Source organism: Streptococcus gingivalis (assembly GCF_035544715.1).
GTDB lineage: Bacteria > Bacillota > Bacilli > Lactobacillales > Streptococcaceae > Streptococcus > Streptococcus gingivalis.
Map to the genome: position 1 here is coordinate 748529 of NZ_JAYKTO010000002.1, position 56942 is coordinate 805470.

61 protein-coding genes, 2 pseudogenes and 1 riboswitch (2 of these 64 running past the window's edge) are annotated in these 56942 nt (G+C 41.4%); of the genes and pseudogenes, 55 read left to right on the top strand and 8 right to left on the bottom strand.

Annotated elements, in window-relative coordinates; translation table 11 throughout:
• From SM122_RS10005 to greA, 13 genes are all read left to right on the top strand, one after another.
• Positions 1 to 445 carry the 3' portion of an endonuclease/exonuclease/phosphatase family protein gene (locus SM122_RS10005; RefSeq protein ID WP_195326727.1) on the top strand. It extends 368 nt beyond the left edge of the window, so only the last 445 of its 813 coding nucleotides appear in the window; its start codon lies off the left edge, out of view; its stop codon occupies positions 443 to 445.
• Between the two features lie 166 nt (positions 446 to 611).
• Entirely contained in the window at positions 612 to 1085 is a 474-nt protein-coding gene (gene nrdR / locus SM122_RS10010; RefSeq protein WP_150906443.1) for a transcriptional regulator NrdR, read from the top strand.
• Positions 1086 to 2264 carry a replication initiation and membrane attachment family protein gene (locus tag SM122_RS10015; RefSeq protein WP_150906441.1) on the top strand — a complete coding sequence of 393 codons (1179 nt, stop codon included), beginning with the start codon at positions 1086 to 1088 and terminating at the stop codon, positions 2262 to 2264.
• Positions 2265 to 3164: a primosomal protein DnaI gene (dnaI, locus tag SM122_RS10020; RefSeq protein ID WP_324738305.1), complete on the top strand. Its 900-nt coding sequence runs from the start codon at positions 2265 to 2267 to the stop codon at positions 3162 to 3164. It abuts the gene before it with no gap.
• A complete protein-coding gene (locus SM122_RS10025; RefSeq protein ID WP_324738306.1) occupies positions 3161 to 3874 on the top strand; it encodes a nitroreductase family protein in 714 nt (237 codons plus the stop codon). The genes dnaI and SM122_RS10025 overlap by 4 nt, the downstream gene beginning before the upstream one ends.
• A 57-nt stretch (positions 3875 to 3931) precedes the next feature.
• Positions 3932 to 5242, top strand: a complete 1311-nt coding sequence (der, locus tag SM122_RS10030) for a ribosome biogenesis GTPase Der (protein WP_324738307.1) — start codon at positions 3932 to 3934, stop codon at positions 5240 to 5242.
• Between the two features lie 609 nt (positions 5243 to 5851).
• The gene (locus SM122_RS10035; protein WP_195623393.1) at positions 5852 to 8950 is read left to right on the top strand and encodes a DEAD/DEAH box helicase; all 3099 of its coding nucleotides are present in this window, start codon (positions 5852 to 5854) and stop codon (positions 8948 to 8950) included.
• Positions 8951 to 9005: 55 nt separating this feature from the next.
• On the top strand, positions 9006 to 9656 hold the full coding sequence (locus SM122_RS10040; protein ID WP_037608045.1) for a hypothetical protein: 651 nt from the start codon (positions 9006 to 9008) through the stop codon (positions 9654 to 9656).
• Between the two features lie 9 nt (positions 9657 to 9665).
• On the top strand, positions 9666 to 11000 hold the full coding sequence (gene murC, locus SM122_RS10045; RefSeq protein ID WP_003005130.1) for a UDP-N-acetylmuramate--L-alanine ligase: 1335 nt from the start codon (positions 9666 to 9668) through the stop codon (positions 10998 to 11000).
• Positions 11001 to 11081: 81 nt separating this feature from the next.
• Positions 11082 to 11498 carry a GNAT family N-acetyltransferase gene (locus SM122_RS10050; RefSeq protein WP_024054776.1) on the top strand — a complete coding sequence of 139 codons (417 nt, stop codon included), beginning with the start codon at positions 11082 to 11084 and terminating at the stop codon, positions 11496 to 11498.
• A 12-nt stretch (positions 11499 to 11510) separates the two neighbouring features.
• Positions 11511 to 12020 (top strand): GNAT family N-acetyltransferase, encoded by a 510-nt coding sequence (locus SM122_RS10055; protein ID WP_176745539.1) that lies wholly within the window; start codon positions 11511 to 11513, stop codon positions 12018 to 12020.
• Positions 12021 to 12079: 59 nt separating this feature from the next.
• Positions 12080 to 13609 carry an endolytic transglycosylase MltG gene (gene mltG, locus SM122_RS10060; RefSeq protein WP_456115233.1) on the top strand — a complete coding sequence of 510 codons (1530 nt, stop codon included), beginning with the start codon at positions 12080 to 12082 and terminating at the stop codon, positions 13607 to 13609.
• Between the two features lie 57 nt (positions 13610 to 13666).
• A complete protein-coding gene (greA, locus tag SM122_RS10065) occupies positions 13667 to 14149 on the top strand; it encodes a transcription elongation factor GreA (RefSeq protein WP_003005389.1) in 483 nt (160 codons plus the stop codon).
• A gap of 154 nt (positions 14150 to 14303) precedes the next feature.
• Here greA and yidC read toward each other — a convergent pair whose 3' ends face one another.
• Both yidC and SM122_RS10075 read right to left on the bottom strand, forming a co-directional pair.
• Positions 14304 to 15221 carry a membrane protein insertase YidC gene (gene yidC, locus SM122_RS10070; RefSeq protein WP_003008377.1) on the bottom strand — a complete coding sequence of 306 codons (918 nt, stop codon included), beginning with the start codon at positions 15219 to 15221 and terminating at the stop codon, positions 14304 to 14306.
• Between the two features lie 77 nt (positions 15222 to 15298).
• The gene (locus tag SM122_RS10075; RefSeq protein WP_023918900.1) at positions 15299 to 15577 is read right to left on the bottom strand and encodes an acylphosphatase; all 279 of its coding nucleotides are present in this window, start codon (positions 15575 to 15577) and stop codon (positions 15299 to 15301) included.
• Between the two features lie 73 nt (positions 15578 to 15650).
• Here SM122_RS10075 and SM122_RS10080 point away from each other — a divergent pair, with 73 nt between their 5' ends.
• The 14 genes and pseudogenes from SM122_RS10080 to yidD all read left to right on the top strand — a co-directional run bounded on the left by SM122_RS10080 (position 15651) and on the right by yidD (position 25090).
• Positions 15651 to 16397 (top strand): TrmH family RNA methyltransferase, encoded by a 747-nt coding sequence (locus SM122_RS10080; protein ID WP_049523730.1) that lies wholly within the window; start codon positions 15651 to 15653, stop codon positions 16395 to 16397.
• A gap of 79 nt (positions 16398 to 16476) precedes the next feature.
• Positions 16477 to 16967: pseudogene (locus SM122_RS10085) on the top strand (HDIG domain-containing metalloprotein).
• A 28-nt stretch (positions 16968 to 16995) separates the two neighbouring features.
• Positions 16996 to 17682 (top strand): Bax inhibitor-1/YccA family protein, encoded by a 687-nt coding sequence (locus SM122_RS10090; protein ID WP_155172411.1) that lies wholly within the window; start codon positions 16996 to 16998, stop codon positions 17680 to 17682.
• 95 nt (positions 17683 to 17777) lie between these two features.
• The gene (locus tag SM122_RS10095) at positions 17778 to 19028 is read left to right on the top strand and encodes a diaminopimelate decarboxylase (protein ID WP_324738309.1); all 1251 of its coding nucleotides are present in this window, start codon (positions 17778 to 17780) and stop codon (positions 19026 to 19028) included.
• Between the two features lie 55 nt (positions 19029 to 19083).
• Positions 19084 to 19329, top strand: a complete 246-nt coding sequence (locus tag SM122_RS10100; RefSeq protein WP_003005109.1) for a YneF family protein — start codon at positions 19084 to 19086, stop codon at positions 19327 to 19329.
• 77 nt (positions 19330 to 19406) lie between these two features.
• Positions 19407 to 20201, top strand: a complete 795-nt coding sequence (racE, locus tag SM122_RS10105) for a glutamate racemase (protein WP_324738310.1) — start codon at positions 19407 to 19409, stop codon at positions 20199 to 20201.
• Positions 20198 to 21178 (top strand): nucleoside-triphosphate diphosphatase, encoded by a 981-nt coding sequence (locus SM122_RS10110; protein ID WP_003005496.1) that lies wholly within the window; start codon positions 20198 to 20200, stop codon positions 21176 to 21178. Before racE ends, SM122_RS10110 begins: the two co-directional genes overlap by 4 nt.
• Positions 21151 to 21672 carry a metallophosphoesterase gene (locus SM122_RS10115; RefSeq protein WP_315376647.1) on the top strand — a complete coding sequence of 174 codons (522 nt, stop codon included), beginning with the start codon at positions 21151 to 21153 and terminating at the stop codon, positions 21670 to 21672. Before SM122_RS10110 ends, SM122_RS10115 begins: the two co-directional genes overlap by 28 nt.
• Positions 21669 to 22130 carry a cyclic-di-AMP-binding protein CbpB gene (gene cbpB, locus SM122_RS10120; protein ID WP_070595329.1) on the top strand — a complete coding sequence of 154 codons (462 nt, stop codon included), beginning with the start codon at positions 21669 to 21671 and terminating at the stop codon, positions 22128 to 22130. Before SM122_RS10115 ends, cbpB begins: the two co-directional genes overlap by 4 nt.
• Positions 22127 to 22858: a site-specific tyrosine recombinase XerD gene (gene xerD / locus SM122_RS10125; RefSeq protein ID WP_009731506.1), complete on the top strand. Its 732-nt coding sequence runs from the start codon at positions 22127 to 22129 to the stop codon at positions 22856 to 22858. Before cbpB ends, xerD begins: the two co-directional genes overlap by 4 nt.
• Entirely contained in the window at positions 22858 to 23577 is a 720-nt protein-coding gene (locus SM122_RS10130; protein ID WP_049514899.1) for a segregation/condensation protein A, read from the top strand. Before xerD ends, SM122_RS10130 begins: the two co-directional genes overlap by 1 nt.
• Entirely contained in the window at positions 23561 to 24130 is a 570-nt protein-coding gene (scpB, locus tag SM122_RS10135) for an SMC-Scp complex subunit ScpB (RefSeq protein WP_009731504.1), read from the top strand. The genes SM122_RS10130 and scpB overlap by 17 nt, the downstream gene beginning before the upstream one ends.
• Positions 24120 to 24851, top strand: coding sequence for a pseudouridine synthase (locus SM122_RS10140; RefSeq protein WP_013904014.1), 732 nt, complete (start codon positions 24120 to 24122; stop codon positions 24849 to 24851). The genes scpB and SM122_RS10140 overlap by 11 nt, the downstream gene beginning before the upstream one ends.
• Entirely contained in the window at positions 24848 to 25090 is a 243-nt protein-coding gene (yidD, locus tag SM122_RS10145) for a membrane protein insertion efficiency factor YidD (RefSeq protein ID WP_324738312.1), read from the top strand. Before SM122_RS10140 ends, yidD begins: the two co-directional genes overlap by 4 nt.
• A 223-nt stretch (positions 25091 to 25313) precedes the next feature.
• Here yidD and SM122_RS10150 read toward each other — a convergent pair whose 3' ends face one another.
• Positions 25314 to 26753, bottom strand: a complete 1440-nt coding sequence (locus tag SM122_RS10150) for a TrkH family potassium uptake protein (RefSeq protein ID WP_324738313.1) — start codon at positions 26751 to 26753, stop codon at positions 25314 to 25316.
• Positions 26754 to 26758: 5 nt separating this feature from the next.
• Positions 26759 to 28114: a Trk system potassium transporter TrkA gene (trkA, locus tag SM122_RS10155; RefSeq protein WP_324738314.1), complete on the bottom strand. Its 1356-nt coding sequence runs from the start codon at positions 28112 to 28114 to the stop codon at positions 26759 to 26761.
• 333 nt (positions 28115 to 28447) lie between these two features.
• On the opposite strand from trkA, the gene SM122_RS10160 reads away from it, so the two are divergent.
• The 7 genes from SM122_RS10160 (at position 28448) to SM122_RS10190 (ending at position 34503) form a co-directional block, all read left to right on the top strand.
• Positions 28448 to 28990, top strand: coding sequence for a tRNA (cytidine(34)-2'-O)-methyltransferase (locus SM122_RS10160; protein WP_024055209.1), 543 nt, complete (start codon positions 28448 to 28450; stop codon positions 28988 to 28990).
• Between the two features lie 80 nt (positions 28991 to 29070).
• Positions 29071 to 29220, top strand: a riboswitch (FMN riboswitch).
• A 202-nt stretch (positions 29221 to 29422) separates the two neighbouring features.
• Complete coding sequence (locus SM122_RS10165; RefSeq protein ID WP_324250312.1) at positions 29423 to 29995, top strand: ECF transporter S component; 573 nt, start codon at positions 29423 to 29425, stop codon at positions 29993 to 29995.
• Positions 29985 to 30635, top strand: a complete 651-nt coding sequence (locus tag SM122_RS10170; protein WP_324738315.1) for a phosphatase PAP2 family protein — start codon at positions 29985 to 29987, stop codon at positions 30633 to 30635. Before SM122_RS10165 ends, SM122_RS10170 begins: the two co-directional genes overlap by 11 nt.
• Positions 30636 to 30688: 53 nt before the next feature.
• A complete protein-coding gene (locus SM122_RS10175; RefSeq protein WP_324738317.1) occupies positions 30689 to 31648 on the top strand; it encodes a TIGR01212 family radical SAM protein in 960 nt (319 codons plus the stop codon).
• Positions 31632 to 32189 (top strand): tRNA (mnm(5)s(2)U34)-methyltransferase, encoded by a 558-nt coding sequence (locus SM122_RS10180; protein ID WP_049472293.1) that lies wholly within the window; start codon positions 31632 to 31634, stop codon positions 32187 to 32189. The genes SM122_RS10175 and SM122_RS10180 overlap by 17 nt, the downstream gene beginning before the upstream one ends.
• Positions 32182 to 32436 (top strand): hypothetical protein, encoded by a 255-nt coding sequence (locus SM122_RS10185; protein ID WP_031577090.1) that lies wholly within the window; start codon positions 32182 to 32184, stop codon positions 32434 to 32436. Before SM122_RS10180 ends, SM122_RS10185 begins: the two co-directional genes overlap by 8 nt.
• 12 nt (positions 32437 to 32448) lie before the next feature.
• The gene (locus tag SM122_RS10190) at positions 32449 to 34503 is read left to right on the top strand and encodes a cation:proton antiporter (RefSeq protein WP_324738318.1); all 2055 of its coding nucleotides are present in this window, start codon (positions 32449 to 32451) and stop codon (positions 34501 to 34503) included.
• A gap of 211 nt (positions 34504 to 34714) precedes the next feature.
• Here SM122_RS10190 and SM122_RS10195 read toward each other — a convergent pair whose 3' ends face one another.
• From SM122_RS10195 to SM122_RS10205, 3 genes are all read right to left on the bottom strand, one after another.
• Positions 34715 to 35506, bottom strand: a complete 792-nt coding sequence (locus tag SM122_RS10195) for an ABC transporter ATP-binding protein (RefSeq protein WP_155172380.1) — start codon at positions 35504 to 35506, stop codon at positions 34715 to 34717.
• A gap of 145 nt (positions 35507 to 35651) precedes the next feature.
• Positions 35652 to 36818, bottom strand: a complete 1167-nt coding sequence (locus SM122_RS10200) for a tyrosine-type recombinase/integrase (protein WP_324738319.1) — start codon at positions 36816 to 36818, stop codon at positions 35652 to 35654.
• Between the two features lie 81 nt (positions 36819 to 36899).
• Positions 36900 to 37430, bottom strand: coding sequence for a helix-turn-helix domain-containing protein (locus SM122_RS10205; RefSeq protein WP_324738320.1), 531 nt, complete (start codon positions 37428 to 37430; stop codon positions 36900 to 36902).
• A gap of 172 nt (positions 37431 to 37602) precedes the next feature.
• Between SM122_RS10205 and SM122_RS10210 the strand changes: the two genes are divergently transcribed.
• From SM122_RS10210 to SM122_RS10285, 16 genes are all read left to right on the top strand, one after another.
• The gene (locus SM122_RS10210; protein WP_324738321.1) at positions 37603 to 37803 is read left to right on the top strand and encodes a helix-turn-helix transcriptional regulator; all 201 of its coding nucleotides are present in this window, start codon (positions 37603 to 37605) and stop codon (positions 37801 to 37803) included.
• A 211-nt stretch (positions 37804 to 38014) separates the two neighbouring features.
• Positions 38015 to 38173, top strand: a complete 159-nt coding sequence (locus SM122_RS10215) for a hypothetical protein (protein WP_324738322.1) — start codon at positions 38015 to 38017, stop codon at positions 38171 to 38173.
• A gap of 12 nt (positions 38174 to 38185) precedes the next feature.
• Positions 38186 to 38551 (top strand): hypothetical protein, encoded by a 366-nt coding sequence (locus SM122_RS10220; protein ID WP_324738323.1) that lies wholly within the window; start codon positions 38186 to 38188, stop codon positions 38549 to 38551.
• Positions 38548 to 38769, top strand: coding sequence for a hypothetical protein (locus tag SM122_RS10225; protein ID WP_324738324.1), 222 nt, complete (start codon positions 38548 to 38550; stop codon positions 38767 to 38769). The genes SM122_RS10220 and SM122_RS10225 overlap by 4 nt, the downstream gene beginning before the upstream one ends.
• A gap of 115 nt (positions 38770 to 38884) precedes the next feature.
• Entirely contained in the window at positions 38885 to 39157 is a 273-nt protein-coding gene (locus tag SM122_RS10230; RefSeq protein WP_324738325.1) for an XRE family transcriptional regulator, read from the top strand.
• A 114-nt stretch (positions 39158 to 39271) separates the two neighbouring features.
• Entirely contained in the window at positions 39272 to 39787 is a 516-nt protein-coding gene (locus SM122_RS10235; protein ID WP_324738326.1) for a hypothetical protein, read from the top strand.
• Positions 39788 to 39795: 8 nt separating this feature from the next.
• A complete protein-coding gene (locus SM122_RS10240; protein WP_407700476.1) occupies positions 39796 to 41400 on the top strand; it encodes a phage resistance protein in 1605 nt (534 codons plus the stop codon).
• A gap of 281 nt (positions 41401 to 41681) precedes the next feature.
• A complete protein-coding gene (locus tag SM122_RS10245) occupies positions 41682 to 41858 on the top strand; it encodes a hypothetical protein (RefSeq protein ID WP_324738328.1) in 177 nt (58 codons plus the stop codon).
• 31 nt (positions 41859 to 41889) lie between these two features.
• Complete coding sequence (locus tag SM122_RS10250) at positions 41890 to 42522, top strand: hypothetical protein (protein ID WP_324738329.1); 633 nt, start codon at positions 41890 to 41892, stop codon at positions 42520 to 42522.
• Between the two features lie 116 nt (positions 42523 to 42638).
• Complete coding sequence (locus tag SM122_RS10255) at positions 42639 to 43067, top strand: DUF1492 domain-containing protein (RefSeq protein WP_324738330.1); 429 nt, start codon at positions 42639 to 42641, stop codon at positions 43065 to 43067.
• A gap of 306 nt (positions 43068 to 43373) precedes the next feature.
• Positions 43374 to 44501 carry an AI-2E family transporter gene (locus SM122_RS10260; RefSeq protein ID WP_324738331.1) on the top strand — a complete coding sequence of 376 codons (1128 nt, stop codon included), beginning with the start codon at positions 43374 to 43376 and terminating at the stop codon, positions 44499 to 44501.
• A gap of 136 nt (positions 44502 to 44637) precedes the next feature.
• On the top strand, positions 44638 to 46119 hold the full coding sequence (locus SM122_RS10265; RefSeq protein ID WP_324738333.1) for a M protein trans-acting positive regulator PRD domain-containing protein: 1482 nt from the start codon (positions 44638 to 44640) through the stop codon (positions 46117 to 46119).
• Between the two features lie 115 nt (positions 46120 to 46234).
• Entirely contained in the window at positions 46235 to 47584 is a 1350-nt protein-coding gene (locus SM122_RS10270; RefSeq protein WP_070449287.1) for a hemolysin family protein, read from the top strand.
• Positions 47585 to 47992: 408 nt separating this feature from the next.
• Positions 47993 to 48970, top strand: coding sequence for an ABC transporter substrate-binding protein (locus SM122_RS10275; RefSeq protein WP_195424103.1), 978 nt, complete (start codon positions 47993 to 47995; stop codon positions 48968 to 48970).
• A 10-nt stretch (positions 48971 to 48980) separates the two neighbouring features.
• Positions 48981 to 49874, top strand: coding sequence for an ABC transporter permease (locus SM122_RS10280; RefSeq protein WP_195424105.1), 894 nt, complete (start codon positions 48981 to 48983; stop codon positions 49872 to 49874).
• Positions 49875 to 49883: 9 nt separating this feature from the next.
• A complete protein-coding gene (locus tag SM122_RS10285) occupies positions 49884 to 50687 on the top strand; it encodes an ABC transporter ATP-binding protein (protein ID WP_014713718.1) in 804 nt (267 codons plus the stop codon).
• 179 nt (positions 50688 to 50866) lie between these two features.
• Here the strand turns inward: SM122_RS10285 and treR are convergent, their stop codons facing one another.
• Complete coding sequence (gene treR / locus SM122_RS10290) at positions 50867 to 51532, bottom strand: trehalose operon repressor (protein ID WP_407700477.1); 666 nt, start codon at positions 51530 to 51532, stop codon at positions 50867 to 50869.
• Here treR and SM122_RS10295 point away from each other — a divergent pair.
• From SM122_RS10295 to SM122_RS10315, 5 genes and pseudogenes are all read left to right on the top strand, one after another.
• Positions 51419 to 52183 (top strand): annotated as a pseudogene (locus tag SM122_RS10295) (alpha-amylase family glycosyl hydrolase); the annotation flags it as partial. The gene treR and the pseudogene SM122_RS10295 overlap by 114 nt on opposite strands.
• Positions 52184 to 52312: 129 nt before the next feature.
• Entirely contained in the window at positions 52313 to 54625 is a 2313-nt protein-coding gene (locus SM122_RS10300; protein WP_195424109.1) for an endonuclease/exonuclease/phosphatase family protein, read from the top strand.
• A 213-nt stretch (positions 54626 to 54838) separates the two neighbouring features.
• Positions 54839 to 55633 carry a pyruvate formate-lyase-activating protein gene (gene pflA / locus SM122_RS10305; RefSeq protein ID WP_003005017.1) on the top strand — a complete coding sequence of 265 codons (795 nt, stop codon included), beginning with the start codon at positions 54839 to 54841 and terminating at the stop codon, positions 55631 to 55633.
• A gap of 124 nt (positions 55634 to 55757) precedes the next feature.
• Positions 55758 to 56693, top strand: coding sequence for a manganese-dependent inorganic pyrophosphatase (locus SM122_RS10310; protein ID WP_003005572.1), 936 nt, complete (start codon positions 55758 to 55760; stop codon positions 56691 to 56693).
• A gap of 63 nt (positions 56694 to 56756) precedes the next feature.
• A protein-coding gene (locus SM122_RS10315) for a YiiX/YebB-like N1pC/P60 family cysteine hydrolase (protein ID WP_324738335.1) crosses the window boundary here: on the top strand, positions 56757 to 56942 show its 5' end (the start). The gene runs 327 nt beyond the window's last position; the window shows 186 of its 513 coding nt (coding positions 1-186); the start codon lies at positions 56757 to 56759; the stop codon falls past the right edge of the window.

The following is a 56942-nucleotide window of genomic DNA, read 5'->3' on the forward strand; positions in this document are numbered from 1 at the left end:
AACGGACTACCATACGCGTCGGGTGGCCGTTGCCCATACAAGTGTAGATGGCAAAGAGATTGCTGTTGCCAGTGTCCATCTTTCTTGGTGGGACAAAGGCTTCCAATTTGAGTGGCCACGCATTGAGAACTACTTCAGCCAAGTAGGGAAACCCTTTATTCTAGCGGGTGATTTCAATAATCCTGTTGGTCAAGAAGGCTATGAAACAATTCTATCAAGTTCACTTGAACTTCAAGATAGCTTTATTGAAGCTAAAGAAACAAAGGGTACCTATACTGTAGGTCCTGGAATTGATGGCTGGACGGACAATCAAATTCCCTTGCGAATTGATTACGTCTTTGCAAGTCCAGAATGGGACATCCAGCGTCTTCATGTCATCTTTGATGGGGAAAATAAACCCCATGTCAGTGACCACTATGGCTTAGAAGCTGAATTATCACTTTAATATAAACGGAGAGTCGAAAGGAAAACGATTTTTTTCAAATCGTCCTTCGACTCTTTTTTTATGTATCAAAGAGGAGCAGGCATAGGGGATTCTCCTGTTCTTCTGCTTTCTTTACGATTCAATTTATGGTAAAATGAAGTGTTAAAACAGTTTAAGGAGGTAGCAAATGCGTTGTCCAAAATGTGGTGGAAGTAAGTCTAGTGTGGTGGATAGTCGACAAGCTGAAGATGGGAATACCATCCGTCGTCGCAGGGAATGCGAAGAATGCCATTATCGCTTTACTACCTACGAACGTGTAGAAGAACGGACACTAGTAGTTGTCAAAAAGGATGGGACACGCGAGCAATTTTCTCGTGATAAAATCTTTAATGGCATTATCCGCTCGGCTCAAAAACGGCCTGTTTCTAGTGATGAAATCGAAGAAATTGTAAACCGGATTGAGCAAAAGGTTCGCAGCCAAAGTGATAATGAAATCAACAGTGAGTATATTGGTTCTTTGGTCATGGATGAGTTGGCAGATCTGGATGAGATCACCTATGTCCGTTTTGCTAGTGTTTACCGGAGTTTCAAGGATGTTGGTGAATTAGAGACCCTCTTGAAGCAAATCACGAAGGGAACCAAGAAGAAAAAGGAAAGATAGATGAAGCCCAATACGCCTTTCGCATTTTTAAAAAATAATCTTCTTCCACCGGCAGGGGCTGCATTGGAGCAGTATTACCTGCCTATTTTGGAGACGGATACGGTAGCGGTTTATCGGTATCTACTCGCCTCTTACGATCAGGGTGAAAAACAATATTTACTGGCACAAATCCTCAATCATTTGAATATAGGATTTCCACAGTTGCTACTTGCCTTTGATCGTTTAATTGCCATGGGGTTGATCGATCTCTATGAGGAAGAAGTTGGGATCACCATTCAGTTACATGCTCCTCTTGAGGCAGGAGAATTTTTTTCGAATGCTGTTTTCAAACGCTTGCTTGAAAAAAAGATTGGGGAAAAGGCCGTGGAAGATCTGCTCCCAGTACGCTCTTTAGGGACTAGACGGCAAGTTTCCTTCTCGCAAGTCTTTGGAATAGATGCTGGGGAGACGACCGTTCTTCCAAGTAAGAAACAGCAGTTTGATATGGAGATGTTTAAGCGAATGATGGGGCGTGATGGACTTCGTTTTGCGGATGAAGGAGAAGCAACCCTAGCTCTCTTTGCCATCGCAGAAGAGCAACAATGGACCTGGTATGAAACCTATCTCCTAGCAAAAGAAACGGCTGTAGACCGGATTGTCTCTCCAAAGAGAATGAAGCAAAAGTTGGCTCAGGCCAACCAAGAGCAACCCCGCATGTCCTATAGCCGTCAGGAAGAAACCATTCTGAGAGAAGCTAAGGCAAAATCCAGCCTACAATTTCTAGCGGAGATTAAGAAGGCACGCAATGCGACCATTACGCAGAGCGAACGCAAGACTTTATCCAAGTTAGCTGATCTAGGCTTACTAGATGAGGTGATCAATATTATCTTATTGTTGACCTTTAACAAGACCCAGTCTGCTAATCTCAATGAAAAGTATGCTTTGAAGGTAGGAAATGATTTTTCTTATCAAGGGGTCAACAGTGCAGAAATGGCGATTTTAAAAGTCCGAGAACGTCAGGAACAGACTAAGTCTCAAGGAAACAAGGGGACGACAACTGCCCCAGCCAAAGGCAAGCCAAGCAATGTTCCTAAGTGGAGCCAACCGCACTATCAAAATCAAACCAGTCAAAAAGAAAAAGTGGATCTTGCAAAAGAGAAACAACGCCTATTAGAAAAATTAAATCAAGGAGGTGAGTAGATGGAAAGTGTAGGTCAAACCCTGTCTCACATGAATCGTGCCCGCCAATTCAACTATGAGGATTTGGTGGCACAGATTTTAGCAGACCAAGAAGTCGCTGCCTTTATCCAAGCTCAGTCTTTGTCTGAGCAAGAAATTCGACGGAGTATTTCAAAATTTAATCAATACATTAGTGAACGCAACCGTTTCTTATTGGGAGATCCAGATTATATTGCCAAAGGTTATAAGCCCATCCTAACCATGAATGAAGGTTATGCAGATGTGGCCTATGAGGAGACACCAGAGTTAATCGAAGCCCAAAAACGAGCTGCGATCAACCAACGTCTCAACTTGATCAATCTCCCTTCAACCTTGAAAGAAGCGAGTCTAGCCAAGGTGGAACTCGATGATAAGGGGCGATTTGAGGCCTTTGAAGAATTAGCTAATTTTGTGGCCAACTATCCTGAATATCAAAAGGGGATCTACCTCTATGGTGATTTCGGAGTAGGAAAGAGCTACATGATGGCAGCCTTGGCTCATGATTTATCCGAAAAACGCCAGGCCTCTACTACCCTACTTCATTTTCCAAGTTTTGCTATCGATGTTAAAAATGCCATCAGTTCAGGCTTGGTCAAAGAAACCGTCGATCAGGTGAAAAAAGCCGAAATTTTAATTCTGGATGATATCGGTGCGGAACAGATGTCAGCCTGGGTGCGAGATGAAATCTTACAAGTGATTTTGCAGCACCGAATGCAGGAAAATCTCCCAACCTTCTTTACTTCTAACTTTAATTTTGAAGAGTTGGAACGTCATTTTGCAGCTTCGCGTAATGGAGATGAAACCTGGCAGGCCAAACGGGTCATGGAGCGCGTGAAATTTTTAGCCAAGGAAATCCATTTGGAAGGAGTCAATCGCCGATGAATGAAACCATCCGTTTAATGAAATCTCATTTTTCTGTTCGCCGTTTTAAGGAAGAAGCCATCAAAGAAGCTGACCTCAAGGAAATTTTATCAGCTGGGCAGATGGCATCAAGTTGGAAAAACTTTCAGTCTTATTCTGTGATTGTGGTCAAAAGCAAGGAGAAGAAAGAAGCTCTTTACGACTTGCTTCCTCAAGAAGCGATTCGCCAATCAGATGTCTTTCTCCTCTTTGTTGGAGATTTAAACCGCGCTGAAAAAGCTGTCAAACTTCATGAGCAGGATTTCCATCCTGAAGGGGTGGACAACTTACTGATCACCTCAGTGGATGCGGCTCTAGCAGCTCAAAATACGCTATTGGCAGCTGAAAGTCTCGGCTATGGTGGAGTGATTATCGGCATGTTGCGCTACTGTTCAGAAGAAGTCGCAGAACTCTTCCGTCTGCCAGGCTATACCTATCCTGTTTTTGGGATTGCTCTCGGAGTACCTAATCAGCAGCATGCAGTGAAACCACGTTTGCCATTGGAGCAGGTTGCTTTTGAAGAAGAATACCAAAAACAAGACCCATCAGTTGTGACTGCCTATGACAAGGTTCAGGCAGATTATGCTGGAGCGCGTGCAACAGACAGCTGGAGCGAGCGCCTTGCAGCTCAATTTGGTCAACCTGAACAAGAAGAGACCAAAAAACTACTAAAAAAACACAAACTATTATGAAATGAAGAGAGGCGTTCTTGAACCGAGGTCTCGCCTTTCATTAGAAAAGAGGAAATCATGGCCCTACCAACTATTGCGATTGTAGGCCGTCCCAATGTCGGAAAATCGACACTCTTTAACCGGATTGCCGGTGAGCGGATTTCCATCGTTGAGGATGTAGAAGGAGTCACTCGTGACCGCATTTATGCAACAGCTGAGTGGTTGAATCGAAAATTTAGTATCATTGATACGGGGGGAATTGATGACGTAGATGCCCCATTTATGGAGCAAATCAAGCATCAGGCAGAAATTGCTATGGACGAAGCAGATGTGATCGTCTTTGTCGTTTCTGGGAAAGAAGGGATCACGGATGCGGATGAATATGTCACTCGTATCTTGTATAAGACCCATAAACCGGTGATTCTTGCAGTCAACAAGGTGGATAACCCAGAGATGCGCAATGATATCTATGACTTTTATGCCTTAGGACTAGGTGAGCCACTACCAGTATCCTCTGTCCACGGGATCGGAACTGGGGATGTGCTCGATGCCATCATCGAAAATCTTCCGAATGACACAGAAGAAGAAAATCCAGATATCATCAAATTTAGCTTGATTGGTCGTCCAAATGTTGGGAAATCAAGCTTGATCAATGCGATCCTTGGAGAAGACCGGGTCATCGCAAGCCCTGTTGCTGGAACCACACGGGATGCCATCGATACCCATTTTACCGATGCAGATGGCCAAGAATTTACCATGATCGATACAGCTGGTATGCGCAAATCTGGTAAAATCTATGAAAACACTGAGAAATATTCTATCATGCGTGCCATGCGTGCCATCGACCGCTCAGATGTGGTTTTGATGGTTATCAATGCCGAAGAAGGGATTCGGGAGTATGACAAACGGATCGCTGGCTTTGCTCATGAAGCTGGTAAAGGTATGATCATTGTTGTCAACAAATGGGATACCATTGAAAAAGACAACCATACCATGAAGCAGTGGGAAGATGACATTCGCGATCAATTCCAATACCTTTCTTATGCGCCGATTGTTTTTGTCTCTGCCTTAACCAAACAACGCTTGCACAAGTTGCCAGAGATGATTAAACAGATCAGTGAGAGTCAAAATACACGGATTCCTTCAGCTGTCTTGAACGATGTGATTATGGATGCCATTGCCATTAATCCAACGCCGACCGACAAAGGAAAACGTCTCAAGATCTTCTATGCGACACAAGTGGCAACCAAGCCGCCAACTTTTGTGGTCTTTGTTAACGAAGAAGAACTGATGCACTTCTCATACCTCCGTTTCTTGGAGAACCAAATTCGCAAGGCCTTTGTTTTTGAAGGAACTCCAATCCATTTGATTGCGCGAAAACGGAAGTAGGGAATACGAGACAAATGGATCAAAGTGGAGAAGGATATTTCAAATGATAAAACGCTCATTCTTCCAACTATGAAAACAACTAAAAGTAGCGCATAAGCGTTGCTTTTTTTAATAAGCTGGTAAAATGAAGTGGAGGATAGTCAGATGCGTAGTATCATGGTCCGGATATTCTTTATTCCTTATGCTTTTTTTAAGGATGAGTAGAGTAAACTCATGAAGATCATGAGAGCTTTAGGTTTGTGTACTTATTATTTAAAATCTATCTGTATCTCTTGTTTCTCGGTTCGATCGTAAGCTTGGAGCTCTTGATCCTATTGTTGGGGATTTTATTAAAAAATAGGTCGTGTTTTTTGTCTTTTTCTGTGGGCTATCAGGATCTTTCTCCTCTCTATTTATCTATTCTGTCTATTGTTCGCTCAGACGGTTAAAAGAGAAAAATCATGGATAGCTGATTGAGGTAACTCTATTACGAAATCAGGTGAAAAGCTGGGACAATACTGTCTCAGTTTTTTTCTAAAAGTAAGTTAAAATCCTTTTAATAGTAAAATTATCTTTTCTAATTTTTTCTTAAATATGGTATAATAAAGGGATTAATCTAAGGTGGTAAACATGGCAAAATTAATTCCTGGGAAGGTTCGTTCACAAGGGAGCCTTCTCTATGAAGCTGGGAAGGTTTCCCTTCAGGAAGTAAAAGAAAAATACCTGTATTTTCGGGTGGAAGAAGAAAGCTTGCGGTACAGTTTGGACGACGATGCCGTTTTTTGTAGCTGTGCTTTCTTTCAAAAGAAAAAATTCTGTACGCATCTAGCAGCTGTAGAAGCTTTTTTGAAGAATGATGACAGTGGGAAAGCAGCTCTTACAAGCCTTGAAGAAGACGCCACGGCGACTGAAGAAACGCAGGAGAAGGTCTCTTTTGGAAGTTTGTTTTTAGACCAGGTCCTTCCAAAAATCGAAAAGAAAGAAACACGCTATGTCTTATCAGCAGTCGGGCAGGAGGATGAATACTCTGGTCAATTCTTGTGGACTCTTCGCATTCGTCGCTTGCCAGACGAGCGCTCTTATGTGATCAGAGATGTACTAGCTTTTTTGCAGACCCTTCAGAAAGAAGGCCATTTTGCAATTGGCAAAAGTTACTATGAACCCATTTCTTACTTAGAATTTGATGGGTCTAGTCAGGATGTGATCAATTTCCTACAAGGCTTGGTCATAGATAGTGGATCGAAAGAGCAAGATTTCTTTCCCAATGCTGGACGCCATCTTTATTTTCCACCGACTCTCTTTGAAGAAGCTGTAGAATTATTGATGAATTTGGATTCCTTCCTCTTGCAATACAGCATGTACGATTTTTCTGAAGTCTATTTTCAGGATGTCCATGGGGAGGAAGAACTCTTTCATTTTCAGGTGGAAGACCATGGTGATTTTTACGAATTGATCATTACGGAGCCACAAGTGAAGGTTGTCGAGTCTGCTGTTTACCTGTTTCGAAATGGTGTTTTCTATCACCTGACGCCCCAACAGCGAACCCTATGGAAGGCCATCCAAGATCTTCCAATGGATCAGGATCGCAAAAAACGCCTGCATTTTGATCCAACGGATCAAACAAAGCTTTCCTATAGTTTAAAAGAGTTCAAAAAACTGGGGCAAATAACAGCTCCGACCAGCTTTTTAATCCACGATTTCACTCCAGAATTTCATTTTGATCTAGCACAGGACCAGACTGTTTTACTGGATGTTGTCTTTCAATACCAGGATCGTGTGGTGACCACGCGTGAGGAACTCCTCAATCTTCCTTATTCCAGTGATTTCGATAAGGAGCAAGAAGTCCTTTCAACCATGCTAGCAGCAGGTTTTACAGACGACTTTTCTTCCCAAAGAAGTCCTTTATCAAGTGAGCAAATCTATCCATTCTTTCACCAACAGATCCCGACTTTTGAAGCCTTAGGAGAGGTTACCCTCTCTGATAGCCTTTTAGATCTTTATCAAGTGGAGCGTCCAAAAATTGATGTTAAAACCAATGGCAGTCTACTGGAGATCGGTTTTGACTTTGAAAGTGTGGATCCAGCCGAAGTGGACCAGGTCCTCAAAGCTCTAGTAGGGCAAAAAGACTATTTTGTCAGCCATACAGGGAAAGTTCTTGTCTTTGATGAAGAAACTAAGAAGATCAGTCGAGCCTTAGCAGATCTGCGGGCGAAAATGAGCAAGGGTGGGAAACTACAAGCCCGCCGGATTGCCGCTTATCAGCTATCTGATTTGTTGGCAGATCAAGACAATGTTCATTTTTCAGAAGACTTTCGAAATTTAGCTCATGATTTGACTCATCCAGAAGACTTCCAACTCCCTCAGATGACAATCCAAGCGACCCTAAGGGATTACCAAGAAACAGGGGTCAAATGGTTCTCCATGTTAAATCATTATGGTTTTGGTGGTATTTTAGCGGATGATATGGGGCTTGGGAAAACCCTGCAGACTATTTCCTTCTTGACCAGTGTCGCAAAAAAAGAAACTAAAATCTTGATTCTAGCTCCATCTAGTCTCATCTACAATTGGAAACAAGAATTTTCAAAATTCGCTCCTCAGATGGAAGTGGCAGTCGTCTATGGTCTCAAGCAGCACCGAGATGAACTCATCGCAACCAATCCACAGGTAGTTATCACTAGTTACGCGTCTTTCCGTCAAGATGTGGAGGAATACCAGAAGAATCAGTATGAGTACTTGATTCTAGATGAAGCCCAGGTCATGAAAAATGCCCAAACCAAGATTGCCCAACACTTACGTGGCTTTGAGGTTCCGCATGTGTTTGCCTTATCTGGGACACCGATTGAAAATCATGTGGGTGAACTCTGGTCTATTTTCCAAATTGTTCTTCCAGGGCTCTTCCCAGCTAAAAGAGAATTTCAAAAATTGAGTCCTGAGACCATTGCACGATTTGTCAAACCTTTTGTCATGAGACGGAAAAAAGATGAAGTGCTCCAAGAATTACCGGACTTGATTGAAACAACCTACCACAATGAGTTGGATGAAAGCCAAAAAACGATCTATTTGGCTCAATTAAAACAAATTCAAGATCGGGTTCGAAGCTCTAGCGAGGAAGAACTAAATCGGAGTAAGGTGGAAATTCTCTCGGGTCTCATGCGCCTTCGCCAAATCTGTGATACCCCCGCCCTCTTTATGGAAGACTATCAGGGAGATAGTGGGAAATTGGAGAGCCTTCGAGATCTTTTGGGTCAAATCAAGGATGGCGAACACCGGGTTTTGATCTTCTCTCAATTTAGAGGCATGCTGGATATCCTAGAGCAGGAAATTGACCAGCTTGGCATGACCTCCTTTAAAATCACAGGTTCTACTCCCGCTAAAGATCGACAAGAAATGACCAATGCTTTTAATGCAGGTGAGCGCCATGCTTTTCTCATTTCTCTGAAGGCTGGAGGGGTTGGATTGAACCTCACTGGTGCCGATACGGTCATCTTAGTCGATTTGTGGTGGAATCCTGCAGTGGAAGACCAAGCTATTGGACGTGCCCATCGAATGGGACAGGAACAAAATGTTGAAGTTTATCGCATGATTACTCGTGGTACGATTGAAGAAAAAATCCAAGAACTGCAAGCTTCCAAAAGACACTTGGTCTCAACGATTTTAGATGGAACGGAAACACGATCTAGTTTATCGGTTGAGGAAATTCGTGAGATTCTTGGAATTCAGTCAGAATAGCTTGAAAAATTCTGTGAATAGTTTATAATTAATGGAGTGTCGAAAGGAAGAAAGCATGACAGAAAAATATTTTCCTCAAGTAGGGGATAATGAGTTGATGTTAACAGAGATGCCTCACATGAACCTGTATGATGAAACAGATTTGATTAGTAACATTACAGGCGACTATGTGGATAAAAATTATTTGGAATGGCAACCGATTGCTGAAAATACCAAACCTAAGCATCCTTACCACCAACCACTAGAAGAGCCCCTACCGAAAAGACGGCCAGTAAGAAAACCTGATTTTAAAGAGCCGATTGATAAAAAAAGCCCTGCCAATCGTTATGCAGAGGAAGCTAGAGAGCGTGCGCGTGAAGATCTGAAAAAGAAACGTACAGCCCCCTATCTGACAACGGATCCAACAGCTACTACAAGTAAGCGGAAAAAACCATTTATTTCAGAACGAAAACCTGGCCAGCCAACGGCTCCCTTCCAAAAGGAAAACCCAGGCGAGTTATTGAAATATAGCAAACGATTGCGGCAAGATCAGTTGATCCTTGCAGAGTTCGAATCTGCAGGAGAACCAGAAGTGGCAGAACCGACTGAAAAGAAAAACAATTATGATTTCTTAAAGACTAGCCAAATATACAATAAAGATCAGCACAAGTTGAAACCACAGCCAATTAAACAGGAATTGGATTTAACCCATCTAGATCAAGAATAAGGAGAAAACATGTCTAATACATACCATTTTATTGGAATTAAAGGAGCAGGGATGAGTGCTTTAGCCCTCATGCTTCACCAAATGGGACATACGGTTCAAGGGTCAGATGTTGAGAAGTATTACTTTACGCAACGTGGCTTGGAACAAGCAGGAATTCAAATTTATCCATTTGATGTGAAAAATTTGGAAGGCGACAAGATCCTCATTGCTGGGAATGCTTTCCGTCCAGATAACAATGTGGAAATTGCTTATGCAGATGAGCATGGCCTAACCTATAAACGCTACCATGAATTCCTTGGTGAATTTATGCGTGACTTCGTCAGCATGGGGGTTGCCGGAGCACACGGAAAAACCTCAACAACAGGGATGCTTTCTCACGTCTTATCAAATATCACTGATACCAGTTATTTGATTGGTGACGGGACAGGTCGTGGCTCTGCAGCAGCCAAATACTTTGTCTTTGAATCAGATGAGTATGAACGCCACTTTATGCCTTACCATCCTGAATACAGCATCATCACCAATATTGACTTTGACCATCCAGACTATTTCACGAGCTTGGAAGATGTCTTTAATGCCTTTAACGATTATGCCAAACAAATCAGCAAAGGCCTCTTCATCTACGGAGAAGACAAAGAATTGCGTCGGATTACCTCATCAGCACCAATTTATTACTATGGTTTTGATAAGGAGACGAACGATTTTGTGGCAAGCAACTTGCTTCGCTCAACGACAGGTTCAACCTTCAACGTTCATTTCCGTGGAGAAGATTTGGGGCAATTCCATATCCCAACATTTGGTCGTCACAACATCATGAATGCTACAGCAGTCATTGGTTTGCTTTACATTGCAGGATTTGATTTAGATTTAGTCCGCGAGCATTTGAAGACCTTTGCTGGAGTGAAACGTCGCTTTACTGAAAAAGTAGTCAATGGAACAGTGATCATCGATGACTTTGCGCACCATCCAACGGAAATTATTGCAACCTTGGATGCGGCCCGTCAAAAATACCCAAGTAAAGAGATTGTGGCCATTTTCCAACCACATACCTTTACACGGACCATTGCCTTGTTAGATGAATTTGCAGAAGCCTTGAATCAAGCAGATGCTGTTTACTTGGCACAGATCTATGGCTCTGCGCGTGAAGTCGATCACGGCGATGTGAAAGTTGAAGATTTGGAAGCAAAAATTGTCAAACGCTCAGCGATTATTACAGCTGAGAATGTTTCTCCTCTTCTTGACCATGATAATGCAGTCTATGTCTTTATGGGAGCAGGAGATATTCAAACCTATGAATACTCATTTGAGCGTTTATTATCTAGTTTGACACATAGTGTACAATAAGAGATGATTGAGTCTGGAATCTTTTGGTTCCAGACTCAAATTTATCTGTCCACTGAAGGAGTATGAGATGAGGAAAGCAGGATGATGATTCGATCAATCACCCCAGCTGATCAAGAACAGCTGCTGTTACTAGAAGAAGAACTTCATGGCAATGAAGGAAAGGAGCACAGGGCCACTCTTGAGGAAGCGCTAGGTTCGAAGGAAGCCATTTCTTTGCTTGCAGAGCAGGCGGGGGATGCTGTGGCTTACTTGTTGGCGACAGAAGACCAGCCTTTAAAAAGAGACCTAATTGTATTGCGACTAGCAGTGAGACCAGCCTTTCAAGGTCAAGGCTATGGTTCTATTTTAATCGCTGCTTTAAAGGATCTAGCTGTTCAAAAGGAAAAGGAAGCCATTTGGATCGATTGCCCAGAAGACTTACTATCTTATTTTTCCCAGCAAGGATTTCGAGATGAAGCTGAGTCTGATCGAGGTGTCCATATGGTTTGGGAACGATAGAAGGAGTAAATGATGAAAGAAAAGATTCACATTAGACAGGCAGAGCTGCAGGATTTGGATGCCATCGAGCGCATTGAGCTTGAGAATTTCTCAGAAGAAGAAGCGATTGCGCGTGAGATTTTAAAAGATCACATCGAAAAGATTCAAACGACATTTCTTGTAGCAGAGTGCCAGGGTCAGATTTTAGGCTATTTAGAAGGACCTGTTAGACCGGAGCGCTATTTGATCGATTCCTCTTTTTCAGAGGTTGAAGATCTAAGTCAGTTAGAACAGGGCTTTATTTCCATTACGAGTCTATCCATTGCTAAAGAAGCTCAAGGACTTGGAGTGGGAACCCTTTTGCTTGAAGCGATGAAAGAGATTGCGTTGAAAGATAATCGCCAAGGGATCAATTTGACCTGTCATGATTATTTGATTCCTTATTATGAAAAGCAAGGATTTACCAATGAAGGCCGGTCAGAATCCCAATATGCGGGTGAAGTTTGGTACAATCTGGTCTGGGAAAATGAAAAACTTGATTAAATAGGTATTTTAAAGAAGAAAGGCGATTTGTATTGCTTTTCTAAATCTTTTAAGATATAATATTAAGGATTATGATGAGGGAGGTCAATTATTTGACTGATAAATCACAAGACAGTGAGAAGTTATTAAGCTTCAAAGAGCAGATCCTCAGAGACTTAGAAGAGGCCAATGAGCAACTTCTAAAAATCGAAAAAGAGTATGATCTACCTGATCGAAGTATTGAAACCCCTTCTTCACTGAAAGAGGAGGAAGAAGCAACACCACCTCCAAAAGTAGAAGAATCTGCGTTGGCTCCCAAAGAAGAACCAGTGGAGCCGGTACAGGCGACTCCTGCTGTGGAAGAAAAGAGTGAGCTTACAAAGCCTGCTAAAAAAGAACCAAGTCAGGAACCGGTAGAGGAAAGCTTATCGCGCTCTTCTCGTAACCAGCGCCAACAAAAACAAAAGAAACAAAATAAAATCGCTAAACGAATTGTGCGGACAGTGGTCAGCCTTTTGCTGATTGTGATCGTGGCTACAGGGATCTTTGCTGTGACCTATATCCATTCAGCTGTCAAGCCGATGGATAAAAATGCAACAGAATTCGTAACGGTTGAGATTCCAGCAGGTTCAAGTAATCGTGAGATTGGCGCGATCCTTGAGAAAAAAGGACTCGTGAAAAATGGTCAGTTCTTTAACTACTATACCAAGTTCAAGAACTATAGCAATTTCAAATCTGGTTATTTCAATTTGCAAAAGAGCATGGATCTAGAAACCATCATCCAAAAACTGCAAGAAGAGGGAACCAAAACTCCTCAGGCTCCAGTTCTTGGAAAGGTCACGATTCCAGAAGGTTATACGATCGATCAGATTGCGACGGCTATCACCACCAATGTCTCCACTAAGAAGGCAGGCAAGACTCCATTTAAGAAAGAAGATTTCTTGAAGGCTGTCCAAGACGATGCCTTTATTGAGAAGATGGTGGCCAAATATCCTAAGCTCTTGGCGAATCTGCCAAGTAAGGATTCTGGTGTTCGCTACCGTTTAGAAGGTTATCTCTTCCCAGCAACTTATAACTATGGGAAAGATACCACAGTGAAAGAGATGATCGATCAGATGCTTGCGGCAATGGATCAAAACTTAAGCCCATACTATGAAACACTTGAGAGCAAGAACATCAATGTAAACGAAGTATTGACTCTTGCTTCCTTGGTTGAAAAAGAAGGGGCGACGGATCAGGACCGCAAAGATATCGCGAGTGTCTTCTATAACCGCTTGAACCAAGACATGCCTTTGCAAAGTAATATTGCAATTCTTTATGCAGAAGGGAAACTTGGTCAAAAGACGACCTTAAAAGAAGATGCAACGATCAATACAGAGCTGGATTCACCTTATAATATTTATAAGAATACCGGCTTGATGCCTGGCCCAGTGGATAACCCTGGAGTATCAGCGATCGAAGCGGCGGTGAACCCAAGTAAGACCGATTACTTGTATTTTGTCGCAAATGTCGAAAATGGTGAAGTTTTCTTCGCTAAGACATACGAAGAACACAATAAAAATGTTGAAGAACACGTCAATAGTAAATTGACACAAGCAAGTTCAAACTAGAAAAAGCATGTGGCGCGTCCACAGCTTTTTCATTCAAATAATAGAAAGAGAAGAATAATGGCAGAAAAAACATACCCAATGACCCTAGCAGAAAAAGAAAAATTGGAACAAGAATTAGAAGAATTGAAATTGGTCCGTCGACCTGAAGTGGTGGAACGGATTAAGATCGCTCGTTCATATGGTGACCTCTCAGAAAACTCTGAGTATGAAGCGGCAAAAGATGAACAAGCTTTTGTTGAAGGTCAAATCTCTAGCTTGGAAACAAAAATCCGTTATGCAGAAATCGTCGATAGTGACGCTGTTGCAGTAGACGAAGTAGCGATCGGAAAAACCGTTACAGTTCAAGAAGTTGGCGAAACAGATGAAGAAGTATACAGCATCGTTGGTTCAGCAGGGGCAGATGCCTTTGCAGGAAAGATTTCTAACGAAAGCCCAATCGGTCACGCTTTGATTGGTAAGAAGACAGGTGACGTTGTCACTGTTGAGACACCAGCTGGAAGCTACCAAGTGAAAATTTTGAACGTAGAAAAAACAGCGTAACTATAAAACGCAAGCCCTCCAAGAGGGCTTGTTTTTTTGTGCTCTTAATCTTTTTGTGAGAGTGAAAATTCTTTGCTGACTGAACGATATCAAAAAAAGCACTTGAACCTTTGGTTCAAGTGCTACTGTATACCGCTAGAATTAGTAGTTTGTACTACTTTCTATTGCGTTGTTTTCCTGCATTGCGGTTGTTTTTTGGTTTGTGTTGGATTTGTGTCGTTGCAGTAGGTGTGACATCTTTTTTCACGCGGTGACTAGTCGCTTTAGGAGGATTGTTTTTGTATTCCTCAGCGACTCGTTTGCGAAGATTTGGACGAATCAAGTAGTTGATGACAAATTGTTGGATAATTTGGATCACCCCACCGACTACCCAGTAAAGAGTTACTCCGGCTGAGGAGATCAATGAGAAGACACCGATCATAATCGGACTCATCAGTGATGCTTTGCGCATGCTTTCCTTTTGGGTTTCATCTTCAATTCCATGAAGAGAAAGCATACTTTGGATATAGTAAAGAACTGCTACGATCGCTGTCAAGAGCAAGCTTGGTTTGCCGAGAGCAATGCCAAGGAAGCTACTATCTGCTACCCCTTTGGTGTGCTGAGCTGCAAAGAAGAGAGCTGAGAAGAATGGCATTTGGATCAAGAGTGGCAAACACCCAACTCCACCAAACATGCTAACTCCATTTTCACGTTGAGCAGCCATTAATTCCTGTTGCGCCAATAGCTTTTCTTCTTGTGTGCTAGCGTTCTTCATGCGCTCTTGGATTGGCCCAAGGATAGGTTTTAAGTAGTTCATCTTTTCAGATTGGTAGGTTGCCTTCCATGATTGGTACAAACCAAGTGGCAAGATGATTAACCGTACGATCAAGGTGACGATAATAATCCCGATCCCAAAGCCTAAGCCAAGGTTGTTGGCAAAGAATTTGATGGCTTCGCCCATTGGACGGCCAAGAAGATTCCAGATCAATCCAGTCGGATTTCCAGTTTTCCGATCGACACTCACGCATCCTGATAAGAAGACAAGCGAAGCTAGTCCCATCGATGCAAGTAATGCAAGTTTATTTTTTTTCACAAATAGTTCCTTCTTTTTTTTAATGTTACCTTTCTATTCTACTGTTTTTTTTGAAAATACACAATAGTTCTCTAGTCTTAATTTGCAATTTTGAAGTCTGTATAGTTTTCAAAGTTTGCGAGCGTAACATCTAAATAAGTCACATGCGCAAAAGGCGTAGGACCTTTGCGAATTTCTTGGATGAATTTGGCCATTTGGCTACTAGACTCTGCCTGTGCCAGAATGCCAACTGTTCCGTCGTCATTATTCCAGACACGGCCAGTGATCCCACCGATCTCTAAAGCAAGACTGTAGACTCCCCAGCGAAAGCCAACCCCTTGAACCCGTCCTTGGGCAATCATTTTTACCTTTTGCATGTGCGACCTCCTTGACTCGAAGAAATCTATCTGAGGTATGATTTCTTCTTTTTCTTTGTGCTATAATAGTTCTATGAATATTATAACGTCTAAATCCAATAATGTAATCAAAAATGCAAAAAAATTACATCAAAAAAAATACCGGACAGATTCTTATCTCATTGAAGGCTGGCATCTGTTTGAAGAGGCAGTAGAAAATCATGCGAAGATTCGGCAGGTCTTTGTTTTAGAAGCCTATTTAGACCGGGTAGAGGACATCCAAAAAGTCACTATCGTGACTCCGGAGATCTTAAGCCTCTTGGCAGATTCGAAGACTCCTCAAGGGATTGTCGCAGAGATTCTTCTAGAGCAGCCAGAGCTTCCGGATCAGCTACAAGGGCGATTCCTCTATTTGGAGGATGTACAGGATCCTGGCAATGTAGGGACGATGATTCGAACAGCAGATGCAGCAGGTTTTGATGGCGTCATGCTTTCGAAAGCCTCCGCTGATCTATACAGTCTCAAGACCCTTCGATCCATGCAGGGCAGTCATTTCCATATTCCTATCTGGAAACTGGATCGAGAAGAACTATTGGAGCGAGCTGCGCACTCTCATCTAGCAGTTCTCGCAACGACGCTTTCAGAAGCTTCCATTGACTACCGTCAGCTTTCTCAGACCGATCAGTTTATCCTGGTTATGGGGAATGAAGGAAATGGCATCAGCCAGGAAATGGCGGCACAAGCAGACCAGCTGGTTCATATTCCTATGCCAGGTCGGGCCGAGAGTTTGAATGTTGCAGTGGCAGCAGGAATTTTGATGTTTTCTTTAAGGAAATTTTGAGAAAAAGAAGTATACTTAAACTGTAAGAAGTTGATGGATGTTTTATTGGGAGAGCTTATCAACGAAAGGTGGTTATCTTATGCAATATCATCGTGACAAAGAATACATGACCTATGTGGGCCATCTGATCCAGCATCCTAAGGTTCAAAAATTAGCCGACATTCCCCACCATATTCATTCCAATCGTTTGGAGCATTCCATTCATGTGAGCTATACCAGTTATAAACTGGCTAAAAAATTTGGTTGGGATGCCAAAAGTACGGCTCGGGGTGGCCTCTTGCATGACCTCTTTTACTATGATTGGCGCGAGACCAAGTTTACCAAGAGTCACGCCTGGATCCATCCCCGCATTGCCGTGAGAAATGCGCGAAAGATTACAGATCTCAATGCCAAGGAAGAAGACATCTCATTAAACACATGTGGGGAGCTACCCTTGCCCCGCCTCGCTACAAAGAATCCTTCGTAGTGACCATGGTGGATAAATACTGGGCTGTTAAGGAAGCTTCAGAACCTTGGCGTAAAAAGATGGCCAAAAGGAGATTTTTTCATCGAAAAATGTTAAAATCATAGTAAACAAATTTGAAAGGAACTTGTTTATATGTATAATGATTCAGTAATCCAAGAACAAAGTGGATTGAATGCTTTTTATAACAAAGTCTACTCATTAGTTGGGATCGGTGTTGGGATTTCAGCCCTTGTGTCTGGTCTTATGATGACGGTCTTTCAAGATTTCTTCGTTCAAATCTTGACAACAGCACCAATGGTTTACTACGCAGCAGTGGTTGTAGAATTGATCTTGGTCTTTGTTGCAAGTGGGAAGGCTGTTAAAAATAGCCCGTCTGCTCTTCCGATCTTCTTGATCTACTCAGCTTTGAATGGCTTTACCTTGAGCTTTATCATTGCTCGCTACATGCAAGCAACTGTCTATAAGGCTTTCTTGGTCAGTGCCTTGATGTTTATTGTCATGGGAGCTATCGGACGCGTCGTGAAAAAAGACCTGTCTGGTATGGGACGTGCCTTGATGGGAGTCTTGATCGGTGTGATCATCGCTTCTGTTGTGAACATGTTCTTGAGAAGTTCTGGAATGGACTATATCTTGAGTATTATCTCTGTCTTCCTCTTTGCAGGATTGACAGCTTGGGATAACCAAAAGATTCGCTATGTCTATGATCAAACAAATGGTCAACCTGCTACAGGTTGGGCAGTAGCGATGGCTTTGGAACTTTATCTTGACTCTATCAACCTCTTTATCAGCCTTCTTCGTATCTTCGGAAGAAACGACTAATCAAAGAGCAATTGAGCTGGGGCAATTGCCTCGGCTTTTTTTGTCTTCCGACTTGTGCTATACTAATAGTGACTAAAGTATAGAAATGAGCGCTTATGAAAACACCTTTTGTAACCCGTGAACAATTAGAAAGCCTGACCCAAAAATTTCCGACCCCTTTCCATCTCTATGACGAAGCAGGAATTCGTGAAACAGCGCGTGCCCTCCATCAAGCTTTTGCTTGGAATGAAGGATTTAAGGAATATTTTGCCATCAAGGCGACTCCTAACCCATCGATCCTAAAAATTTTGCAAGAAGAGGGCTGTGGAGTTGACACGGCCAGCTATGTCGAATTGTTGATGGCAGATAAACTGGGCTTTAGTGGAAAAGAAATCATGTTTTCTTCTAACAACACGCCAGCTGATGAATTTGTCTATGCTAGAGAATTAGGGGCAACGATCAATCTGGACGCCTATGAAGACATTGCTTTCTTGAAGTCTGTGACCAGCATCCCCAAGGTTATTTCTTGCCGCTATAATCCTGGTGGAGTTTTTGAACTGGGAACCGATATTATGGACAATCCGGAAGAAGCCAAGTTTGGAATGACCAAGGAGCAATTAATCCAAGCCTTTATCGAGTTGAAAGAACTGGGTGTGGAAGAGTTTGGCATTCACGCTTTATTGGCTTCTAATACAGTATCCAACGACTACTATCCAGAGCTAGCGCGTCAACTTTTTGAATTGGCAGTAGAAGTCGTCGAGAAAACAGGTGTTCACTTGGGCTTCATCAACCTTTCTGGTGGGGTTGGGGTCAATTACAAGCCAGAGCAAGAACCAAATGATATTGCCATTATTGGGGAGGGCGTACACCGCGTCTTTGATGCGATTCTCAAACCGGCAGGACTTGGTCATGTGAAAATCTATACCGAGATTGGTCGCTTTATGCTGGCTTCACACGGCCTCTTAGTAACCAGAGTGACGCATAAAAAGAAAACTTACCGGACTTATGTCGGGGTTGATGCTTCAGCTGTGAACCTTCTTAGACCGGCTATGTACGGTGCTTATCACCATATTACCAATATGGATCGTCCAGAGGAACCGACTGAAGTGGTCGATGTAGTGGGAAGTCTCTGTGAAAATAACGATAAATTTGCCAAACAACGAGAACTACCCGTGACGGAGATTGGAGATTTGCTCGTGATCCATGACACGGGAGCCCATGGATTTTCAATGGGCTATCAGTACAATGCCAAGTTGCGTTCGGCAGAAATTTTGCTTCAAGAAGATGGGCAGGCCCGTTTGATTCGTCGAGCAGAAAAACCAGAAGATTATCTTGCGACACTCTACGGCTTTGACATTGAAAAATAAGCGATTGTCTGATATAATGATAGTTATGTAAAAATAATGGATCGGAGAAAATTTTATGAATCTCTTTTTAGGAATTTTGTTGATTATTTTAGCTTTCTTTGGTGGGATGGTTGCAGGAATGTTCTTGCTTCGTCGTCAATTTGAAAAAGAATTTGCATCAAACCCACGTTTGAATGTTGAAGCAGTCCGTACGCTTTTAGGTGCCAGCGGCCAACGTCCAAGCGAAGCAAAAGTTCAACAAGTCTATCGCCAAATTGTGAACCAACAAAAATCAGCAATGGCGAAAAACAAGAAAAAATAAGAGTGGGGCAATCTCACGATAATAAATGAGAGGGGCTTGGAGGAATTTCTTAGTCCCTCCTTTTGGAAGGAAGAGATATGGATAACCGACCGATTGGTTTTTTAGATTCTGGGGTAGGGGGCCTGACTGTTGTCCGCGAATTGCTCCGTCAGCTTCCTCACGAAGATGTCGTCTATATTGGAGATTCAGCGCGTGCACCTTATGGTCCTAGGCCAGCAGACCAAATTCGCGAGTATACTTGGCAGATGGTGAACTTCCTTCTGACCAAAAATGTCAAGATGATTGTCTTAGCCTGTAATACAGCGACGGCAGTTGTTTGGGAAGAAGTCAAGGAGAAACTTGATATTCCCGTTTTAGGAGTGATTTTGCCCGGAGCTTCTGCAGCCATTAAATCGACGACCCATCAAAAAATTGGGGTCATTGGGACACCAATGACGGTTTCTTCTGGAATTTATAAAGAGAAGATTCAAAGTCTGGCACCAGACATGGAAGTCAGCAGTTTAGCTTGTCCCAAGTTTGTTCCTCTAGTGGAATCAAACGAGTTGGCATCCAGTGTGACCAAGAAGGTGGTTTACGAAACCCTAAAACCACTAGTTGGAAAGGTTGATACCTTAGTCTTGGGATGCACCCATTATCCCCTTTTTAAACCGATCATTCAAAATGTGATGGGACCGGATGTCAAATTGATTGATAGTGGGGCAGAGTGTGTTCGGGATATTTCCGTCTTATTAAACTATTTTGAGCTCAATAAGAGTCGGGAACTCTTAGAGCAGACCCACCGCTTTTATACCACTGCAAATGCCAATAGCTTTGCAGCGATTGCCGAAAAATGGCTAGAACGTTCAGTGAATGTGGAGCATGTAAATTTATGAGTGACAAACTATTTGAATACAAAGATCCCCAAGATTGGTATATTGCCCAATGGGGAGAAGATGCAGACTACAACCAATTTAGTCAAGTGCCTGCGGAAGCTTCCACTCTGTTAGATCAGCTGGAACTTCTCTTTGCCAAGGATCCTGAAGGATTCCCTCTCAATCTATCGGTGATGCGCTATGGTTCAGCCTTTCGTTTTCTGACCTTTTTGACCGAAATCTTGAATGAAGTCAAGGGAAGAGCTTTTGAAATAGTACAGCGTCAAGGAGCCTTGCTCTTGGTTGAAAAAGGGAAATTGCTCTATTTGCATTTGCCAAGTGATGGGGTGGATTTGGAAGCCTTCTTGGGTCAAGACAAGGTCAAAGATACGATTCTTATTGCGACTCGAAATGAAGGAAAAACCAAAGAATTCCGTAATATGTTTGAAAAGCTGGGCTTTGAAGTGGAAAATCTCAATCAATACCCAGAGCTTCCAGAAGTCGAAGAGACAGGTCTGACCTTTGAAGAGAATGCCCGCCTAAAAGCTGAAACGATTGCAGAGCTAACTGGGAAAACAGTCTTAGCGGATGATTCAGGTTTGAAGGTGGATATCTTGGGAGGCTTACCAGGAGTTTGGTCAGCTCGCTTTGCGGGAGTTGGTGCGACAGATGCGGAAAACAATGCGAAATTGTTGCACGAATTGGCCATGGTCTTTGACTTGAAAGATCGCTCAGCTCAGTTCCATACGACCTTGGTGGTTGCAAGACCAGGCAAGGAAAGCTTAGTGGTGGAAGCTGATTGGCCAGGGTATATTAATTTTGAGCCAAAAGGGGAACACGGCTTTGGCTATGACCCTCTCTTCTTAGTTGGGGAAACGGGCCGTGCTGCTGCTGAATTAACGCTAGAAGAAAAAAATACACAATCACATCGTGCTTTAGCTGTTAAAAAGTTATTGGAGGTATTTCCATCATGGCAAAGCAAACAATCATCGTTATGAGTGACTCGCATGGAGACCGCTCCATTGTTGAAGCTATTAAAGAAAAATACCTAGGTCAGGTCGATGGGATCTTTCACAATGGGGATTCTGAACTAAAAAGTGATGATCCTGTCTGGGAAGGGATCCACGTTGTCCAAGGAAATATGGATTTTTATGATGGCTATCCGGAACGCTTGGTGACCCAACTAGGGCCAACACGGATCATCCAGACCCATGGGCATCTCTTCCAGATCAATTTTAGTTTTCAAAAATTGGATCTGTGGGCCCAAGAGGAAGAAGCAGATATCTGTCTTTACGGCCACCTTCATATCCCAGATGCTTGGAAGGAAGGAAGAACCCTCTTTGTGAATCCTGGATCGATCAGTCAGCCACGCGGTCTGATTCGAGAGTGTCTCTATGCTAAAATTGAGATAGATGATTCTAATTACAAGGTAGAGTACTACACGAGAGACCATGTATTGTATCCTGAATTGACAAAGGAGTTTAGCAGATGATAGCAAAGGAATTTGAACGTTTCTTGCTGGCGCAGGAAGAGACGTTCTTAACTCCAGCCAAAAATTTAGCGGTCTTGATTGATACCCACAATGTAGACCATGCTGTCTTGTTGTTGAGCCAGATTAGCTATAGTCGTATTCCGGTAGTGACGGATGAACGCAAGTTTGTGGGGACGATCTCCCTAACGGATATTCTATCTTATCAATTGAAACACGAGATTCCTGAGGAGACTTTTGCCTCGATGGATATCGTAGACGTTGCAAAAAAAGAGGTCGGGGTCATCGGCTTAGACTTCAATTTGACAGAAGTCCTGCACAAGTTGGTGGATGACTCTTTCCTTTCGGTGGTGGATGAAGAAGGCTATTTCCAAGGGATTATTACACGGAAATCGATTCTTAAAGCCATCAATTCGCTCATGCATGATTTTTCAAATGAATACGAGATGATTCCAAAATGAAAGAATTTATTGCAAGTTTTATTGATCAAAAAGAATTAAGTGAAAATTCTCAGTCTGCCTATTTCTATGATTTGGACCAGTTTATTGAGTCGATCCATGGAAAAGTGACACCGACAAATTTGAGAATTTACCAAGCTTCGATTAAAGATTTTAAACCAGCGGTTCAAAAACGAAAATTATCTGCCGTCAACCAATTTTTATATTATTTGTATCAAGAACGCTTTATTTCTGAATACCATCGTTTGGTATTGCCTAAAATTCAACCGGCCAAGACCCATGATCGGGAATTGTTGGATCTGACCCATTTTTGGGAAGAATCAACCAATCCTCAGGGACGCTTGATGGCCTTGTTGATTCTGGAGATGGGCTTGTTGCCAAGTGAGATCCTCCAAGTCAAAGTCGAAGATATTCAGCTGGACTTTCATGTCATTCGAGTGGGCAAAGATGGCCAAAAACGGGTTTTAAAGGTTCCAGAGCCGTTACTGGATGAATTGCAACTCTTCCTAGATGGTATTTATCTCTTTGATAATAAAGGAAAATCATACTCCCGTCAGTGGGGATTCCGACAATTAGAAGCCTTCTTGATCGAAAAAGGGAATCAAGACCTTTCGGCACAATCGATTCGTGAGCAATATATTTTGAAACAACGAGAACTCGGTGTGGATCTTTTTAGTATTGCGCGTGAATTGGGCCTAAAAACCATGGTGACATTAGAAAAATATAAATAATGGATATTAAAATTAAAGATTTTGAAGGGCCTTTGGACCTCTTGCTCCACTTGGTCTCTAAATACCAGATGGATATTTATGAGGTCCCCTTGATTGAGGTGATCGAACAGTATCTGGCTTATCTGGCGACCCTCCAGGCTATGAAACTAGAGGTAGCAGGAGAATACATGCTGATGGCTAGTCAACTAACCTTGATCAAGAGTCGAAGACTTCTTCCTAAGGTTGCAGAGGAGATGGATGAAGCAGAGGATCTCGAGCAGGACCTCCTTTCTCAATTGGAAGAGTACCGTACTTACAAGCAATTAGGAGAGTTGATGGCCTCACAGCACGAGGAGCGCGCCCTCTATTATTCAAAACCAAAGATGGAATTGATTTATGACGATACCGAATTACTTCATGATCGCACCACGGTGGATCTCTTCTTGGCTTTCTCAAAACTATTGACCAAGAAAAAAGAAGAATTCCGCCAGAACCATACAACCATTGTAAAGGATGAATACAAGATTGAGGATCTGATGGACCAGTTGCGTCACCGATTCCACGATCGCTCACAAGTTCTCTTGCAGGACTTGTTTCTAGAAGCAACGGATCTCCAAGAGGTCATTACTCTATTTCTTGCAACCCTTGAATTGATCAAGATTCAAGAAGTAACGGTGATCCAGGATAGGGCTTTTGGAGAAATTTACTTAAATAGGATTGAACATGAGCAAATTAGCTGAAATTGAAGCACTCTTATTTGTAGCGGGTGAAGAAGGAATTACTGCCAGACAAATCGCAGACCTTCTCTCTTTACCTCCGACAGGTGTGGTGCAAAGTTTAGAAAAATTAAGCCAAAAATACCAGGAGGACACAGATACCAGTCTCTGTTTGATGGAGACAGCTTCCCGTTATAAATTGGTGACAAAGGCAGACTACGCTTCGGTTTTACGAGACTATTCTAGAACGCCCATGAACCAAAGTTTGTCTCGGGCTGCCCTCGAAACCTTATCAATCATTGCTTATAAGCAACCGATCACCCGTGTGGAGGTCGATGATATTCGGGGTGTCAATTCCAGCGGTGCCATTACCAAACTACTATCATTTGATCTGATCCGAGAGGATGGGAAAAAAGAAGTCCTCGGGCGCCCCAATTTGTATGTCACGACGGAGTATTTTTTGGATTATATGGGAATCAATCATTTGGAGGAATTACCAAAGGTTGAGGAAGTGGACATTGATCCAGAAGAAGGTCAATTATTTTCAGAGAGAACAGAGGAACTAGATGAGAATTAACAAATATATTGCCCATGCAGGCGTGGCTAGTCGTCGCAAGGCCGAAGAACTGATCAAGCAAGGCTTGGTTACAGTAAATGGTCAAGTTGTGCGTGAATTAGCGACCATTATTAAGACCGGTGATCAGGTTGAAGTAGAAGGCACTCCAATCTACAACGAAGAAAAGGTCTACTATCTTTTAAATAAGCCACGTGGCGTCATCTCTAGTGTATCGGATGATAAAGGGCGGACAACAGTCGTTGACCTTTTATCTCAAGTGCCAGAGCGTATCTACCCTGTAGGACGTTTGGACTGGGATACATCTGGTGTCTTGATTTTGACCAATGATGGTGATTTTACAGATGAGATGATTCACCCACGTAATGAGATTGATAAGGTCTATGTGGCTCGTGTCAAAGGGATTGCCAATAAGGAAAATTTGCGTCCCTTGACACGAGGGGTGACCATTGATGGCAAGAAAACCAAGCCAGCGACTTACGAGATCTTAAAAGTGGATGTTGAAAAGAACCGTTCAGTGGTTCAGTTGACCATTCATGAAGGGCGCAACCACCAGGTCAAAAAGATGTTTGAAGCTGTAGGACTTTTAGTGGACAAACTCTCCCGAACCCAGTTTGGAAACCTAGATGTCTCAGGACTTCGTCCGGGTGAATACCGTCGCTTGAACAAAAAAGAAATTAGCCAGTTGCACAATCTAGCAGTGACTAAATCTAAAAAATCATGAAAAAAATCCTGATTGCTATGGTCAGAGGCTATCAAAAATGGATCTCTCCCCTATTTCCGCCTTCTTGTCGCTTTCAACCGACCTGTTCCAATTATATGATCCAAGCGATTGAACGCTTTGGTGTGAAAGGTGTCTTGATGGGGGTTGCTAGAATCTTGCGATGCCATCCGGGTACCCAAGCGGGACCAGACCCCTTGCCAGACCATTTTAGTTTGAAGCGAAATGAAGAATCAAAGTAGGACGATCACAAATAAACAGAAATGAGAGTGGGACAGAAATCGGTAATTCGTTAGAATTCGATTTCGTTGTCCCACCTCCGCACAGTTGAGTAGGGCTGTAAATGCTGATGAAATCAGCATTGTAGAGCCCACTCAACCACTGCGTCTTGCTCGACAATCCAAAAACAATTAAGAGGCTAGGACTTTTGTCCCAGCCTCATTTTTTTATAACACTCTCGTTTTATCAGCGTTTAGACCATGTTTTAGGAAGGAAGAGCAGAATCATTGGATAGATTTCAAGCCGTCCGGCAATCATGGCTAAGGAAAGTAACAGTTTTGAAATCGGACTAAAGATGGAGAAGGTTTGGCCCGTACCAATCATAGGTCCAATGTTGTTGAAACAACTAAAGACAGCACTGACAACCGTCATGAAGTTATTGTTGTCTAGACTCACTACAAAAAGTAAGCCGATCGTAATAAAACTATATATTGTAAAGTATTTAAGGATCCGGTGTTGGGTGTCCTTATCGAGTACGGTATCATTGACATGTAGGGTCAGCACCCGATTGGGAGACAAGGTTGAAAGCACCTGATTTTTAGCAATTCTCCATAAGGTCAAGAAGCGAATGACTTTTAGCCCACCAGCAGTCGAGCCAGCAGAACCACCGACCACCATCAGCATCAAGAGGATAAATTGTGAGAAAAGAGGCCATTTTTCCGTTGTCCCATAACCAAAACCGGTTGTGGTGATGATATTGGAAACTTGGAAGAAGGAAATCTCAAAGCTCTTCGCAACATTAGCATAGAGATGAAGGCAATTGTAGGCAATCAATACGCTAGATAGGATTACAATAGTGATGTAGGTCCGCAATTCCTCATCTTTAAAGAAGGCCTTGAATTTTCGGATCATAAGGAAGTAGTAGAGGTTAAAGTTAACCCCAAAGACCAAGACCCCGATACTGACCAAATAGGTAATTAGACTACTGTTGTAGTGAGCGATCCCATCATTAAAGACGGTAAAGCCCCCAGTACCAGCTGTCCCCATGGCGATGACAAAACTATCATAAAGGGGCATGCCGGCAAGGAAATAAAGAACCACAAAGAGGAAGAACAAACCCAAGTACAAGAAATACAGGATTTGAGCCGTGCTTTTTAATTTGGAAACCACTTTTCCAAAAACTGGACCAGGAACTTCTGCCTTCATGACTTCCAGGTGGCTGTTCTTGTTGTTGTCCATAATAGCCAGAGCAAAAACCAATACTCCCATCCCTCCGATTAAGTGGGTAAAACTGCGCCAAAAGAGAAGGGAGTGACTAAGGACACTGACATCATCTAAAATCGTTGCCCCTGTTGTTGTAAAGCCCGAGCTAATTTCAAAGAAGGCATCGATGATGTTTGGGATTTGTCCGGAAAAAACAAAGGGAAGGGCACCAAAGAAGGACCATAAGATCCAACAGAGGGCCACAATTAGGACTCCTTCCTTGGCATAGATATGAAAGTCTTTGGGTTTTTGAAAACTCCCAAGAAGTCCAAGTCCAAGTAAGATGGCCATGGTTGCTCCAATAGAGATAAAGACCTTGGCAGGTTCCCGATAGATTGCAGCGACCACTAGGGGAACGATTAGGAGACCTGCCTCGATTAAGAGGAGTTTGGATAAGAGGTAACGAATCATGCTTCTATTCATCAGGCTTACCTCTCAAGTAGATCGTAGATTTTAGTGACATTTTGAATCAAGGTGGTCACGATAATTCGGTCTCCCACCATTAAATGATCATCTCCATTCGGGAAAATAGCCTTGCCGTTTCGAATAATCGCAGCGATTAGAACCCCTTTTTTCAATTTCAATTCGGATAGTGGCCCTTGGGTTAGTTTATTATCTTCCTTGATTTGGAATTGTAAGGTTTCGATCCGGCCATTTGCAACATGGTGTAGAGCCTCTAAGTTTGAGAACTGTGCATTGTAGCGTCCACGAATAAAGTGCATGATGGTATCCACAGCAATGCGTTTTGGAGTGACGATACTGGTCATATCCTGATCCCCAATAATCTCTAACAGGCTGGTTCGGTTAACCTTGGTGATGTTCTTTTTGACGCCAATAGAATCCAGGAACATGGAGGTGATGATGTTTTCCTCATCAACTCCTGTCAAAGTGGCCACAGCATCGTAGTTGTTGGCACTTTCTTCTAAGAGGATATCCTTAGCAGTTCCGTCTCCATGAACCACATAGAGGTCAGGGAATTCTTGGCTAAAGAATTCAGCTCGTTTGCGATTGACCTCGATGACCTTGAGATCGATCTTGCGACGGACATCTTGGAGAATATTGAGCAAATAGTAGGCAATTTTTCCGGCACCAATGATCATCATGCTCTTAATGACTTGAGGTCGGACATTGTTGTGGAAGAGAACGATATCGATCCGATTTCCTGTCACGAAAATCTTGTCTTGGGGCTGCAAAACAAAGTCTCCGTTTGGAATCGTGAGCTCATTTCCCCGTTCGATAGCACACACAATGACGTTTCCATATTTCTTGCGGAATTGGGAGAGGCTCATATTGCAGAGATTACTATCTGGTCGGATCTTAAATTCCATCAAGGCTACACGACCATTTGCAAAATGCTCCACAGAAAGGGCATTTGGGAAGTCAATGATATTAGCAATATAACGAGCTGTCAGCAATTCAGGATTGACAACTAGGGAGAAGCCCAAGATATTTTTTTCCTTGAAGTAGGAATTGGAATATTCCGGATTCCGCACCCGAACGATGGTTTCTTTGGCTCCCATTTTTTTAGCTAAAACAGCAGAAACCATGTTCACTTCGTCGTACTCGGTCATGGAAACGAAGATATCGCAGTCTTCAACATCTGCTTGCTCCAAGATCTTGAAGTTTGCGCCATTTCCTAAAATCCCAATGATATCAAACCGTTTGGTAATATGGTTGAGAACGGATTCGTCTTTTTCGATCAAAATAACATCGTGGTTTTCAGCAACGAGAGAACGACAAAGGGCCGTTCCGACCTTTCCTCCACCAACAACAATAATTTTCATAGATTACCTCCAGAGTATGCTTCTATCATACTCTATTTTCAAGAAAAATTCATCTATTTTAAGGACTTTCTGGAGGAATTATACCAAGCTAAGAACAAGTGGGAAAAATTGTCAAAAGAGTAGAACGAGGAGGGATTGAAAACTTTGGTAAAGTTTCTTAAAAAAATCTAAAAAAACTATTGACAGGAGCTTCAAAAGTGTTATACTTAGAAAGTACCTTCGTTGATTTACCTCAAACCTGTTGTGAGTTAAGTTAATGAAGCTGTAACCACGCTGTTTGCTGAGCTTGACTCCGGGCAGTGTGGCTATTTTTTTATCAGAAAGAGATCGAGTATGAATATTGAAGAACTGGACTACCAAGAGTCAGCTGCTCAAAACCACATCGTCTTGTTCCAACCTCAGATTCCACAAAATACGGGAAATATTGCACGGACTTGTGCGGCGACCAATTCCCCCTTGCATATCATACGACCCATGGCTTTTCCGATCGATGATCGCAAAATGAAGCGAGCAGGACTCGATTATTGGGACAAGCTGGATGTCCGTTTTTATGATAGCCTAGAAGAGTTTATGGAAGCAGCGAGCGACGGTCAGGTACACCTAGTGTCCAAGTTTGCAAATCAGACCTATTCGGACGTTTCTTATCAGGATGGGAAGTCCCATTATTTCTTGTTTGGACGCGAAGATAAAGGATTGCCGGAAGAATTTATGCGCCAGCACGAAGAGAAGGCCATTCGCATTCCGATGAATGACGAGCATGTCCGTAGTTTAAATGTCTCCAATACCGTCTGCATGATTGTCTATGAGGCTCTCCGCCAGCAGGGCTTTAAGGGGCTGGAGTTGAGCCATCGTTATGAGCACGACAAGCTCAAATAAGAACGAAAAATTAAAAGACGAACGACGTCATCCATGACGTTACAAAAACTTGCCTAGGCAAGTTTTTTTTGTTATCATAAAAGGGTCTTCAGGGCAGGGTGTAATTCCCGACCGGCGGTGACTTTTGCTAGGAAATGTTCTTTTCCATACTCTAAAAGAAGTCCGCGAGCGCAAGCTGATGTGGTGTGACTCCACAACCGACAGTATAGTCTGGATGGGAGAAGACGAGAGACGAATAGACTGACAGCTATTCTGATCTGTTTAGAGCTGATGCATGGGAATAGTACGTTGGAGTCTAAGACGGACTAACGGCATGTTTCGATGGAGACCAGCTAAAGTAACTAGAATAGTTTCTAGTTTAAGCTTTGTTTAAATAGTTTAGAGTAGAATGATGGAGTAGACGTCTTTCCAGCTTCTCTAATTTTTAAAAAATTGGAGGAACCTGTTATGACAAATACACGTAAACTGACCCTAGTGGCTGTTTTATCCGCTTTATCTTTTATTTTGATGTTCTATCAATTTTCTTTCTTGATAGATTTCTTCAAAATTGATTTGAGTATCATCGCCATTTTGTTGGCCTTGGTCCTGTTGGATTTTAAAAGTGCCTTTTGGGTGACCTTGATCCGATCTGTCCTTAAATTAGCCCTTAATAATAAGGGGCTTGAAACCTTGATCGGATTACCAATCAATATCATTGGAGTTCTTGTTTTTGTTCTTGCTTTTGCATGGATTTGGAACAAGGAACGGACCCATGGTCGATTTGTCCTGGCAACGATTGTTGGAACGATCAGCTTGAGTATTACGATGGTATTGGTGAACTATGTCTATGCAATCCCTTTGTATGCTCGTTTTATGAACTATGATATTTCGAAAACACTAGGTCTTGTCCACTATTTAGCCGCAATGGTTGCACCGTTTAACCTGATCGAAGGGGTGATTTGGGCCATCGCATTTGGGTTGATCTATACCTTATTGCAACCGATTTTGAAAAAATATGAAAAATAAACAACAACATTGGGCGAAGGCAAGCTTCGCCCTTCTCATTTTTGTCATTCTTGGGTATGTGATTCGTTTCTACCCGCAACAATTAACGGGCTTTGATAGCACAATTCAATCTGCTATTCGAGGCGATCTGCCTGCAACACTGACGGCCTTCTTTACCAAGGTGACCCATGTCATGGATACCAAGATCATTGTCATCTGGGTGGGTCTTTTGCTGGCGGTCTTTGCCTATAAAAAATGGTACAGTGAAGCTCTTTTTCTAGGGAGCAATCTGGTATTGACTGGTCTTTTGGTGCTTCTTCTAAAGAATATCTACCAGAGACCGAGACCAAGTATTCTTCATCTAGTAGAGGAAAAAGGTTTTTCTTTCCCGAGTGGTCATTCACTGGCGTCTACCCTTGTTTTGGGAAGTTTGATCATCATTGTTGGCCAGCATATAAAAAACAAAGTGGCCCGCTATTGTCTTCAGGGGCTTCTGATTCTGGGAATTGTGACCATTGTGATCTCCCGTATTTATGTCGGGGTCCACTACCCATCAGACGTTCTTGGCAGTATGATTTTGGGTCTTGCTGTCTTGCAATTTGAGTACCCCTTGTACGATCGCTTGCGGTTTCAATGGCGCTTTACAGGCAAGCAAAAATAACTAACAACTAGGAGTTGGACTCGTGTTTTGAGTTCGATTCTTTTTTTGCTATAATGAAGGGTATGAAATCCTACAATACCTTGAATGATTATTATCGAACCTTATTTGGAGAAAAGACCTTTAAAGTCCCTATTGATGCAGGCTTTGATTGTCCTAATCGTGATGGAACAGTCGCCCATGGTGGCTGTACTTTTTGCACGGTCTCAGGTTCAGGAGATGCCATTGTGGCCCCAGAAGCTCCGATTCGAGAACAATTTTATAAAGAGATTGATTTTATGCATCGGAAATGGCCAGATGTGAAGAAGTACCTGGTTTATTTTCAAAATTTCACCAATACCCACGATAAGGTGGACGTCATTCGAGAGCGTTATGAGCAGGCCATCAATGAACCAGGAGTAGTAGGAATCAACATCGGTACGCGTCCGGATTGTTTACCAGATGATACCTTGGCCTATCTAGCAGAGCTGACCGAGCGCATGCATGTGACGATTGAGTTGGGGCTTCAGACGACTTATGAAGCGACTTCTGAATTGATCAATCGAGCCCATAGTTATGATCTCTATGTTGAAACAGTCAAGCGTATTCGCCAACAGGTGCCCAAGGCAGAGATCGTCTCCCATTTGATCAATGGCCTTCCTGGGGAGACCCATGAGATGATGGTGGAAAATGTTCGCCGTTGTGTGACCGATAATGAAATTGATGGCATCAAGTTGCACCTCTTGCATTTGATGACCAATACACGGATGCAACGGGACTATCATGAAGGACGACTTCAACTCATGAGCCAGGAGGAGTATGTCAAGGTCATCTGTGACCAGTTGGAAATCATCCCCAAACACATCGTCATCCACCGGATTACAGGGGACGCACCAAGGGATATGTTGATTGGCCCTATGTGGAGTCTCAACAAATGGGAAGTCCTAAATGCTATTGAAACTGAAATGCGTCGGCGTGGAAGTACCCAAGGATGTAAGCTAGAAGAAAAGGAGACTGCCAATGCTTCGACCACTTGAAATGGCCCATCAATTTTTAGCAGAAGTCATCACCAAAGAAGATGTGGTGGTGGATGCGACCATGGGAAATGGACATGATACGGCCTTTTTAGCCAAACTAGCAGGCCAGGTCTATGCCTTTGATATTCAAGAGCAGGCCCTTGTAAATACCCAAGAACGATTGGAAAAGTTGGGACTTCAACATGTCCGGTTGATTTTGGATGGCCACCAGCATGTGGACCAATATGTGGAGACCCTCAAAGCAGCTATTTTTAATCTGGGTTATCTGCCATCTGCAGATAAATCGGTCATTACTCTTCCAGCTACCACGATTGAAGCGATGGAAAAAATCTGTGCTCGCCTAGAAAAAGGTGGGCGAATGGCTATTATGATTTATTATGGTCATGAAGGAGGAGACATCGAGCGTGATGCAGTGCTGGACTTTGTCAGTCAGCTCCCTCAAAAAGACTATACAGCGACCATCTACCGGACACTGAATCAAGTGAATCAGCCACCGTTTTTGGTCATGATCGAAAAATTAGAAAGCTACCGTCATGGATAAAGAGTATTTAAAGAATAAAATCGAAGGATTGAGGCATCATTTTGTCGAATCAACCATCCACGAGCGTGCAATGGGTTTTTATGATGAAGCTCATATGACCAAAAAGATGCTCAAAATAAAAAAGAAATTGGTTTCGCTTGAGATGGAACGGTGCCAAAAGAAGATTGAGCACAAGGATGTAAGCAAGACAGACCAAAAGATTGCGGAGTTAAAACAGCAATTTGAGACCTGTTGCCAAGAACGTTAGGGAGGGAGTGATATGGAACTACTCCTTTATGCAGTGATCTTTTCGATGATTTTGATCGTCTCAAATGCCACCAATAAACTTGTGCCGAGCCTTCCTCTGCCCTTGATTCAAATTTTACTAGGGATTGGTTGGGCTCTCTTTGTGCCAGAAGAAAATTTTCATCTGGATACCGAGCTCTTTCTGGCCTTGGTCATTGGCCCTCTCTTATTTCGAGAGGCAGAAGAAGCAGATATTACTTCTGTCTTGAAACACTGGCGGATCATCCTCTATTTGATTTTCCCAGTGATTTTTATCTCAACCATTAGTTTGGGCTGGGCAGCTCACTCCTTATGGCTGAGCCTTCCTTTAGCAGCCTGTATGGCAGTGGGGGCAGCCCTTGGGCCTACCGACTTAGTAGCCTTTGCCTCCCTGTCTGAGCGCTTTAGCTTTCCAAAGCGGGTTTCGAATATCTTAAAAGGCGAAGGGTTACTAAATGATGCCTCAGGTCTAGTTGCCTTTCGAGTGGCCTTGGCAGCCCTTGCGACCGGAAGTTTCTCTCTTGGAGAGGCAGGGGTTTCCTTAGGAATCTCCATCATTGGAGGATTTGCAGTGGGGATCTTGACGGCCTTTGTGAACCGTTGGTTGCAAACCTTACTCTTGAGTGTTCGCGCCAGTGATATTGCCAGTGAATTGTTATTAGAACTAAGCCTCCCTTTGTTGACCTTCTTCTTAGCAGAAGAACTCCATGTCTCTGGTATCATTGCAGTAGTTGTGTCAGGAATCCTAAAAGCCAGTCGCTTTAAGCACATTACCCTCCTTGAAGCGCGGGTAGATACTGTGAGTCATACTGTCTGGAATACGGTCAACTTTATCTTAAATGGGTCGGTCTTTGTCATCTTAGGAATGGAATTGGAAATGATTTCCAAGCCCATCTTAAGTAGTCCCATTTACAATGATCTTCTTTTAGTTCTTTCGGTCTTTGTGTTGACAGCCTTGCTCTTTTTGATTCGTTTTGTCATGGTTTACCTCTTTTATTGGTTCCGAACGGCTCGACTAAAAAAATCGTTGAGAAATTATCTAAAAGATGCCTTATTGCTGACTTTTTCGGGTGTGAAGGGAACGGTTTCGATTGCGACGATTCTTTTGATTCCAACCAAGATCGAAAAAGAATACCCTATCCTACTCTTTTTAGTGGCAGGAGTTACCCTTGTCAGCTTTATTGCTGGCTTAGTGGTACTTCCAAAATTATCAGAAGAAAAGGAAGAAACCAATGACTACCTGATGCAGATCGCGATTTTAAATGATGTCGTCATGGAATTAGAAGCAGACCTAAAGAATAGCAAGCACAAGGGTCCCTTGTACGCAGCAATTGATAACTACCATGGTCGGATTGAAAATTTGATTCTAAGCCAAGAAAACAAGCTCATTCAAAAGGACTGGGAACAGCTGAAGCTCTTGATTTTGAGTATTGAAAGTGACGGCTTGGAACAAGCCTACGAAGAAGGAAAGATGCGCGAGCGGGGCTACCGTGTCTACCAACGCTATCTTCATAATATGGAGCAGCGTGTCAATCGCAACCTTTCGTCTCGTCTAACTTACTACCTCTTGGTTTCTTTCCGCATCTTGCGTTTGCTGGTCCATGAAATCCTAACATTAGGTTCTGGCTTTCGAACTTGGTGGAACCGAGAAGATAGAAAGTTAGAAGCCGTTGATTATGACCAGATTGCGGCCCTTTATTTGGCCAATACGGAAATCATCATCGAAAGTTTGGAAGACCTCAAGGGTGTTTATCGGAGTAGTTTGATCTCTTTCCTACAAGAATCTCGTCTGAGAGAGACAGCTATTATTACCAGTGGAGCCTTTGTGGAGCGGGTTATTAATCGCGTGAAACCAAATAATATCGATGAAATGTTGAGAGGCTATTATTTGGAGCGTAAGATTATTTTTGAATATGAAGCGCAACACCTGATTACTGCCAAGCAAGCGCGCCGTATGCGACAAAATGTCAATGAATTAGAAAGCTATTCCCTAAGAGAAAGTGCCAATACTCTTCCATACGATTTGATCGAGTATGCACGGAATCGTTGAGATAAGAGTAAAAGAGGCTGGGACAAAAGTCCTAGCCTCTCAATTATTTTTGGATTGTCGATCAAGACGCAGTGGTTGAGTGGACTCTACTACGCTGATTTCATCAGCTTTTACAGCCCTACTCAACTGTGCGGAGGTGGGACGATGAAATCGAATTCTGACGAATTACCGATTTCTGTCCCACTCTCTTTTTGCTTTATTCATTTTCTTTTCAGTGTGCGATTTCTGGTTTGACAAAGAGTCGCTCATCACCAAGATCAATAAGGGATACTGGTGCTTCATAAAATTGGCTAAGGACATGAGGAGTTAGGATCTTTTCCTTTGGTCCTTGCTCAACCACTTGGCCATGTTTGAGTAAGAGGACATGGGTCATGTCTGTTGTAATTTCCTCGGCATGGTGGGTGACGTAGATCATGGTAGGCGCGTGATCCAGTTGTTTGATATGATGGATCTGACGGAGGAGCTTTTCTCTGGCAAAGAGATCCAATCCACTAGAAGCTTCGTCAAAAATGATCAGATCTGGCTGGTCCATGAGGCTTCGTGCAATGAGAACGGTCTGCTTTTCTCCCTGGGAGAGCTCCCGGTATTTGCGACCGATCAAAGAGCTAGCTCCAATTGAAGTTAGCATATCCCGTGCCCAGTTTAGTTCTTCCTTCCCGTATGCAGCATATAAAATACTACTCTTGTATTGACCGGTTAGGACAATTTGTTCTGTCAAAAGATGCTCTGGCAGTCTTTCTGAAATAAAGGAGCTAACGATCCCAATACGCTTCCGTAACTCAGGAATACCCCCTTCTCCAAAGCGAGTTCCAAGGACCGTTACCTGTCCCGAACTAGCCCAGTATTCAGACATAAGAAGTTTGAGGAGAGTCGATTTTCCTGCTCCATTGAGGCCTAAAATCGCCCAGCATTCATTTTCTTTCACTTGCCAGTTAACCTCTTTTAAAAGGGCTTTTCCATTGCGGATCAAATTGACGTCTTGTAGCTCAATCAAATTATTCATAACTTCGTCCTTTTGATTAAAATCTCCTTTATTCTATCATAAAATCTTTTAATTTAAAGATAGAATTGTCAGAAAGCCTATTGTTATAGGGTTTTTTGCTTGTCGTAATACGTTGTATTCTGACTTTGTTCAGTTATTTGTTCAGTTACAAACTCCCTAGAGCTGTTTCATAGAATGAAACGGCTTTTTTTGCACTCTCTTTTGAGAGGTGACTGTATGTATCCATTGTCATAGATAAAGTGGAGTGTCCTAGTCTATGTTGGAGTTCTTTATATGGTATTCCAGCATTTAATAACAAACTAGCGTGAGTGTGTCGGAAACCATGAAAACCAATATTAGGCACTTTAGCACGTTTAAAATGTGTTTTTAATCTTGTAAAAAGAGTACTGTTATTCGGGTATTCATGGATAAAATCTGAAAAGACTACTTTTTCAGTTTGTCCTATCTTCCAAGCCTCTTGGGTTTGCCTACGTTTGTACTGTTTTAATATTGTAACCGTTTTGGGGTCAATATCGATATCACGGTAACTAGATTTTGATTTAGGACTATTCACCTCTTGCATACGGTTTAGTGTCTTTGTAACGTGAACTACAGCATTATCAAGATCAATATCAGACCATTCCAGCGCTAACGCCTCATTAATACGGCAACCAGTAGCAAGTAGGAAGTTGTAAAGTGTTTTCTCATAAAAATAGCGGTATCTATCACTATCCAAGTTGTCCAGATAGTCCAAAAACGTTTTTAACTCAATATTATCAAAGTGTTTAATCTTTTGGCGCTTTTCTTTCTGGGTATTTCTTGGGAGAATGACCTCACGAGCTGGGTTAAATGGTATGGCTTTCATAACCACACCATATTGTAAGATACGCTTGTTTACAGTATGGATTTTCTCATAGTGTAAATAAGCTCCTTGCTCCCCGTTATTTGTCTTTCCAGCTAATTTGTTAATTATGTTTTGAATTAGTGGAGTGGTTAGTTTATCCAGCTTATAACCCCCGAATAATGGCAGGATATGTTTATTTAAAATCTTACTCATGTTACCTTGAGTATTTGGTTTTACTGTATGCTTATAGCTTTCCCACCATAATTCAGCTAGTTCTTTATATGTTTTAATTGTAGTTTCTTTGAATCTAGTAGAACCATTTTGAATGAAGTCTATTTCAGCTTCTTTGGCTTTCTGTTTGACCTCTTTTCTAGTTCTAGCCGTGATACTAGTTTTTACATCTTTTCCCGTTACTTGGTCTACACCAAGGTAAAAATTAGCACGGTATACAGTTGTACCGTCTTTCTTTTTGTGTTCAGTAATTTTCATGATCGAAAACCTTTCTATTTCATCAGCAGGCAAGGCGTATAGAATGTTTTAGATTGGTTAGATCATGTTTTAATGGTTTGGTTAATTGTCAGTATTCTTTAAACTGTTGTACTTATTAGACCAATTAGAACTATAGGTAAACAAATTTGAAAAATCACCGTCCTTTAATTCTTTTAGCTTTTTAAGATCTCCATTGGTAACTAAGTTATTTAATATTTTTTTATTTGTGTCACTAAGTAACTTGATTAAATCAATAACTTTGTCTATATCATCATTCGATAGAGCAAGATCATAAGCTGTTAAAAATTTTATGAAATTCTTTTTAAAAGGAATTTGGTTTAAATCAGATTGAGAGAAAACTTTAAAGCCGTTTTCTAATTCAGTACCAGCAGAATCTAAAAGCAGGTCAAAAGGGTTTCTGAATTCACTGTCGCCAAGTAAGTATTCTACATTAACATTAAATAATTCAGCTAGTTCTTTAGCTGTACTAGTTTTAATAACGTGTTTTCCGTTTTCCCAATTAGAAACAGTCAATTTAGTAGTACCAATCTTTTCAGCTAATTGCTGTTGGGTCAAACCCTTTTCTTTGCGTAGCTCTTTTAATCTAGTCATATTATTTCACTCCTTGTTATAGATTATTATACATGATGTTTTTCAAAAAATCAAAGAAAACTATATTTTTTTGAAAAAAACGCTTGACAAAGAATAGAAAACTATATATAATAAAGCCAGATAAGAAAAAAGTATAGAAAACTATACTGTTCTAGAAAGGAGAGTTTAATAGATGGAAAAACTAAAGGGCTATCGTGTCATGTTAGGGCTGACACAGCAAAAAATGGCTGATCAGTTGAGTATTTCCCTACAGTCCTATAACAACAAGGAATTAGGGAAAACACCTTTTAACGATAAAGAGCGTTTGTTGATTAAATCTATGGTTACCAAAGTTAAACCAGATATTACAATTGATGAACTCTTTTATAGTTAAAATTCAGAACAACAAAAAAGGCTCACAGCTACCAACTAACAAGCCTTTTTACTCCAACTAAAACAAATATACAACAGGCAAGGCGTATAGAGTGTTTTAGAAAATTATTCTTTATTTAATTATACCATACTAACCGATGGTATACAATGCTACCGATGAGAGCAGTAATCTCTTAAAACTACAAAACATAGATAAAAAGGAGAGTTCAAAAATGGACTTAATAGAAAAGATGAAACTTGAAGAACCAAACCTATTTCAGATTATGGCTGACTATATGAGTGGTAAGCTATCCAAACAGGAATTAGAAACATTCTTTAATATGGATCAGAAAGAACGCTGGGCATATATTGACAGCTACCAAGCACGATAAGAGGTGGAAAATATGGAATTGACAAAAGAAGTATTAAATAAGCTAGAACAGGACGCTTTTAAAACGTCTGACAATATCCAATTGGGGCTACTTTTGGGTGATGGAGTGAATATTTCAAGGGAAAAATATAAAGCGTTCCAAGAAATAATGAACCATGAACAGCGTCTGGAGTTAATTAATGAACTAAAAAGACAAAAGACCCCCAAAGATTTAGAAGATGATTTTAAAATCTCTGATAATCTTGAATTAGGCTTACTTTTAGAGGGTAAAGGTGAACTTTATCCGAATGAGTTGAACATATTTCAAAAAGAAATGAATCATGAACAACGTATGGCATTTATTGACACAGTAAAGCGAAGAAAAGGATTGATAAAATGATGATTGTATTTACTGAAGAAAACGCAAAAAATTTTTCCAAACGTTTAGATGACGCTACTACAGATATTTTTGAAGTTGTCATAGATGATAAGATCTTCTATTCACTTGATAGCATTGCACAATTCAAATTAAGTCGGGCTATAAAAATAATGTTTGATCTTGGTAGAATGTGTGAACAAAGTCAGCTTATCGCTAGAAACCAAGCAAAGGACAAATAGAATCGATTTAAGGCTTGAAAATAGCCGCCGTCTAATCGCTGGAATCTAGCTGGGGTAGGAATTATACCCCTCAAACGTGCAACTGTAGAAAAAACGATTTTAGAAAGGAAAATGAATGTTTAGTTTAAGTAAAGAAAGTGAACAAGAACTAAGTCAAGGAGTTTTGACTTTGATTGATACGTTTTTAAAGTCACAAGATAAAGTTTTTCAAAAATCTTTGGGGCTTATGACAGCAAAACAATTAAAAGATGAGTTAGATATAAAAGACAACACACTAAAACGGTGGGAAGAAAACGGCTTGAAACGCTATCAACCACCCCTAGAAGATACACGAAAAGCCTATTATAAGGTGAGTGATATCTTAATCTTTCTTGGTGCTAACAGCTAAGAATAGGGGATCAAGTTTGGCAAAAGCAAAAACCAAAACTCACAAACCAATTGTAAAAGATCAAAAAGAGAAGAAACGGCACAGAAAACTAAAGCAGTTACAGCATATAAGAAGATGACAAGAACGATAGAAATTATTATTCACGCTGATAAAATAACGGCACTAGATTTTTTAAAAGACAATCCAACTTTGGTATTGCAAAATGGAAAATACTTTAAATTCATCTATTTTGAACCAACAGGGGCAGGGTTGACAAGTTTTAACGCTAAAGGGCTGATGGTAAGGCTTTTTGACAATAGACAGAAAAATACTAATTGGGAAGTCGTAAGAGATATCACACCGCAAGTTATGAAGTCTGAACCATTCGCAATTTTGCAGGAATTAGAGGCTGGTAAGTTGAATGAGGTGAGAGAAAACCAAGCGATAGAATTGAAAGGCTGGTTATTCGATCTAATAACGAATGGAATCTATACCAAAGAGGAAACAGCGCTTTTTATTCGCTTGCTATTCTTGCATGGTTATAGTTTTGATCAAGTCACACAGCTATACAGCTCTATTGTGAAGCGTGTAACACTCAATAAGTATTTTTTAGAGAATATGAAAATAATGTATAAGGGGGTAAGTATTTGAGTGATAACATGAAAGACCATCTCAAAAAAATAATTTCAATGAATTGGACGGAAACAGAATTTGGACCGTCTAAACTGAAAGCAGATTATAAGAAGAATCTTTCTAAAATTTTGCAGTTGGATAGTTTTAATAACATTCAACACGATAAAGAAAAAGTCTTTATTCCAGATGATAAGGTTATGTATATAGCTGATAGGAACGGAAAAGAGATTAAATTTATTTCTGCAACTGTTAGTGAAGATAGGGTTACTAAGACCGCTAAAGTGAAATATGACAGCATTTTTCCACCATTTGGAAAACTGGTTGTCGATTATCTGATAGGGCGTTACGTATTCCATGATGATAAATTGTATGATGTGAACAACAAACAGGCTAAGCTGGTTGACGATATAACACTATCTAGCCTGTATGGTTTCAAACATGGTACAGACTACGTTCTAGAGATCCTAAAGGGAATCGATCTGAATTGTCATGTTGAACCTGTAAGGAAGTTAGAACCTCATCAGATAGCAGGGAATGACTTTATTATTGATTTAGAAACTCACACGGTAACCCGTAAAGTTATCAATAATGAAATATCCTATTTCAAATTCTATCCAGTTGACTATGAGAAAGCGAAAGCAAGCAAGACCATAGCGAACAAATTTTTAAACTATGTTATCGATGATCCAGATAGCCTACACAATGCACAGTTACAAGCCTATTATATAGCGCAAGTTGCAAGTGGTTTAAAAAGCAAAACCAATTTCTTTATTTCCAAATCTGGAGTAAGAACAGGGAAAGGCTTACGACACACAGCACTAGCAGGACTGTTTAACAAGATTGATGTTGAATTAGATAACCTTGTTTCCCGTGGTTTTGACGGTTTAAATGCGTGGGCTATGTTTTCGGGTGGAGAGATGGCACTAGCAACGGAACAGGGCGATATAGTAGGGGATAAGGTGGAACGTGTCTTAAAGATCATCGCTACTGAAAAAACACACGTAGCACGGAACGTAGGGGGAAACCAAGGCTTGGTACACCTTACCAGCGTTCTATGTATCGATACCAATAGGAATGTTTCACTATCAGATGAAATGAACGGGCGCAAGATACTTATTCAATACAAGGATAGACCAGAGGGGGAAAGCGATTTGGAGCGTGAACAAGCGTTTGAAGAATATTGGCAGGCTTTCACCAAGCAAGATAAAGAACCAAACGTAGAGGGCTGTATAGGCTTCTTAATGGCAAGCCTTGACTATTTCAACCAACAGGGGAATAAGTTCATCTGGAAAGATGTTGAAGTCTATAATGGCGATGAAGCACTAGATGACTTTCAAGTATTCCTTATTGACGATTTAGAGAAACATGAGTTTGTACCTAAAGATTATTCTTACAGAGAACTTGCCCTTAAACTTTATGGTAAGAATAATTATCTTCTTTCCAAGGCTTTACAAACTATTGGAGTATCTAGCAAACGAATGAGGCTAGAGGGAGATCTCTGTACAGTATATTACGTAAGCAACCCTAGACGATTTAAAGCGTTTGGAGTTAAATATGAGAAACCTACTGAACCAGTCAAACCAGATATGAACGTTCTTAAAATGCTTGATATGTTTGATGAATTGGGGTAACTGTTCACCATGTTCACCATTGTTCAGTACTACTGGTGAACACCTCTAGACCAGTAGCACCAAGGGTTTAGCTATATCTGTTCACCATGTTCACCATGTTGTATAGGCGAAAAATAAAAAAATAATAATAATAAAAAAAATAAAAAAAGTATAGGTAAGATGGTGAACACGGTGAACACCTCTGAAACTCCTTGAGCCTCTAAGGTTTAACCCTGTTCACCATCTGTACACCATGTTTGAGATGGTGAACAACATTTGATTAAAGAAAAGGGGTGGACAACATGAAAGTTAAGTTATTTTCTCGGACACGATACACGCAGTCTATAGAAGATTTTGAAAGGGCGGTCAATGATTTCATGGCTACTGTTGAAGTGGTCGATGTAAAATATTCGGAGACCACCGTCGGAACTGGTAAAGATTTGGGAACAATGACTGGAGTTTTAGTTATTTACAAATAAATTATATTAAACAATAGAAAGAAGAATAAAGATGATTACATTAGACAATATCAAACTAAAAAAAGAAGAATTGAATAAAAGTTTCAAAGAGTTTCAAGCTTATGCTGACCAAATAAAAGAGATAGAGAAAGAAGCAACTGAACTGGAAGCCTTGGGAAAATCAAACCTATCAATCACACAGGCTATTCGTTTAGCTAAGGTAAAGGAAGAACTAGCAGTAGCAGACGAGGTAAAAAGTAATGCTACATCGAACCTTTATCCAGTACTATATAGTGCGAGCTATGATTTAGCTGAATTAATTCTGAATTATATACTCCAAGAAATGGAGAATGATAATGAATTGAATACCTTGAAACAGGAGTATTCAAAGACTAAAGAAAAAATGCTACAATTAGCAGTTGAGCACGATGCAAAGTACTCTGATAAGTTAGAGAAGATGAAGAAAGCGATCTCTGATATTGGTTACTTTACACTAGTGGAAGAAATCGCAGACAACAAAGACGCAAAAATGTTAGGTTTGAATCAACCATCAACATATCGAGTTGAATTCTTTAATCCAGAACAATTCAAGATTAAGTTTCCAAATGGAATGTATCATGAATACGATGACGCAATGAAGCAGTACAAAGCTAAGAAAACTTTCCCTTGGTTTGGTAAGAAATAGGGTAAATTGCCCCGTCTGATTTTGAACGGGGCAATATTTTACACCAGAAAAAGGACGCGGCCTTTTCTGTATGAAAAATTCCCTTTTTAAAACCTCAAAACGAATTGGAAACAGTCATGAATATTAAAACAGCCCTTAAAAACACTAGTAATTTCCAAGAAAAGATAAGATCATTGAAAGGGAAACTGTACACCATTAGAGCAAGCACCTTTTCTAATCAGACCTTTTCAGAATTGCCTAGATCCAAGAACAAAATTAACTATGTAGAAAAGAAAAATATAACCATCATCGATGAAACTGATAGAATTGTAAAACAGATTGACAACCTTATTAGTGAGCACCAGCGTTTATCCGAATTGATTGAGTTGCTGGAAGATCCATTTGAAAATATTGTCATGCGTTTGTTGTACGTTAACTTTTATAGCTGGGAAGAGGTGGAGAGAGCTTTAAACGTGTCACACCCCACTATACAACGTGCGAGAAAAAGCGCAATAAAGCACTTGGAAGAGATGGCAGATGAACATTCTAGCGACTTAAAAAAGTGATTGGTGGGGAATTGTAGTTTAAATGCTCCTAGAATCGCTAAAATATGCTATAATTTAACTACTAAAAAAGCACCGTGCGAGGGTGCTAGATCTTGCCTGCTGAACTCATAATGATAGACCCCTTGAGGGTCGTTTTTTTGTTCAGTTATTTGTGAAGTTTGGGGAGTGTTCTAATGATGTTAAATGAACCATTAAAAGCTGAAAAAATGTTATTAAATCAAGGTTACAGACTGTTAATATACTCTAATAAATGCCGTTTGAAATTCTATCATAAAATATGGTATAATAGAAAACAGGAGGTAAGGAATGTTTCGAAATAGTAAATTGTTATTCTGGACATTTGAAATTTTATTATTGACGGTGATTTTCTATATTTGGAAATCAATGGGGACTTTAATTTCTCCATTTGTCTCTGTTCTGAATACCATCCTCTTACCATTTTTAATTGCAGGTTTTTTATACTATATCACCAACCCGATTGTTGAATTATTAGAAAAACACTTAAAAATCAAGCGTGTGTTTGGGATTTTGATCACCTTAGTACTGTTGTTTGGGATCATTGGTCTAGGGATCTTTTATCTGCTTCCCATCTTAATCAATCAGTTAACCAGCTTGATTAATTCAACTCAAGGACTATACTGGGAAGTCCAAAGTTTGGTTCGAAAACTTTCGACCAATCCTTTGTTCCAGAATGTAAATATTCAATCGACGATTCAACAGTTGAATCTCTCTTATATGGATATCCTACAAAATCTCTTGAATAGTGTGACCAACAGTTTAGGAAGTGTGGTCAACACCATTGTCAATACGGTCTTTATCTTAATCATGACCCCTGTCTTCTTGGTTTATTTCTTGATTGATGGCAAGAAATTGTTGCCGATGTTAGAACGGACCATTTTACGCAATGACAAACTCTACATTTCAAGCCTCTTGGTTAGTTTGAATGAAACGGTCTCTCGCTATATTAGTGGTATTTCAATCGATGCCTTGATCATTGGGACACTAGCCTACATTGGCTATAGTTTTATTGGATTGAAGTACGCTTTGGTCTTTGCCATCTTTTCTGGGCTGGCCATCTTGATTCCCTATGTAGGACCAACCATCGGTTTGATTCCGATGATCATCACTTATGCTTTTATCGATATGGATATGATGATCAAAGCAGTCATTTACATGTTGATTATCCAGCAGATCGATGGCAATATTCTTTATCCGCGTATCGTTGGAGGCGTGATGAAGGTTCACCCGATTACCATTATGGTTCTCTTACTGCTCTCAAGTAATATCTACGGAATTATCGGGATGGTCGTCGCGATTCCAGTCTATTCGATTGGGAAAGAAATTGTAAAATTCTTGGTAAATCTTTATGATAACCACCGTGCTGCGAAGGAGCAGAAGAAAAAAGAAGAATTTGGAATCATTAATAAATCTTAGACTCTAGCGCCTATATGGGCCTTGGAGTCTTTTTTGTACATTTTTTTGAAAAAATACCGTAAAAAAGTCAACAAGTGCTATGAAATGTGTTAAAATATAAGTGATTTTGAAAGAAAATATGAAAAGGTAGGGAAAGATGAGACTGCTCTTATCGAAAAAACAGAGACGCCAATTGCAATTGTTGGAAATCTTGATTAAGGAAAAAAGATGGTTCCACTTGAAAGAGTTGGCCAAGCGTTTGGATTGTACAGAACGTTCGTTAAAAGAAGATTTGTCTAATCTTCGTAGTACATTTGATGACTTTTTAATTGAATCCTCTACCAATGGGATCAAGATCAGTTATGAGGATTCGGTTGGGCTTGAGGTGATTTACCATCACTTTTTTAAAGAATCACAAGCCTTTGCTTTGATTGAATATCTCTTTTTCAACAAGGATGTTTCCAATGAATATATTTGCAGAAAGTTTGATCTGAGTTACCAGTCTTTCTACCGCTTGATTCGGACGATTAATCAGAAGCTTCAAACAAAATACAATGTAAAGATTGATTTGAAACCCTTGAATCTTGTCGGGGATGAAGTGGATGTTCGTTTCTTCTATGCCCAGTATTTTGCGGAACGTTATTACTATATGGAGTGGCCTTTCCCAGAATTTAAGGAAGAGGCCGTGACCGATTTGATCACCTTCTTCTTCAAGCTCTATGGCTATCCATTGACCTTCTCTGTCATTAAGTCTTACAAAGTTCTCTTGACAGTGTACTTATCACGTATTAAGCAAGGCTATTTCATCAACATTCCAACGACCTTTGAAGCCTATAAAGATCAATATCAAGGGGTGACCAATGTTGAGGAGATGTTGCGCTACTTTAGCTTGCAGTTGGGTGTCGAGTTAAATGAAAAAGTGCTGGAGCAGTTCTTCATCATCTTTATTCAAGAAAATTTCTATTTCAGCCCAGAAAGCTTGATTGAGGCCGCAGAAACAGATCCTTATGCAAAAGAATCCACTAGACTCATTAAAGATATGTTCAAAGATCTATGCTATACCTATGATTTAGATATCGAAAATCTTGATGAGATGTTGATGCACGTTCATAATACAGCTCACTTAGGTCGGAAGGAATTGTTCTCGGAGTTCCTCTTATTTGATACCAAGACCAATACCAACGAAGATTTTATGAGCATCTTCCCAGCCTTCTATGATGATTTGAGAGACCATATCATCACTTATATGAAGACCATGAAGCATAATCTGAATGAAGAAATTATCAAGCACATGATCTACACGGTCTACACTCACTGGGAACGTCTCTTACCACAATTATTGCGCCGCCGGAAGTCCATTAAGGTCTTGATTATCAGTCGTTTTGATGACCACCATGCTAAATCCATGATCGATTTTCTAGATTTCTACTGTACGGATAACTTTGAATTTACTCAGATGATCAAGTATAATCTAACAGTAGAGGATATCGAAGCTTCAGATGCAGATGTCGTGGTGGCCAACTTTATGATGCCGGAATTAAAGAAAAAACCTTTTATCTGTACAAGTAGTCTCTCATCGCTAGAGCTGGTTGAAAAACTCAATGCCTTCTTTTATGATTTTACCAGTGCAGAGCACTAAAATCAGGACCTGGTCCTGATTTTTTGATGGTGAAAAAAGAAAATGACATAGAAGAATGCAGGCTCTCATATTTTGTGGTATAATATACAATATTATATACTGGAGGAAAGTATCCATGGAAGACCCTGGCAGTCAGGAAATTTTATTGGAATTTATTTTATTGATTGTTTTGACATTATTGAACGCCTTTTTCTCGGCAACCGAAATGTCAATGGTATCGTTGAATCGTTCTCGTGTAGTGCAAAAAGCAGAAGAAGGGGATAAAAAATACATTCGTCTTCTTAGCGTTTTGGAACAGCCCAACCATTTTTTATCCACTATTCAGGTGGGGATCACCTTGATTACCATCTTATCTGGGGCGAGTCTTGCAGATAGCCTTGGTCATGTCATTGCTGGATGGATGGGCAATACTAAAACGGCTGTTGCAGCTGGAAGCTTTTTATCTCTAGCGTTTTTGACTTATATTTCGATCGTATTTGGGGAACTCTATCCGAAACGAATCGCTATGAACCTGAAAGATGAGTTAGCTGTTCGAACGGCTCCGATTGTCATTTTATTAGGAAAAATTGTTAGCCCCTTTGTTTGGTTGCTTTCAGCGTCGACCAACCTTTTGAGCCGTATCACGCCAATGGAATTCGATGATCCGGATGAAAAGATGACGCGGGATGAAATCGAGTATATGCTGACCAATAGTGAAGCAACACTAGATGCGGACGAGATTGAGATGCTCCAAGGGATCTTTTCATTAGATGAAATGGTAGCGCGTGAAGTCATGGTGCCACGGACGGATGCCTTCATGGTTGATATCAATGATGATACCAAAGAAATCATTGAAAGTATCCTTAAGCAAAACTTTTCACGGATTCCTGTCTATGATGATGACAAGGACAATGTCATCGGTCTCATCCATACCAAACGTCTCTTGAACGAAGGATTTATCAATGGCTTTGATAATATTGTCTTAAGAAAGATTTTACAAGAACCTTTGTTTGTTCCAGAGACTATTTTTGTGGATGATCTTTTGAAGGAATTGCGCAATACCCAAAATCAAATGGCTATTCTGCTTGATGAATATGGTGGGATGTCTGGTTTGGTTACTCTTGAAGACCTCTTGGAAGAAATCGTCGGTGAAATTGACGATGAGACTGACAAAGCAGAAATTGATGTCTTTGAAATTGCGGACAATACCTATGTCGTACAAGGAGCCATGTCACTAAATGACTTTAACGAATATTTTGATGTTGAGTTGCAAAGTGATGATGTGGATACCATTGCAGGGTATTATCTGACAGAGGTTGGGCGAATTCCAACCTTGAAAGAGCGACTCAGCTGTGAAGTCGATAGTCAAAAGAAACACCTCATTTTGACAAATGACAAAGTAAAAAATGGTCGTGTGACCAAGGTGAAAGTTGAAATTTCTGAAATCGTCGAGGAAGATGAAGAAACAAAATCAAAAGAAGATTAAAAAATAGAGGCTTGGACGTGTTCCAGCCTCTGTTTTTTTCTTGTCAGGAACAGTTGAATTTTCAAAAAATTTCAAAAATTTCTGAAATAGTCTTGACAGCCAAAAAAAATTAAGGTAAGATAATACCCATAAAAAAAGAAAGCAGAAAATAAACATGAAGCAACAAGCCATTTCAACTCAAAAATTTTACTTTAGCTACTTTAGATAGTGTTTGTAGACATGATCTCATGGATGCAAACAACCCAAGCAATTTGTTTGTATCTATGTGGCTAAGATTTTTGATGATGGTCCATAGAGCTAGTATCTAAATGGACCGAGGTTTTGTAACTTGTTGGAGAATTTCAAGCATCCGTTTAGAGTATCATCTAAGCGGATTTTTTGTTTATTTTGCAGAAAAGGAGTCAATAAATGAAAGTAGTGAAAAAATTGCTAGCACCTGTCCTGGTTGTAGGACTTCTGTTAACATCATTGGTGACCTTACATAACCTAAAAGATACTAAAAAAGACAATGTCTTTCGAATTGGGATTTCCCAGTACATCACCCATAAGTCGCTCGATGCGACACGAAAAGGCTTTATCGAGGAGTTGAAGAAAGAGGGCTATGTAGATGGGAAAAATATTCAGATCGATTTCCAAAATGCTCAAGGGGAGCAACGAAATCTGAAAAATATTTCTAAACAATTGGCAGAAGAAAGTGATCTAGTCTTTGCGATTGCAACTCCTTCTGCACAAAGTTTGGCTAATACCACTAAATCAACACCTATTGTCTTCTCAGCTGTGACCGACCCATTGGCAGCGAAATTGGTGAAAAACTTGAAAGAACCAGGTGGCAATATCACAGGGACAAGTGACCAGTCAGAAGATGCGATCGCTACACAGGTAGACATGATTAAGCAAGTGCTTCCAACGGCGAAAACAGTTGGGATTCTCTATACGCAAAGTGAGCCTAACTCCGTCGTCCAAAAAGACAATGCGAAGAAGATCTTAGAAGCTAAAGGCTATCAAGTGGTTGAAAAAACAATTCTTGATAGTAACAATGTGAAAGCTGCAGCAGACAGTATCATGTCAGAGGCAGATATCGTCTTTGTTCCGACGGACAATATTATCTCTTCTACAATGGACACTGTCAAACAGGTTTCTATCAGCCATAAGGTGCCAGTTTTTGGTGGGTCTGCTGAGATGGTGGCTACTGGTGGTTTGTACAACTTTGGTACCGATTATGAGGAATTGGGAAGACAAGCTGCTCGGATGGCTGTTCGCATCATGAAGGGTGAGAAAACTGGAAAAGTCGCAGTTGAAACACCTGAAAAATTAGAATTGCATACCAATAAAGAGATGGCTAAAGAGCTTGGAATTGATATTAGCTCGTTGAAGGTAGAAAAATAGGAGGTTTGAGATGAATTTCGTTTTATCAAGTTTATCAGAAGGTTTATTGTGGTCGATCATGGCGATCGGTGTTTACTTAACATTTCGAATTTTAGATATTGCCGATATGACGGCAGAAGGAGCCTTTCCACTTGGGGCAGCAGTTGTAGCCTCACAAATTCAAGCGGGAAGAAACCCTTGGGTTGCAACCTTGTTGGGCTTTTTAGCAGGGATGATTGCAGGCTTGGTTTCTGGGGTTCTCCATACAAAAATGAAAATTCCAGCCCTCTTGACAGGGATTGTCACTTTGACGGGGCTCTACTCTATCAATATCAAAATTATGGGAGGGGTTCCTAACCTTTCTATTGGAGATGCAGGTACCATTTTCAAGAGTGTCATGAAATTTGGACTTTCTAATGAAGAAGCTGTCTTTTTGATTAGTATTTCCTGCTTGATCATCGTATGTATCTTGTTGACCCTCTTAATGAAGACGCAACTTGGCTTGGTTCTGCGCTCGACAGGTGATAACATTCCGATGAGTGAGGCTAATGGGGTCAATGTGGACAACATGAAGATGTTGGGCTACATGATTTCAAATGGCTTGATTGCCCTTTGTGGCGCTATGTTTGCTCAAAATGATGGTTTCTCAGATGTGACTTCTGGGACAGGGACGATCGTGGTTGGCTTGAGTGCGGTGATTATCGCTGAGGTTTTGATCCACGAATTGACCATTGGTTGGCGCTTGCTTTCAATCGGGGTTGGAGCCATTGTTTATCGTTTGATTATCTTAAATATTTACGAGATCCCAAATCTCGATCAAAATATGGTTCGTCTCTTCAATGCGATCTTGCTCGCGATTGTCTTGTTCGCTCCTGAGGCGCAAAAACGTCTTCGTGTTCGCGGATTGAAGTTAGGAAATAAGTAGGAGAAAAGTATGGCAACATTATTATCAATTGAAGGCATTCATAAGACATTTGAAGCAGGAACGGTTAATGAAAACCACGTCTTAAAAGGTTTGGATCTCCAAGTGGAAGAAGGAGATTTCATTTCGGTCATCGGTGGAAATGGAGCTGGGAAATCAACCTTGATGAACATCTTGGCAGGAAATCTAGTCGTGGATGAAGGGGATATCTTGCTAGAAGGTAACTCCATTAAAAATACGAGTGTTCGGAAGCGTGCGAAAGATATTGCGCGTGTCTTCCAAGATCCTAAGATGGGGACGGCTTCTCGTTTGACCATTGAAGAAAATATGGCGATTGCCCAACGTCGGGGGAAATCTCGTGGTTTGAGCTGGGGAGTTCGGGAGAAAGATCGCGAATTGTTCCGTGAAGCCTTGAAGGAACTGAATATCGGTTTAGAGAATCGTCTCAAGGTAGATACCCAATATTTGTCTGGTGGGCAACGTCAAGCTTTGACCTTGGTCATGGCAGCTTTGGTTAGACCAAAACTCTTGCTTCTGGATGAACATACCGCAGCGCTCGATCCCAAGACCAGTGAAATGGTCATGGAATTGACCCAAAAGATCGTGGAAAGCCATGATTTGACAACCTTGATGATTACGCATGATATGAACCATGCGATTGAATACGGCAACCGCTTGATCATGCTCTACCAAGGCAAGGTCGTGGTCGACGTCAAAGGAGAAGAAAAGAAAAACCTAACGGTTGAAGATTTGATGCGCCTCTTCCAACAAAACAGTGGTGAAACCCTGGTAAGTGATGAATTGGTATTAGGATAAAATGAGAGTGGGACAGAAATCGGTTATTCGTTAGAATTCGATTTCGTCGTCCCACCTTCGCACAGTTGAGTAGGGCTGTAAAAGCTGATGAAATCAGCGTAGAGAGCCCACTCAACCACTGCGTCTTGCTCGACAATCCAAAAATAATTGAGAGGCTAGGACTTTTGTCCCAGCCTCCTTTATTTCCTCCGTTCTGCATAGTCGACAAAATGAAACTTGTCTAATTTGTGTCGGCTTTCGGTGAATTGGAATTGGCGTCCGTCTGCTAGGTGAACTTGGGAACGGACAGTTACCACGTGTTTGTCTTTTCCAAGATCCAGTAAGATTTTGTCACGATTATCGATTGGTGAAATCAAGATTTCTTTTTTGGCATAGCCAATCTGCAATTTCAAGTCTTCTTCTATATATTGGTAGATAGAGTGCTGGGCAATTTCCTTGGTCAGGCCAGGGATCAGCTCTCTGTCTAGGTAATCAATATCTAAGACAGAAGCGACACCATCCACCACCCGTTGCCGGGTTACTTTCCAAACCAAACGGTGAAGAGGGAAACCTGTCTTTTTAGCTCCTTTTTCATCGATACTGATTTGTTCCAAACGAATGACATTGGTTTCTGAGCGAAGACCAGAAGCTTTGACGATTTCTTGATAGCTGGTTAATTGGGAAACGGGGAAGTCAAAGTGTGCTTGCCTACAAATTTGCGACCCCATCCCTTGAACAGTCTCGATAAAGCCTTCTTCCTGCAAGAGCTCAAACGTCTCTATCATACTTGGGGCAAGGAAATGAGTGAACGTGTTGGTTGGAGTGCCCTTTTCTGGAATAACCATGACCAACCTCGTGCTTTGAATCGCTTTGTAGATATCAAGAACTTCCGCAATGAAGGAGCGACCATGCTCGCAGCTAGCATTCACTTGTCACGTGGGACCCCTTATATCTATATGGGGGAAGAAATCGGCATGATTGATCCAGACTATGATTCGATGGCAGATTACGTGGATGTGGAGTCCATCAATGCTTACCAAATGCTCTTGGACCAAGGCAAGTCACCTGAGCAAGCCTTCAAGATTATCCAAGCTAAGTCCCGTGATAATTCTCGTACGCCCATGCAATGGGATGCTTCTCTAAATGCCGGTTTTTCAACAGGCACGCCATGGTTGAAAGTTGGGAAGTCCTATAAAGACTTCAACGTTGAAAAGGAGATGGATGGACCAATCTTTACCTTCTATAAAGAATTGATTCGCTTGCGCAAAGAAATGCGGATCATTTCAGAAGGAAGCTACCAGCCAGCACTGGAAGATAGTCAAGAAGTCTATGCTTTTGAACGCCACTTAGACGGTCAAAAACTCTTGGTACTCAATCATTTCTATGGAAGTGAAGTTGAAGTAGCGATTCCAGAAGACTACCAAGCATGGCGCGTGCTCTTGTCCAACTATGAGAATGTAAAGCTTTCTGAAAAAGTAATTCTGAAACCGTATCAGACACTGGCAATTTTAGCTTAAGTTCTTGACACTTCGATCTTTTTGGGTCGAAGTGTTTTTCTTTTTGAAAAATATTTTTGAAAGCGCTTGAAAATGCAAAGTCATTCCCTTATAATAAAAGAGGAAAACTTTTTAGGGATGGAGAAACGCATGAGAAAAAACGGTAAAAAGATTCGCCTACTGGGAGTAGCCACCTTATTGGCTAGTCAGTTGGGGGTCTTTAGCAGTGCCCTCACGGTAGTTGCAGACGAGACCACAGCTTCGACTTCAGAGCCAGCGCTTGTGACGAACACTAGTAGCGAGGAAGGCTCGACAAATCATTCGACTTCCGCTACAACAACAACTACAGAAGCTACGACGAGAGCTTCAAGTGATAAAGAAGAGACATCTAGCAGTTCCTCAGACGATACTGAGGAGAAAACGGTTAAGATCGGGGACATTCAAGGGGAAGCGCAACGCTCTCCACTGGAAGGCCAAAAAGTGGCCATCCAAAATGCAGTGGTGACCAAGACAGACCGCTATGGTTTTTATGCCCAAGATATTGAATCGGATGGCAATAGTCGGACTTCAGATGGGATTTATGTTGTTTCCAAATACAAGGTGAAAGTCGGCGACAAGGTGAAAATCACCGGTACCGTCAAGGAAGGCTATATGGAAGAGGTTACCTTGGGAGCAGGGAAGACCTTTAAGGAACCAACGAATAGTTTAACAGTGACCATGCTGGTCGATGCTTGGATCACAAAAGATGGGACAGCCCCTCTTCCAGAAGCTGTGAATATCACTGCGGGCATGCCAGCAGATGTGAAGCCTAATCCGACTGCTTATGCTCCAGAAACCGATGCCCTCGATTATTGGGAAAGCCTGGAAGGAATGCTCACGGTGGTGAAGAAACCGCATGTCCTTGGTCCCCAGTACAAAGGAGATATCTATGTCTTGGGAGAAGATTTCACAGGTCTTCCTTTAAACAATATTGGAGGTCTGAATCTACGGCCACATGCGCAAAATACAGAGACGATCCCGATTTATGTTGGGAATCAGTTTGTCGCAAAAGCTAAGGATTACTTTACAGAAGATGTGACAGGAGTGGTAACGTATCGAAATAGCTTCTATAAATTAGAGCCCACTCAACAGTTGACGGTCCAAGATGGTGGCTTGCAGCGTCAAGCAGCTCAAACGCAACCAAGTGAGGACAAGCTGACCATCGCTTCCTACAATATTGAAAATTTCTCGGCCAACAATGCCAAAAATGAAACCCCAGAGGATAAGGTGACGCTGATTGCCAATTCCTTTATCCATGAAATTCACAATCCAGACATCATTACTTTGATCGAAGTGCAGGACAATAATGGTAGTGTGGATGACGGAACGACCAGAGGTGTTGAAAGTGGACGCAAACTAGCCAATCGGATCAAGGAATTGGGGGGTAAGAGCTATGAGTATACGGAGGTTGCTCCAGTAGATGGCGCTGACGGAGGAAAGCCTGGTTCCAATATTCGTTTGGGAATCCTCTACAATCCAGAACGCGTGAGCTTAGCCAAAAAAGAGGCAGCAACTAGCAACGAGGCAGCGCAATTTGACAAGGGACACCTGGTTAAAAATCCAGCTCGGATTGCCCCTAATGACCCATCGTTTGATCATACTCGCAAGTCCTTAGCCGTTGAATTTGAATTCAAAGGTCAACCAGTTGTGGTGATTGCCAATCACTTGAAATCAAAAATTGGAGATGATGCTATTTATGGGGCAAGCCAACCAGCAGTGGAACATACCTTGCCAACTCGTGAAGCACAAGCCAGTGTCATCCATCAATTCGTCCAAGAAGGCTTGAAGCAAAATCCGAAGACCACCTTTGTTTTGACGGGTGATTTTAATGACTACGATTTCTCAACCACGGCACAGATCCTTGCGGGTAGTGAACTAACCAACTTAATGGCTCAACATGATGTAGGCGATCGCTATTCTTATTTCTACCGTGGAAGCAATCAAGTTTTGGATAACATTTTTATCTCAAACAACATGGCAGCTAAAGCAAGGTTTGAACCAGTCCATATCAATGCTTCCTTTATGAAGGAACATGGTCGTGCATCAGACCATGATCCTGTCTTAGTCCAAATCGACTTTAGTGGAGCACAAACTCCAGGAATGCCGACGGATGATCAACAAGGAAATACAGGACAACCAACGGATCAAACCAGCTCTTCTTCATCGAATACAGGATCTCAACTTGTCTCTCATCAGACCCAAGCCAATGAACAAAAGAGTTCAACATCTGAAAGCAAAGAGAAGGGCAAGAACGAAGATGAGAAGCAAGACGACAAGGAAGAGGCCACAACAGAAACCAAGACACCAGGCAAGCGGAAAATCCTTCCATCTACTGGACAAGAAACAAGCTATCTAGCTCTTTTTGGAGTGGCAATAGCTACGATGAGTCTTGTCTGGTACAAGAAGAAAAGGATGACTCACTAACGTGTTTTATAAGAAAGATCTAAAAAAGGAGTCGCTGGCTCCTTTTTTCTCCTAAAATACAGGACAGATAGTCCCATATTGGAAACTGTACTAGGACAATGAAAACTACTGAAAAGAACAGTTTCTTTTCAAAAAAAAGCTTAAACTCTTTAAAATAGATGGAATCGTGTTATAATAAAATCATAAAACGTTTTCAAGAGAAGAGGTTCCTCAATGGAAAATGAAACAGTTGACTATGGAAAAGTAACAGGAATGGTACACTCAACAGAAAGTTTTGGTGCAGTAGACGGGCCTGGGATCCGCTTTATTGTCTTCCTTCAAGGCTGTCAAATGCGGTGTCAATACTGCCACAATCCAGATACTTGGGCAATGGAAACCAACAAGTCCCGTGAGCGGACGGTGGATGATGTCTTAGAAGAAGCCCTCCGTTATCGTGGATTTTGGGGCGAAAAAGGGGGAATCACTGTCAGTGGTGGAGAAGCCCTCTTGCAGATTGACTTTTTGATTGCACTTTTTACCAAGGCTCAAGAGTTGGGCATTCATTGTACTTTGGATACCTGTGCTCTTCCTTTCCGGAATACGCCTCGTTATTTGGAAAAATTTGACCGCTTGATGGCAGTGACTGACTTGGTACTTCTGGATATCAAGGAAATCAATGATGAACGGCACAAAATTGTGACCAGCCATACCAATAAAACGATTTTAGCCTGTGCCAAGTACTTGTCTGATATTGGAAAACCCGTTTGGATTCGCCACGTCTTGGTGCCTGGGCTTACAGACCGAGATGATGATTTGATCGAGCTTGGAAAATTTGTTAAAACCCTTAAAAATGTCGATAAATTTGAGATCCTTCCTTACCATACTATGGGGGAATTCAAATGGCGTGAATTGGGAATTCCGTACAAATTGGAGGGTGTGAAACCACCGACAAAAGAACGGGTCCAAAATGCAAAAGATTTGATGGAAACAGAAAGTTACCAAGATTACCTGAAACGGGTCAAAGGATAAAACGTATAGACAGTTGGTCACTCCAGCTGTCTTTTCTATTGAAATGCACAACTATTCCCTTTCTTTAAATGGCAAAACGTGCTAAAATAGAGTGAATCTATAAATGAAATAAAGAGGTAGAAACATGTCAAAAATTCTCGTTTTTGGTCACCAAAATCCTGACTCAGATGCTATCGGCTCATCTGTAGCTTTTGCTTATCTTGCAAAAGAAGCTTATGGTTTGGATACAGAAGCAGTGGCTCTTGGAACTCCAAATGAAGAAACAGCTTTCGTATTGGACTATTTTGGTGTGGAAGCACCACGCGTCATCACATCTGCTAAAGCAGAAGGTGCAGAGCAAGTCATCTTGACGGACCACAATGAATTCCAACAATCTGTTTCAGATATCGCTGAAGTAGAAGTATATGGTGTGGTGGATCACCACCGTGTGGCTAACTTCGAAACTGCTAGCCCACTTTACATGCGTTTGGAACCAGTTGGATCAGCATCTTCTATCGTTTACCGCATGTTCAAAGAACACGGTGTAGCAGTGCCAAAAGAATTGGCAGGTTTGATGCTTTCAGGTTTGATTTCAGATACTCTTCTTTTGAAATCTCCAACAACACACCCATCTGATAAGGTGATTGCGCCTGAATTGGCTGAATTGGCTGGTGTCAACTTAGAAGAATACGGTCTTGCCATGCTCAAGGCTGGTACCAACTTGGCAAGCAAATCAGCAGAAGAATTGATCGATATCGATGCTAAGACTTTTGAATTGAACGGAAACAACGTTCGTGTGGCTCAAGTGAATACAGTTGATATTGCGGAAGTTTTGGAACGCCAAGCTGAAATCGAAGCAGCTATCCAAGCTGCCAATGCAGCTAACGGCTACTCTGACTTTGTTTTGATGATTACAGACATCGTCAACTCAAACTCAGAAATTTTGGCCCTTGGTGCCAACATGGACAAGGTAGAAGCAGCTTTCAACTTCAAACTTGAAAACAACCACGCTTTCCTTCCAGGTGCCGTTTCACGTAAGAAACAAGTGGTTCCTCAATTGACTGAAAGCTTTAATGCATAATCATAGATGGGGAAGCCCATTGTTAAAAAGGAGTTTCGGCTCCTTTTTTGCTAGGAGAGAAGTATGTTAGAAAATGGCGATTTGATTTTTGTGAGAGATGATTCGGATATAGGACAGGCCATCCAGGAATCTACTGGTAACTATAGCCACGTGGCCATCTTTTTGGATGGACAGGTCTATCATGCTACGGTGGAAGGCGGTGTCCTTGCCCAGGCTCCTGAGGACTTCTTTGAAGCTGGAAAAGTCTAT

What these genes read in the sequence shown, in the direction of transcription:
- SM122_RS10240 (WP_407700476.1), top strand. Translation starts at nt 39,796, where the DNA reads ATGAAAGACCATCTCAAAAAAATAATTTCAATGAATTGGACGGAAACA.
- pflA (WP_003005017.1), top strand. Translation starts at nt 54,839, where the DNA reads ATGGAAAATGAAACAGTTGACTATGGAAAAGTAACAGGAATGGTACAC.
- SM122_RS10215 (WP_324738322.1), top strand. Translation starts at nt 38,015, where the DNA reads ATGGACTTAATAGAAAAGATGAAACTTGAAGAACCAAACCTATTTCAG.
- SM122_RS10180 (WP_049472293.1), top strand. Translation starts at nt 31,632, where the DNA reads ATGCTTCGACCACTTGAAATGGCCCATCAATTTTTAGCAGAAGTCATC.
- SM122_RS10245 (WP_324738328.1), top strand. Translation starts at nt 41,682, where the DNA reads ATGAAAGTTAAGTTATTTTCTCGGACACGATACACGCAGTCTATAGAA.
- SM122_RS10280 (WP_195424105.1), top strand. Translation starts at nt 48,981, where the DNA reads ATGAATTTCGTTTTATCAAGTTTATCAGAAGGTTTATTGTGGTCGATC.
- SM122_RS10025 (WP_324738306.1), top strand. Translation starts at nt 3,161, where the DNA reads ATGAATGAAACCATCCGTTTAATGAAATCTCATTTTTCTGTTCGCCGT.
- SM122_RS10195 (WP_155172380.1), bottom strand. Translation starts at nt 35,506, where the DNA reads ATGAATAATTTGATTGAGCTACAAGACGTCAATTTGATCCGCAATGGA.
- SM122_RS10115 (WP_315376647.1), top strand. Translation starts at nt 21,151, where the DNA reads ATGGCAAAGCAAACAATCATCGTTATGAGTGACTCGCATGGAGACCGC.
- SM122_RS10100 (WP_003005109.1), top strand. Translation starts at nt 19,084, where the DNA reads ATGAATCTCTTTTTAGGAATTTTGTTGATTATTTTAGCTTTCTTTGGT.
- greA (WP_003005389.1), top strand. Translation starts at nt 13,667, where the DNA reads ATGGCAGAAAAAACATACCCAATGACCCTAGCAGAAAAAGAAAAATTG.
- SM122_RS10090 (WP_155172411.1), top strand. Translation starts at nt 16,996, where the DNA reads ATGTATAATGATTCAGTAATCCAAGAACAAAGTGGATTGAATGCTTTT.
- SM122_RS10230 (WP_324738325.1), top strand. Translation starts at nt 38,885, where the DNA reads ATGTTTAGTTTAAGTAAAGAAAGTGAACAAGAACTAAGTCAAGGAGTT.
- der (WP_324738307.1), top strand. Translation starts at nt 3,932, where the DNA reads ATGGCCCTACCAACTATTGCGATTGTAGGCCGTCCCAATGTCGGAAAA.
- SM122_RS10225 (WP_324738324.1), top strand. Translation starts at nt 38,548, where the DNA reads ATGATGATTGTATTTACTGAAGAAAACGCAAAAAATTTTTCCAAACGT.
- SM122_RS10270 (WP_070449287.1), top strand. Translation starts at nt 46,235, where the DNA reads ATGGAAGACCCTGGCAGTCAGGAAATTTTATTGGAATTTATTTTATTG.
- SM122_RS10200 (WP_324738319.1), bottom strand. Translation starts at nt 36,818, where the DNA reads ATGAAAATTACTGAACACAAAAAGAAAGACGGTACAACTGTATACCGT.
- SM122_RS10050 (WP_024054776.1), top strand. Translation starts at nt 11,082, where the DNA reads ATGATGATTCGATCAATCACCCCAGCTGATCAAGAACAGCTGCTGTTA.
- SM122_RS10300 (WP_195424109.1), top strand. Translation starts at nt 52,313, where the DNA reads ATGAGAAAAAACGGTAAAAAGATTCGCCTACTGGGAGTAGCCACCTTA.
- murC (WP_003005130.1), top strand. Translation starts at nt 9,666, where the DNA reads ATGTCTAATACATACCATTTTATTGGAATTAAAGGAGCAGGGATGAGT.
- yidD (WP_324738312.1), top strand. Translation starts at nt 24,848, where the DNA reads ATGAAAAAAATCCTGATTGCTATGGTCAGAGGCTATCAAAAATGGATC.
- SM122_RS10190 (WP_324738318.1), top strand. Translation starts at nt 32,449, where the DNA reads ATGGAACTACTCCTTTATGCAGTGATCTTTTCGATGATTTTGATCGTC.
- dnaI (WP_324738305.1), top strand. Translation starts at nt 2,265, where the DNA reads ATGGAAAGTGTAGGTCAAACCCTGTCTCACATGAATCGTGCCCGCCAA.
- SM122_RS10150 (WP_324738313.1), bottom strand. Translation starts at nt 26,753, where the DNA reads ATGAATAGAAGCATGATTCGTTACCTCTTATCCAAACTCCTCTTAATC.
- trkA (WP_324738314.1), bottom strand. Translation starts at nt 28,114, where the DNA reads ATGAAAATTATTGTTGTTGGTGGAGGAAAGGTCGGAACGGCCCTTTGT.
- SM122_RS10250 (WP_324738329.1), top strand. Translation starts at nt 41,890, where the DNA reads ATGATTACATTAGACAATATCAAACTAAAAAAAGAAGAATTGAATAAA.
- SM122_RS10015 (WP_150906441.1), top strand. Translation starts at nt 1,086, where the DNA reads ATGAAGCCCAATACGCCTTTCGCATTTTTAAAAAATAATCTTCTTCCA.
- SM122_RS10265 (WP_324738333.1), top strand. Translation starts at nt 44,638, where the DNA reads ATGAGACTGCTCTTATCGAAAAAACAGAGACGCCAATTGCAATTGTTG.
- SM122_RS10235 (WP_324738326.1), top strand. Translation starts at nt 39,272, where the DNA reads ATGACAAGAACGATAGAAATTATTATTCACGCTGATAAAATAACGGCA.
- xerD (WP_009731506.1), top strand. Translation starts at nt 22,127, where the DNA reads ATGAAAGAATTTATTGCAAGTTTTATTGATCAAAAAGAATTAAGTGAA.
- SM122_RS10110 (WP_003005496.1), top strand. Translation starts at nt 20,198, where the DNA reads ATGAGTGACAAACTATTTGAATACAAAGATCCCCAAGATTGGTATATT.
- SM122_RS10095 (WP_324738309.1), top strand. Translation starts at nt 17,778, where the DNA reads ATGAAAACACCTTTTGTAACCCGTGAACAATTAGAAAGCCTGACCCAA.
- SM122_RS10035 (WP_195623393.1), top strand. Translation starts at nt 5,852, where the DNA reads ATGGCAAAATTAATTCCTGGGAAGGTTCGTTCACAAGGGAGCCTTCTC.
- scpB (WP_009731504.1), top strand. Translation starts at nt 23,561, where the DNA reads ATGAGCAAATTAGCTGAAATTGAAGCACTCTTATTTGTAGCGGGTGAA.
- SM122_RS10260 (WP_324738331.1), top strand. Translation starts at nt 43,374, where the DNA reads ATGTTTCGAAATAGTAAATTGTTATTCTGGACATTTGAAATTTTATTA.
- SM122_RS10310 (WP_003005572.1), top strand. Translation starts at nt 55,758, where the DNA reads ATGTCAAAAATTCTCGTTTTTGGTCACCAAAATCCTGACTCAGATGCT.
- racE (WP_324738310.1), top strand. Translation starts at nt 19,407, where the DNA reads ATGGATAACCGACCGATTGGTTTTTTAGATTCTGGGGTAGGGGGCCTG.
- SM122_RS10220 (WP_324738323.1), top strand. Translation starts at nt 38,186, where the DNA reads ATGGAATTGACAAAAGAAGTATTAAATAAGCTAGAACAGGACGCTTTT.
- SM122_RS10275 (WP_195424103.1), top strand. Translation starts at nt 47,993, where the DNA reads ATGAAAGTAGTGAAAAAATTGCTAGCACCTGTCCTGGTTGTAGGACTT.
- SM122_RS10185 (WP_031577090.1), top strand. Translation starts at nt 32,182, where the DNA reads ATGGATAAAGAGTATTTAAAGAATAAAATCGAAGGATTGAGGCATCAT.
- SM122_RS10175 (WP_324738317.1), top strand. Translation starts at nt 30,689, where the DNA reads ATGAAGGGTATGAAATCCTACAATACCTTGAATGATTATTATCGAACC.
- cbpB (WP_070595329.1), top strand. Translation starts at nt 21,669, where the DNA reads ATGATAGCAAAGGAATTTGAACGTTTCTTGCTGGCGCAGGAAGAGACG.
- SM122_RS10040 (WP_037608045.1), top strand. Translation starts at nt 9,006, where the DNA reads ATGACAGAAAAATATTTTCCTCAAGTAGGGGATAATGAGTTGATGTTA.
- SM122_RS10170 (WP_324738315.1), top strand. Translation starts at nt 29,985, where the DNA reads ATGAAAAATAAACAACAACATTGGGCGAAGGCAAGCTTCGCCCTTCTC.
- SM122_RS10255 (WP_324738330.1), top strand. Translation starts at nt 42,639, where the DNA reads ATGAATATTAAAACAGCCCTTAAAAACACTAGTAATTTCCAAGAAAAG.
- SM122_RS10055 (WP_176745539.1), top strand. Translation starts at nt 11,511, where the DNA reads ATGAAAGAAAAGATTCACATTAGACAGGCAGAGCTGCAGGATTTGGAT.
- SM122_RS10140 (WP_013904014.1), top strand. Translation starts at nt 24,120, where the DNA reads ATGAGAATTAACAAATATATTGCCCATGCAGGCGTGGCTAGTCGTCGC.
- nrdR (WP_150906443.1), top strand. Translation starts at nt 612, where the DNA reads ATGCGTTGTCCAAAATGTGGTGGAAGTAAGTCTAGTGTGGTGGATAGT.
- SM122_RS10160 (WP_024055209.1), top strand. Translation starts at nt 28,448, where the DNA reads ATGAATATTGAAGAACTGGACTACCAAGAGTCAGCTGCTCAAAACCAC.
- SM122_RS10205 (WP_324738320.1), bottom strand. Translation starts at nt 37,430, where the DNA reads ATGACTAGATTAAAAGAGCTACGCAAAGAAAAGGGTTTGACCCAACAG.
- SM122_RS10210 (WP_324738321.1), top strand. Translation starts at nt 37,603, where the DNA reads ATGGAAAAACTAAAGGGCTATCGTGTCATGTTAGGGCTGACACAGCAA.
- SM122_RS10285 (WP_014713718.1), top strand. Translation starts at nt 49,884, where the DNA reads ATGGCAACATTATTATCAATTGAAGGCATTCATAAGACATTTGAAGCA.
- SM122_RS10080 (WP_049523730.1), top strand. Translation starts at nt 15,651, where the DNA reads ATGAATATTATAACGTCTAAATCCAATAATGTAATCAAAAATGCAAAA.
- SM122_RS10075 (WP_023918900.1), bottom strand. Translation starts at nt 15,577, where the DNA reads ATGCAAAAGGTAAAAATGATTGCCCAAGGACGGGTTCAAGGGGTTGGC.
- SM122_RS10130 (WP_049514899.1), top strand. Translation starts at nt 22,858, where the DNA reads ATGGATATTAAAATTAAAGATTTTGAAGGGCCTTTGGACCTCTTGCTC.